The organism is Pseudomonas sp. MT3 (assembly GCF_054720805.1).
In genome coordinates, this window is record NZ_JBTVPY010000024.1 from 57,528 (window position 1) to 101,667 (window position 44,140).

Genomic DNA, 44,140 nt, shown 5'->3' on the forward strand with positions numbered 1-44,140 from the left:
TCCATCAAGGACGTAGCCGCTGCTGAAGCCTCCGGCGTGTAAGCGAACGGCAAAATGAAAGAGGGCCCCTTGCGGGCCCTCTTTTTTTGCCTGGAGAATGCGCCATTCGCCGATCTCGCTCCAAGGATGCCCCGAGATGGACAAGCGTTACTGTCACTACCACAGCGCCCAGCCCGCGACCTGGCACTGCCAGCCGTGCGAGCGTCATTACGGGGACTGCTGCGTGCCGCTGAACGCCGATGCGCCGGAGTATGCGCCGGTCTGTCCGCTCTGCCGGGGGGGCCTGCGGTTCCTTGGCGCCGCCAATACCGCCCAGCCATTCTGGGAGCGTCTGCCCCGCTTCTTCGCCTATGGCCTGCAGAGTGGTCCTCTGGCGTTTTCCGCGTTGCTGGCGTTGGCGTGCGTCTTCATGCCCAGCGTTCTGCTGCTCTGGCTGTTGCTGTTCGCCGTGGCGACCAAGTACCTGCACAGCGTGATCGAGGCCGCCAGTTTCGGCAGCCAGGACGCGCCGAGCCTGGCCGAGGCGTTCCGCCTGGACAGCCTGCGAGCGTTCTTCCAGCAACTGGCGGTGTTCGTCATCGTGCTGCTATTGCTCTGGCTGGCGGCGGACTTCCACAGCGAGGCGATCTACTGGGGCGTGAATGTCGCGCTCATGCTGGCCTTGCCGGCGAGCATCATTCGCCTGTCCCTGGACAAGAGCCTGGGCTCCGCGCTGAGCCCGGCGGAGATCGGCCAGGTCATCAGTGCTATGGGCTGGCGCTACCTGATCCTGTGCGTGTTCCTGTTCATTCTCTGGCAGTCGCCCAGCTATGTCGGCTGGTTCCTGTCGCAGGGTTTGCCACGGGTGGTGATGGTGCCGGTGGTGGCCTTGCTCAGCGGTTATTTCGGCGTGGTGATGTGCGCCATGATGGGGTATGCGGTGTTCCAGTATCAGGGCGAGCTGGGCTACGTGATGGCCGGTGACGAAACCCCGGCAGGTTTTGCCGCGCCGGAGTGGCGTCGGCGCAAGGCGCTGGCCGAGGCGGAGGTTCGGGTCAAGGAAGGGCAGAGCGGCGCCGCGCTGGAGATACTGCTGGAGGCGCTGCGCGAAGGCGCCCAGGACCTCAAGCTCAATGAGCGTTATCACCAGTTGTTGTTTTCGGTGAATGCTCGCAGCGAATGCCTCAAGCACCTGCCCCATTACCTGCCGTTGGCGGTTCGTCTCAACACGCCCCTGGCGGCGACAGCGTTCCTCAATGCTCGCCAGTTGCAGGCGGACTACCTGCCGGACGATCCGCTGGTCTGCGAGCGCGTCGCCGAGGTGCTGCTGGAGCGGCACAAGGCGCGGGAAGCGCTGAGCCTGCTGCGCAATCTGCACAAGCGCTTCCCGGATTATCCGGGAGTGCCCCGCGCCTATTTGCTGGCGGCCCGGGGCTTTTCCGAGGAACTTGGACAGGTCGAACCGGCCAGGCAGTTGCTGGCGTTCATTCGCCAGCGCTACCCGGCATTCGAGCAGATGAATGAGGTCGTGCAACTGGAGGCGGTGTTGGCGAACCTCGGCAAAAGCGTCTGACGACGGCCATGCAAGTTGCATGGCAACCCGGGAACGACTGTGCAATCTGCACAGCGCTTGTTTTTGTAACTGGCTGATTTTTATGCTATTTCCATGCGGTCTTGGGCTGGCACAGGGCTTGCGAGACTCCTGATGCAACTGCCGCCAGGAGGAGGCAGCAGTCTTCACTCATCAGGAGAGACCGCCATGAAACAACGCTTCAGCAAACTGACCCTTGCCGCCGCCATCGCAACCGCCTTGAGCTTCTCGTTCGCCCACTCGGTGTTCGCCCAGCCGACGACGCTGGCCGCGAACGATACGGTCCAGAAGACCGAAGAGGCGGTTTCCGACACCTGGATCACCAGCAAAGTGAAATCCATGCTGATCGCCAGCAAGGACATCAGCGGCACCAACATCAAGGTCGAAACCAACCAGGGCGTGGTTTCCCTTTCCGGTAACGTCAAGACCGATGCCGAGCGAGAGCTGGCCATCAAGACCGCCCAGGACATCAAGGGCGTCAAGGCTGTTTCCGCCGATGGACTGAAGTCGGGCGAATAGGGGCTCGCCAGAGCGGGATACTGGCCAAACCCCTGATCGAGGCCCCGCCGGGTTCGCCCTGGCGGGGCTTTTTCGTTCAGGGTGTGCGGGGACTCAGGTGTTGCTGGTAGAGGACGATCTGCCGGGTCGGATCGACGTCCGGGAAATGCTGGCGCAGGAAGCGTGTCATCTCGGCGATGGTGCGGGCGTCCTGCCGCGGGTTCAGGCGCTTGGCCAACTGCAGGGTCAGTGACGGCAGCGGTTCGGGGCGCTGTCCGGACGCAGCCAGCCTGCGCCAGCAGGCGAGTGCGCGTACCGGTTCGTCGAGCAGCAGTAGTCTGCGCAGCAGGTGCAACTGGATGGCTGGATGGCTGAGCAGGTGCTGGTCGGCCGCGCCACTCTCGTCGGCCAATCGGCGAACCAGCCTGTCGGCTTCCGGGCCGCAGGGCAGGGCGAAGAGCTGCTTGAGCACTGTGCCCATCAGCACGCGATCCTGGCGCGCCTTGGCGACCCCGTAAAGGCGCTCGATCAGCAATATCCGGCCGGGGTAGAGCACGAGCAGTTCGGCTCCGCGCGCGGCTGCCTGATCGAGCGCGAAACGACCGATCTGCTGGTCCAGGCTGTTCAGGGCACGCTTGAACGGGGCGTCGGGATCTTCCTTGTCGAGGTAGGCGTGATCAACCTTCAGGCCGCCCAGTTGACGGGGCAGCCAGACGGCGATGAATCCCGACGCCAGGCCGCCGATGTGCGCGTAGTAGTTGACGTGATCCGCCGCGCGCAGCAGGCCGAAGAGCTCCTTGCCCAGCCACAGCGGCAGTATCCACAGCGCAGGGGCAGTGAAATAGCCGAGCAAGGGGCCCAGCCAGTAGAAGAAACGGATACGCCGCAGGCCGTAGACGCCGATGTACATGCCCATCAGCCCGGAGATCGCGCCGGAGGCGCCGACACCGGGTATCCAGGCCGGGTCCAACGCCCACCAGAGCAGGCCCGAACACAGCCCGGAGAACAGGTACAGGCCCAGGTACATCCAGCGGCCCAGGGCGATTTCCAGGGCGAAACCGAAGATGAACAGGAACACCATGTTGCCGGCCAGGTGCCAGAAGTCGCCGTGGAGGAACATTGAACCGAACAGGCCTTCGACGGTGAAGCGCGCCGGCACGAAGCCGAAGCGCAGACTGCTCAGGTGGTCCCGTGCGCCTTCCGCCTGGGCGCGTGAGGCTTGCCAGGCCGCGTCCTGGCGATAGGCCGGCAGGCTGCGCAGTTCGTGGCCAAATTCCAGGTCGCTGAGGATGAGCCAGGCCAGTTGTTGGCGGGGCAGGGCCTCCACCGCCTGGCGTTGGTCCGCCGCGATACGCTCGCGGCGTTCCAGGGTGGCGCTGAACAGTGGCCGCTCGCGGCTCAGCAGGTCTTGTTCGAGGTAGACCCGGATGGCCTGCTCGCGCCGGGTGCTGTCGCCACCCTGGTAGCCGAAGAAGATGAGGACGTTGAGCAGGATCAGCAGCAGCGTGATGACCGGAGGCTTCTTCCAGTCCAGCGGGTGTTCGGCGGGTACGATGACCATGAGCGACCGGTCCTTGGCGCGGGGATGGCGCAGGCTAGCACTGCTGGGGCCTGGGTGTCAGTTGCCGCGCTTGCTCTGGATGGTGGTCAGGCGGTTGCCTTCGAAACGCACGAAATACAGCATGCCGTTCCAGGGACCGTAGATCCATTCTTCCACCGCAACTTCGTTGCGCTGCCCCCAGTCGCCGACGACTTCCTTGTAACCGAGGAACGAGCGGTCGGCGGGCTCGCCGCAGCGGTCGAGCACTTCGCTGGTGAGGTCGCCGGTGCTGATCAGCTTGCTGTTGCAGCGCAGGCTGGCGGCTTCGGACTGCCCGGTGAGCAGCAGAAGTGCCAGCAGCGCCGGGCGTAGGCTATGGCGTAGGATCAATTGCGCTTGAACTCGATGCTCTTGAGCCGGTTGGCTTCGAAGGTGAGGATGTAGCTCGTGCCGTTGCGCGGGCCATAGACCCATTCTTCCACACGGTACTCGCGGTGATCGTAACCGGTCAGGGTATAGCCGACCTCATCGCGGTGATCGGGCGTGCCGCACTTCTGTTCGACTTCCCAGGCACGGTCGCCCACGTTGATCAGCGCGCTGCCGCAACGCATGCTCTCGGCCTGCGCGGTGACCGCGCAGAGCAGCAGCGTACAGGCGACGAGGGCTTTCATGGTGCAACTTCTCATTCACTGTCCAGGTGGAGCTGGGTGGCCACGTTGCCACCATTCTCCGCCTCGCCGAGGCTGACGTCGATCAGATAGACGCGGTCGTCGCTGAGGCCGCCCTTGGACACCAGATAATCCTTGATCTGCGTGGCGCGCTCCTGGCCGAGCTTGCGCAGCAGCAGTTGGCTGTCGCTCCAGGAGGCCAGTACCGCCTGTTCCAGTTTTGCGGTGCGTTCGTCCTTGCCCAGCTCTTTCCACTCGTCCGGCGGCTGCTTCTTCAGGCGGGTGCGGTAGATCCCTTCCAGCAAGGCCGGCTGCAGGTCTTCAGGTACTTCCAGCTTGCTGGCGTCGCTGGGGACCTTGTCGCCCCGGCGTTGCAGCATGCTGTAGTAGTTCTTGCGGAACTCCTCCTGCAGACGCTTCTTGGCCAGCAGCGGACCGTCGCTGCTGGCCGCGCTGACGCCTTCGACCTCCAGCTTCAACGCCGGGCGCTGCTTGAGCGCGTCGGCCAGCTTGTCCAGATTGGCCTGTGCGGTGGAGTTCAGCTCGCTCGAGCCGGGGGGGAATACCACGTTGCTCAGGTCGGGGCCTTCGCCGCCAGCCAGGCCGGCGATGAACTTGAAGGGTGCCTGGACCGCGCGTACCACCAGGTTGCGCAGGGTCTGCCAGACGATGGGCATGACGCTGAACTGCGGATTGTTCAGGTCGCCTTCCACCGGTAGCTGGATATCGATGTTGCCGTTGGCGTCCTTGAGCAGGGCCACCGCCAGCTTCACCGGCAGGTCCACGGCGTCGGGGCTGTCGACTTTCTCGCCCAGTTGCAGGTGCTCCACCAGCACCTTGTTCTCGGCTTTGAGTTTGCCCTGGGTGATCTGGTAGTGCAGGTCCAGGTTCAGCCGGCCCTTGCGGATCCGGTAGCCGGCGAACTTGCCCGAGTAGGGTGTCAGGGTCGTCAGCTCGACGCGCTTGAAGCTGGTGGCGATGTCCAGTTTTTCCAGCGGCGAGAAGGGATTCAGGCTGCCCTTGATGGTGACCGGCGCGTACTTGTCGACCTTGCCCTTGATGTCCACCGTGGCCGGCTGCGGCTTGCGGTTGTCGAGGGTGCCGATTTCCCCGCTCAACTGCTGGATGGCGGTGGCGAAGTCCGGACGCAGCGTCAGGTCGGCGAAATTGGCCGAGCCGTTGTTCACTTTCACGCCGCCGATGCGAATGCCCATCGGTTTTCCGCCTCCCGCGCTTTCGCCGCTGGATTTGCCGGCCGAGGGCGAGGCGGGCTGCGGGATGATCAGCTCGCTGACGTTGGTGGTGCGGTCTTCGTTGATGATGAAGCGGGCGTAGGGCTCTTCGAGCGAAACACTCTGGATTGCCAGGCTGTCACCGTGGCGGTAGGCCAGGCCGTTCAGCGTGAGCTTGGTCCATTTGACGAAGTCGCGGTCCTTGAGGGTGTCCAGGGTGTGCAACTGGGTGACCTGGGCGCTGCCGTCGATGCCGAAGGCCAGCGGTTCGGTACTCTTCAGGTCGACGTTCAGGTCGCTGGCGAGGAAGCCGCTGCGCAGTTCCAGGCGAATGAACGGATCGATGTAGGACTGGGCGACGCGCAGGTCGATGTCGCGGGTGACGACTTTCAGCTTGGCATTGACCGGGCTGAGGTTGACCTGGCCGCTGGCCTCTATCTGCCCGCGTTGGCCGAGGCCGGTCTTGAGCTTGAGCTGCAGGGGCGAGGTGAGCTGGCTGTCGAGGTTCTGCAGGTCCAGGTCCAGCGGGCCGATTTCCAGCGCGACCGGTTTGGCCGGGGCGCGATCGGCCAGGTGGGCCTTGTAGCCGCGCAATTGGGTATCGCGCAGGACCACGTGCCAGGCTTTTTCCGGTTCGCCGGCAGGAGCCGGCTCGGTGGGCGTGGCGGGGGTAGCCGTCGGAACCGGGGTGTTTGGCGTGGCCGCCGGGGAGGCCTGTCCGGGCGCCTGGGCGGTGTTTTCTTGCGGTTTCTCCGGGGTGGCGGTAACCGCCGGTTCGCTTGCGGACGATCCGGTGCTCCTGGCCGGCGGCGTTTCGGCCTGGGGCGCAGGCTCCTGCGGGCGCTTGTAGGGGCGGAAGTTGGCGAACAGTTTCTGCCAGTCCAGTTGCCCGTCCTTTTCCCGCGCCGCCCAGGCTTCCAGGCCCTGGCTGCGAATCTGGCCGACCATGACTTCGCGCTTGGCCAGGTCCAGCTGGGTATCGGTGACGTCCAGGCTGGCCAGGTTGGCCAGCGGCTTGCCGTCTGGCGACTTCAGGCTGAGTTCGCGCAGGTTCACGGCAGCCTTGTCGAGCAGCAGTTGAGTACCCTGGGAGAGGTCCAGGTGGTAGTCGGAGGACACACCGAGGGTACCGCTTTCCAGGTTCAGCGGTGCGTTGTCCCGCACGTAGGGCCACCACGCCTTGAGGGGGACGCCCTGGAGCGAGAGGCTACCCTTGGAGGTCAGCGGCACCAGGCTCAGGTCGCCTTGCCAGTCGAGCTTGCCACCGTTCGGGCCAGTGGCGACGAGCGTCATCCTGGCGCCGTCTTCAGGCAGCGTACTGAGGTTGTTCAGCTCGAAGCCCATCGGGTCGAACAGAAATTCCACCGGTTCGCTCGGCCGGCGGTCCAGGAAGTGCAGGCTGCCGTCGGCCAGGCGGATGTTGTCGATCCGCAGCGGGAAGGGCTGGCTGGGCTCTTCCTGCGGCGGCGCAGGCTGGCTCGGCGGCAGTTTGAACAGCTGGGTCAGGTTCAAGGTGCCGTTCTCGGCGAACAGCAACTCGGTGTGCGGCGCATCCAGCTCGACGTTGGCGAGATGCAGATGACGCTTCCACAGGCTGTCGATCTCGAGGTTGGCGTACAGGCGCTGGAAGCGAACCTGTTCTTCGCCGTCCTGGCCCAGGTGCAGTCCCCACAGGGTCAACTCGAGGCTGAACGGGTTGAGCTCGATGCGCTCCAGGCGAGCCGGAACGTTCGCGTAGAGGGCCAACTGCTGGTTGACCACGCGCAGGGCGACCCCGGGAAGGATCAGGAAGCCCAGCAGGCAGTAGAAGAGGAACAGCAGCAACAGCGCGCCGATTGCGCGTTTCAGTCCTTTGGGCATGGCGAGTGTCGTTTTCCGTCGTGACGTGCCGTTGGAGTATGGCACGGCTGAGCGTTTGCGATCACACGAATGCCCTGTCGGGCGTTGTTCTCGCGTGAATCAGTCATTGAGTCGATGGGTGCGGGAGAACTCGACCAGGTCCACGACGCTTTCCAGGTTGAGCTTTTCCAGGATGCGAGCCTTGTAGGTGCTGACGGTCTTCTGGCTGAGGAACAGCTCCTCGGCGATCTCCTTGTTGCTCATGCCGCGCACCAGGCTGCGCAACACGACCAGCTCACGCGGCGTGAGGCTGGCGACAGGGTCGGTATGGCTGGAGATGTTGAGCGATTTCTCCGGGAAGCAGCGGTACCCGGACACCAGCATGCGTGCCGCGTTGAGGATGGCGCTGGTGTCGTTGTTCTTGCTGACGAAGCCGTGTGCCCCGGCGGCTTCCACCTTGCTCGAATACAGCCGCTCATCCTGGGAACTGAGCACCAGAAGACGGATCTTCTCATCGAAGATATGGATACGAGCCAGCAGGTCCAGGCCGTCCATGCCTGGCAGGTTGAGGTCCAGGATCACCAGGTCCGGGTGTTCCTTGCGTACTGCATCGAGGCCGCCATGACCGTCGGCGGCCTCACGAACGACTTCGAACTGCGAGTCCTGCCCCAGCAGTGAGCGGATCGCCAAACGCATCGCTGGGTGATCTTCGATCAGCACGACACGCTTCTTCATAGGTCACTCCCTGAGTGTGGTCATTTCAGCGAATTGAGCTTGAAAATAGCCTAGATGTTCAGGGGCATACGGAAAAATCCTAGAACCGCTACGAGAATCTTGCTCGGATTCAACTATCGATTTCTTGACGTGGGGCGCGGGAGCAGAGACTTGCCGCACCGGGGGAACTCTGCCTTGAGTAGGCGGACTTCAGCGTAGCGGAGGCAGTCCCATGCGCCGGCGGGCCCGGTGCAGCGAGCCGTTGCGCACGGCCCAGCGCAGCAGCGGCACACTGCGTTTCACACTGGAGCGGATCAGTTGGCGCTGCAGGCTGCCCAGGCCCAAACCTAGCTGGTCGGCAGCCCATTCCGGCAACAGGTCGATGCCCGCGCGCATCATCAGGGCGCCGAAAGGTTTGGCCAGGAAACTGGGGGCGGGAGCGCTGAACAGGACCCGCACGACTTCCCGGGTACGTTCATCGTAGCGCAGCTGTGGACGGACACTCTGCAGATAGTCGGCCACCTGCTGGCGCGAGCGGGGGACGTTGCGTGCACCCAGGCGCTCGGCCACCAGCGCGATTTCGTCGTAGTAGCGGTCCTGCTCCGCTGCGGACAGATCTGGATTCAGGTAGCGCAGGTGGGAGGCGAGGAAGCTGCTGACCTCCGCGACATGGACCCAGGTGAGCAGGTCCGGGTCGTTGGCCGAATAACGGGTGCCGTCGGGCAGGATGCCGTGGACGTTGGCGTGGATACGCCGCACGCGCTCGATGAGCTTGTCTGCATCCACCCGTGAGCCATAGGTGGTGGCGGAGATGAACTGTCCGGTGCGGCGCAGGCGGCCGAGCATGTCGGCACGGAAGTTGGAGTGGTCCCAGACGCCACCGAGCGCTGCCGGGTGGAGCATCTGCAGGAGCAGGGCGGTGATGCCGCCGATCAGCATCGAACTGAAGTCGCCGTGGACTTTCCAGCAGGTCGAGTCCGGGCCGAACAGGCCCGGATCACCCTTGGGCGACTCGAAGTCGACCCCGCCCAGGGCGAGGCCGGTCAGGCTGAGCACCTGGCTTTCGATATGACGGCGAACGGTTTCCATTGCGGCGAACAGGCCTCGGGGCAAGGACGGCAGGTCTGTGGGGTAAACCTAGCATCTTTGCGCCCGTGGCCTGAAGCGCGATCAACGGTTCAGGCGATTGTCGATGAGCCCTTGCACCACACTGGGGTCGGCCAGCGTGGAGGTGTCGCCGAGGTTCTCCAGCTCGTTGCAGGCGATCTTGCGCAGGATGCGCCGCATGATCTTGCCCGAGCGGGTCTTCGGTAGGCCCGGCGCCCATTGCAGCATTTCCGGTTTGGCGAAACTGCCGATCTCCTTGCTCACCAGTGCCAGCAGGTCCTGCTTGAGCGCGTCGCCGGGCTGGACGCCATTCATCAATGTGACGAAGGCGTAGATGCCCTGGCCCTTGAGGTCATGCGGATAGCCGACTACCGCGGCCTCCGCCACCGAATCGTGCAGCACCAGTGCGCTTTCCACTTCGGCGGTGCCGATACGGTGGCCGGAGACGTTGATCACGTCGTCCACGCGGCCGGTGATCCAGTAGTAGCCGTCCTCGTCGCGGCGCGCGCCGTCGCCGGTGAAATAGTAGCCGGGGTAGGGCTTGAAGTAGGTGTCGATCATCCGCTGGTGGTCGCCATAGACGCTGCGGATCTGGCTCGGCCAACTGGCCTTGATGGCAAGCACGCCGGAGCCGGGGCCGTCGATTTGCTTGCCCTGCTCATCGAGCAGCACCGGCTGCACGCCGAAGAACGGGCGGGTCGCCGAGCCGGGCTTGAGGGCGGTGGCGCCGGGCAGCGGGGTGATTAGGATGCAGCCGGTCTCGGTCTGCCACCAGGTGTCGACGATGGGGCAGCGCGTTTCGCCGACCACGTGGTAGTACCACTCCCAGGCTTCCGGGTTGATCGGCTCGCCGACCGAACCGAGCAGGCGCAGGCTGCTGCGCGAGGTCTTGCTGACCGGATCCTCGCCTTCGCGCATCAGGGCGCGGATGGCGGTGGGGGCGGTGTAGAAGATGTTCACCTGGTGCTTGTCGATCACCTGCCAGAAGCGCGAGGCGTCCGGGTAGTTCGGCACGCCCTCGAACATCAGGGTGGTGGCGCCGTTGGCCAGCGGGCCATAGACGATGTAGCTGTGGCCGGTGACCCAGCCGACGTCCGCGGTGCACCAGTAGATGTCGCCGTCGTGGTAGTCGAACACGTACTTGTGGGTCATCGCCGCGCCCAGCAGGTAGCCGCCGGTGGTGTGCAGCACGCCCTTGGGTTTGCCAGTGGAGCCGGAGGTGTAGAGGATGAACAGCGGATCCTCCGCATCCATCGGTTCCGGCGCGCAGTCCTCGCTGGCATCGCGCAGGGCCTCGTGGTACCAGATGTCGCGGCCCTCGACCCAGGGAATCTCGCCCTGGGTGCGCTCGACCACCACCACGCTGGAGACGTTCGGGCAGTCCTTCAGGGCCTTTTCCACGTTCTGCTTGAGCGGGATGTACTTGCCGCCACGCACGCCTTCGTCGGCGGTGATCACGACGCGGCAGTCGGCGTCGAGGATGCGGTCGCGCAGGGCATCGGGGGAGAAGCCGCCGAACACCACCGAATGAATCGCGCCGATCCGCGCGCAGGCCAGCATCGCGTAGGCGGCCTCGGGGATCATCGGCATGTAGATGCACACCCGGTCGCCTTTCCCCACGCCACGGCTCTTGAGCACGTTGGCGAGGCGGCAGACATGGCTGTGCAGCTTGCGGTAGGTGATCTGCGCGGATTCGGCCGGGTTGTCACCTTCCCAGATGATCGCTACCTGTTCGCCACGGGTTTCCAGATGGCGGTCGATGCAGTTGTAGGTGACGTTGAGCTGGCCACCCTTGAACCAGCTGGCCTGGCCGTGGGCCAGGTCGCCGTGGTGGACCGAGGTCCAGGGCTTGAACCAGTCGAGGAAGGCCTTGGCCTGTTCGCCCCAGAAGGCGTCCGGGTGGTCCACCGATTGCCGGTACAGGCGCTGGTAGGCGTCGTTGTCGAGGTAGGCACGCTGGCGTACGGCCTCCGGGACGGGATGAAGGCTGATCTCGTACATGTCGAATCCTTGTTGTTGTGAGCCGAGATGCCCACAAGGGTGCATCCAAGCCCAGGCGGGTTCAAGGGTTGGCCATGTGGATTTGACGCTGCGCCAGCGTGGTTCGTTCAGCCGGACGCTACTTCGACAGGCCAGCGAGAGGCGCGTGCGGAGAGCGTTTCAGGTACCGGTCGTTTGCGGTGTGGGCGGGCTCGGGGGGATCAGAGGGTTCGACAGGGCTGGCGCGCGTGCGAGAGAACCCGGAGGGAGAGGGGCACCGGCGCAGCTTTGCGCCGCTACCGACGAACGGTCGCGCTCAATGCGCGGCCGTTCGTACGGGGAATCAACCGCGGTGACGGCCGCGGAAGAAGTCGATCAGGCCCTGGGTGGAGGCATCTTCTGCGCAGCTTTCCTCGCTGCCCACCAGGCGGCCATACACCGCCTTGCCCAGGTCCTTGCCAAGCTCCACACCCCACTGGTCGAAGGCGTTGATGCCCCAGAGGATGCTCTGCACGTAGACCTTGTGCTCGTACATGGCGATCAGCGCGCCCAGGCGACGGGCGCTGATGCGTTCCATGACCAGGGTGTTGCTCGGGCGGTTGCCCGGAATCACCTTGTGCGGCGCCAGGCGCTGCACTTCGACCTCATCGACGCCCTTGGCGCGCAGCTCGGCCTCGGCCTCGGCGCGGCTCTTGCCGACCATCAGCGCCTGGCTCTGCGACAGGCAGTTGGCGTACAGCCACTGATGGTGGTCGGCCACCGGGTTGTAGCTGGATACCGGAACGATGAAATCGGCCGGGATCAGGTGGGTGCCCTGGTGCAGCAACTGGTGGTACGCATGCTGGCCGTTGCAGCCCACGCCGCCCCAGATCACCGGACCGGTGCCGGCGGAAACCGAGGTACCGTCCTGGCGCACGCTCTTGCCGTTGGACTCCATGTCCAGCTGCTGCAGGTGGTCGGTGATGTTCCGCAGGTAGTAGTCGTACGGCAGGATCGCGTGGCTGCGCGCGCCCCAGAAGTCGCCGTACCAGACGCCGAGCAGGCCCAGCAGCACCGGGATGTTCTTCTCGAACGGCGAGGTCAGGAAGTGCTGGTCCATGCTGTAGGCGCCGGACAGCAGTTCCTTGAAGTTGTTGATGCCCACCGACATGGCGATCGGCAGGCCGATGGCCGACCACAGCGAGTAGCGGCCGCCGACCCAGTCCCACATGGGGAAGACGTTTTCCGGACGGATGCCGAAGGCCGATGCCGCTTCCTTGTTGCTGGAAACGGCGATGAAGTGGCGGTACAGCTCCGCCTCGCTGCCGCCCTGGGCCAGGTACCAGGCGCGGGCGGCCTGGGCGTTCTTCAGGGTTTCCAGGGTGCCGAAGGACTTCGAGGAGACGATGAACAGCGTGGTCTCGGCGTTGAGCTTTGCGGTCAGCTCACGGAACTCGCTGCCGTCGATGTTCGCCAGGTAGTGGCAACGCACGCCTTTCTGGGCGAAGGGCAGCAGGGCCTCGGAGACCAGTTGCGGGCCGAGGAAAGAGCCACCGATGCCGATGTTCACCACGTCGGTGATCGGTTTCTCGGTGTAACCGCGCCACAGGCCGTTGTGCACGGCGGCGACCAGCTCGGTCATCTGGTGCAGCACGCGGTGCACTTCCGGCATCACGTCCTTGCCGTCCACCAGCACCTTGTCGCCGATGGGGCGGCGCAGTGCGGTGTGCAGCACCGGTCGGCGCTCGGAGGCATTGATCACGTCGCCACGGAACATCGACTGGATGGCTTCGCCCAGCTTGGCCTCTTCCGCGAGCTTCACCAGCAGGTCAAGGGTGTCCTGGCGGATCAGGTTCTTCGAGAAGTCCAGGAACAGGCCACAGGCGCTGAGGGAGAAACGCTTGAAGCGCTCCGGATCCTGGGCGAACGCCTCGCGCATCGAGAAGCTCTGCAACTCCTGGCGGTGGGCGGCCAGAGCCTGCCAGCTCTTCAGTTGCGTGGCATCCAGCGGGGTGAGGTGGTGTTCCATGACGTACCTTCGGGTGTGGCGTGCATTTTTTGAACAACGGAAAGCCCGGTGGTTCCGGGCTTTCTCGTGGGCTCAGGCGAGCTGAACCGGAATGGCGTTGCTGGTGTGGCTGAGCTGATTGCCGGGCGCCATGTACAGCATGCGCGGCTTGAATCCTTCCAGCTCGGCATCGCTGAACTGAGCGTACGCGCAGATGATGACCCGGTCACCCACCTTGGCCTTGTGGGCAGCGGCGCCGTTGACGGAAATCATCCGCGAGCCTTCCTCGCCACGGATGGCGTAGGTGGTGAAGCGCTCGCCGTTATCGACGTTGTAGATCTGGATCTGTTCGTACTCGCGGATGCCAGCGAGATCGAGCCATTCGCCATCGATGGCGCAGGAGCCTTCATAGTCGAGCACGGCGTGGGTGACTTCGGCGCGGTGCAGTTTGGCTTTGAGCATGATGCTCTGCATGGGCGTGGCTCCTCTTTTTCTGGTCTGGGGAGGGAGTGCGGTGCGAGTATGCCCGAGCACCGAAAACCGCTCAAGGTCGCGGCTGGCGCGGCCTTGAGGTGGATATCGGCAGTCGTGCGGGGGTTAGTCGATCTGGAAGGCGAGGTTGTCGATCAGGCGGGTGCTGCCCAGGAATGCCGCCACCAGGATCACCAACTGGTTGTCCTCCGCCGCGGCGGGACGCAGCCCGGCGGATTCGCGGATTTCCAGGTAATCGATGCGCAGGCCGGCCTGCTCGATCTGCTGGCGCCCATCGGCGAGCAGCGCCGCATAATCACGCGCACCGCCGCGAACCTGTTCGGCAAGCTGCTTCAGGGTGCGGTAGAGCACCGGCGCGCTGGCGCGCTGCTCGTCGTTCAGGTAGCCGTTGCGCGAGGACAGCGCCAGACCGTCGTCGGCGCGCACGGTGGGCTCGCCAAAGACCTGGATCGGCAGGTTCAGGTCGCGCACCAGCTTGCGGATCACCGCCAGTTGCTGGAAGTCCTTCTCGCCGAACAGGGCCATGTCCGGCTGGACCATGTTGAACAGCTTGCACACCACCGTGGCGACGCCATCGAAGTGCCCGGGACGGCTGCCGCCACACAGGCCTTCCGAAACGCCGCTGACGTTCAGGCGGGTCTGGCCTTCCATGCCGTCGGGGTACATCTCCTCGACGGTCGGTGCGAACAGCAGGTGGCAGCCGGCCTCCAGCAGCTTGCCCTGGTCCGCGGCGAGGGTGCGCGGGTATTTGTCCAGGTCCTCGGTAGGGCCGAACTGCAGCGGATTGACGAAGATGCTGGCAACCACGAAGTCGGCGCGCTGGCCGGCCTTGGTCACCAGGGCTGCGTGGCCGGAGTGCAGGTTGCCCATCGTCGGGACCAGTGCGATGCGTTTGCCCTCAGCGCGCGCGCGGGCCACCGCGGCGCGCAGCTCGCGGACTGTTTTTACCGTGTTCATGAAGAGAATCCGTGTTCCGGGCCGGGGAAGGAGCCATCTTTCACGGCCTTGACGAAAGCGGTCATGGCCGAGGCGATATCCGGCTGGCCTTCCATGAAGTTCTTCACGAACTTCGGCGAACGACCGGTCAGCGACAGCCCGAGCATGTCGTGCATCACCAGAACCTGGCCATCGGTGCCGGCACCGGCGCCAATGCCGATTACCGGGATCTTCACCGCTTCGCTGATCTCCTGGGCCAGGGCCGAGGGGACGCATTCCAGCAGCAGCATGGCGGCACCGGCCTGCTCCAGGGCGATGGCGTCGGCGCGCAGCTGGCGGGCCTGGCTTTCCTGGCGACCCTGCACCTTGAAGCCGCCGAACAGGTTGACCGACTGCGGGGTCAGACCGAGGTGGGCGCACACCGGAATGCCGAGCTGAGCCAGGCGCACGATCGGCTCGGCGAGCCAGGCGCCACCTTCCAGCTTGACCATTTGGGCGCCGGCCTGCATGACTGTTACCGAGTCGCGCAGCAGGCGGTCCAGGGACGTACCCGATTCGAACGGCAGGTCGGTGAGGATCAGCGCACCCTTGTTGCCGCGCTTCACGGCGGCGGTGTGGTAGGCCATGTCCTGGATGGTGACCGGGAGCGTGCTGTCGTGTCCTTGCAGCACCATGCCCAGGGAGTCACCGATCAGCAGCACTTCGGCGCCGGCCTGGCTGGCAACGTGCGCGAACATGGCATCGTAGGCGGTCAGCATCGCGATCTTTTCGCCGCTTTGCTTGAGACCTTGCAGGGTGGTCAGGGTGACATCAGGCATGAAAGTGTCCTCAGTTCTGCGCCGGGCAGGGGCAAACGGGCACCTATAGTCCAGATGGGGCGGACCGAAGTCAATTGCAGGTGTTACCGGACTGTTACGGCGTTACTGCCAGCGCGCCCCACACGCCTGGGGCGCGGGATGTTTCAGGGCAGTCGCTCGAGGCCGGAGAACGGACAGGCGGCCAACAGATCCGCCAGCATCTGGCCGTTGGGCAGTTGCAGTTGCGGGGCGAGATCGGCCAGCGGATAGAGCACGAAGGCGCGGGCGTGCATGTGGTAGTGCGGCACGCGCAGGCGCGGTTCGTCGATCAGGCGCTCGCCGAACAGCAGGATGTCGAGGTCCAGTGTGCGCGGTCCCCAGCGTTCGTCCTTGCGTACGCGGCCTTGTTCCAGCTCGATGGTCTGCAGGGCGTCCAGCAGGGCGAGCGGTTCCAGGTCGGTATCCAGTGCAGCCACGGCGTTGACGTAGCGCGGCTGGTCCGGCGGGCCCAGCGGGTCGCTGACGTAGAGCGGGGAGACCACCGCCACCTTGGTGGCGGGAATCTGCGACAGTGCCTTCAGTGCGGCTTCCAGTTGCTGGCGCGGCTCGGCGAGGTTGCTGCCGAGCCCGATGTAGACGCGTTCGCTCATTCGTTACCGGTGCCTTCGCCACTGTTACGCGGACCGCGCCGGCGACGGTTGGCACCGCCACGACGGCGTTTGCGCGGTACGCCACCGCTGCTTTCTTCCTGGCTGGAGAGGTTGCGGATCATGCCGCGGCGTTCGCCATCGCTGGCTTCCTGGTAGTCGGTCCACCAATCGCCCAGGCCACCGGTTTCCTCGCCGGCGCTTTCGCGCAGCAGGAGGAAGTCGTAGCCGGCACGGAAGCGCGGGTTTTCCAGCAGCAGGTCGGCCTTCTTGCCCTGGCGGCGCGGCAGGCGTTCCTGCATGTCCCAGATCTCGCGGATCGGGATGGTGAAGCGCTTGGGCACCGCGGTGCGCTTGCACTGTTCGATGATCAGTTCGTGGGCGGCGTCCTGCATTGCCGGGATCGGCGGCACGCCGCGCTCCTGCAGTTTCAGTACGCGCGCGGGCAGGGCGGGCCAGAGCAGCGCGGCGAACAGGAAGGCCGGAGTGACCGGCTTGCCCTGGCGAATGCGCTCGTCGGTGTTGGCCAGTGCCTGGCGCATCAGCTTGCCGGCGTATTCGGGATTCTCTTTCAGCGCCTTGGCGCTGGCCGGGAACAACGGCGCGAACAGGTCGTATTCGTTGAGCAGCTCGAAGGTGCGCTCGGCCTTGCCGCTCAGTAGCAGCTTGAGCACTTCGTCGAACAGGCGCGCCGAGGGGATTTCGTTGAGCAGGTGCGCCAGGCGGCGGATCGGCGCGGCGCTGTGTTTCTCGATCTCGAAGCCCAGCTTGGCGGCGAAGCGTACGGCGCGCAGCATGCGCACCGGGTCTTCGAGGTAGCGCTGCTCAGGGTCGCCGATCAGGCGCACCAGGCGGTTGCGGATGTCATGCACGCCGTGGGCGTAGTCGAGGATGCGCTCGCCGGTGACATCGAAATACAGGGCGTTGATGGTGAAGTCGCGGCGCTGCGCGTCGTCTTCCAGCGTGCCATAGACGTTGTCGCGCAGGATGCGGCCGGCCTCGTTGCGAGAGGCATGGGCGCTGTCGGTGTCGTCGTCGGTCTGCGGATGGTTGGCGCGGAAGGTGGCGACTTCGATGATCTCGCGGCCGAAGTGGACATGGACCAGCTTGAAGCGACGGCCGATCACCCGCGCGTTGCGGAACTCGGCGCGAACCTGCTCGGGGGTGGCGCTGGTGGCCACGTCGAAGTCCTTGGGGGTAATACCCAGCAGCGGATCACGTACGCCGCCACCGACGATGTACGCCTGGTAGCCGGCCTTGGTCAGGCGCTCCACGACGTTCACCGCGTTCCTGCTGAACTGTTCCCGCCGCAGCGAGTGCTGATGATTGCCAACGACTTCCGGAGTAGTGCGGACAGCGCGCGGACGGCGCAGTGGGGATCGGATGGACTGGATCAGCTTTTTCAGCATGTGTGCACTATCGGGAATGGGTGTATGGATGGCATACGCAGGTCTCGGCAAGCCGCTTGATTTCGGCGTTTCCTGGAGGATAGCGGGTGTCTGCCGCTGCCTTGAAACAAATGGCAGCAAATCGAATGCCGTCTGCGCCGCGGCGATTCTAGCATCGTGGGGTGGGATGATGAAGGAAAGTAGGAAAAAGGACTTGCGGGGAGAAGGGGAGAGGGTGTAGCGAAAGCTACTGGGGGAGCCGAGGCTCCCCCCCAAATAGGTGCGTGCTTTGTTTTTATTATGATTACCGGGCTTGTTGTTTTTGTTTGTAGACCCGACCCTCGAAGCTACCTGCTTCGGGGAACCTTCCACACTTGGAAGGTGTTCAATAGCAAACGGATTGCTTTGGTCGCTGAGTAAGCGATGATCTTGCGATCCAACCAGTCCTCGTGCTGCCTTCAAGCAGTTTTATTCTTCTCTGACTGGTTGCGGGACTGCTCCCGACGGCTACTCTTCTCCAAAAGAATCAGTTAGCTGCGCCTCCGCGATTTTGTTTTTGTTGTGCTGGAGTCGTTTCGTCTTGTTCTTATTTTGAGTTGTCGTGCTTGTTATTGTTGTTGTGCCAATAACAAAGCAGATGCCGTGCCAACTTTTGCAAATCCTTATTTTTCAATGGCTTGCGTAGATTCGCCTTTGGGTGACAGGCATAAAAAAGCCGGGTTCCCGTTACCGATGAACCCGGCTTTTGTTACGGAGCATGTCTCCGGTAACAGTGTGGGGCGTCCTACGAGTCAGCCGAAGCACCGGATTTGCGGCGCGGGATGCCCAGGCGCTGACGGCGCTCCCACAGACATTTACGGCTGATGCCCAGCTTGCGGGCCAGTTCGGTTTCGGTCATGTGGTCCTGGTGTTCGAGGACGAAGTGCTGGAAGTAGTCCTCCAGCGACAGATCCTCGGTAGGCTCGTGATTGCTGGTGTTGCCGTTGCTCGGACGAGGTTCGGCCTCGTCCATGAAGTCGTCTTCCAGATCATCCAGCTCGATGTCGATGCCCAGCAGGTCGGCGGGAATCTCCAGCCCTTCGCTGAGGATCACCGCGCGCTCGATGGCGTTCTCCAGTTCGCGCACGTTACCCGGCCACGGATAGTGACGGATGGCCTGTTCGGCCTCGTGGGAGAAGCTCAGCGCCGGGCGCCCCATCTGCGAGCACTGCCGCGTCAGGAAGGCGCGCGCGATCTCCATCACGTCGGGGCCGCGCTCGCGCAGGGGCGGCAGTTTCAGCGAGATGACGTGCAGGCGGTAGTAGAGGTCTTCGCGGAACTGGCCGGTCTTGGCCAGCATCTTCAGGTCGCGGTGGGTCGCCGCGATCAGGCGTACGTCCACTTTCTGCGACTGTACCGAGCCGACCCGGCGGATCTCGCCTTCCTGCAGTACGCGCAGCAGGCGCGCCTGGGCTTCGAGCGGCAGTTCGCCGATCTCGTCGAGGAACAGGGTGCCGCCGTCGGCGGCTTCCACCAGGCCCGCGCGGCCCGCGCTGGCGCCGGTGAACGCGCCTTTCTCGTGGCCGAACAGTTCGGATTCGATCAGGGTTTCCGGGATCGCCGCGCAGTTCACCGAGATCAGCGGCGCCTTGGTGCGCTTGGACAGGTTGTGCAGCGCGCGGGCCACCAGTTCCTTGCCGGTACCGGACTCGCCCTGGATCAGTACATTGGAGTCGGTCGGCGCAACCTTGCGGATCTTGGTGTACAGCTCCTGCATGGGGGGGCAGGAGCCGATGATGCCGATCTCGCCGTCCGCCGGAGCGGTGTTACCCACGCTGCTACGTTCCGCCGCCTTGGCGTTACCACGGGCTTCGGTCGGGGCGTTCCGGGCTTCCTGGCGATCCTTGAGGATGCGCGCCACGGCCTGGAGCATCTCGTCGTGGTCGAACGGCTTGGCGATGTAGTCCACCGCGCCCATCTTCATCGAGTCCACCGCCGAGCGCAGGCTGGCGTAGCTGGTCATGATCAGCACCGGGGTGCCCTGGGCCAGCTTGATCAGTTCGGTACCCGGTGCGCCCGGCAGGCGCAGGTCGCTGACGATCATGTCGAACGACGGGATGCTGTAGCGCTCCTGGGCCTCCTGCACCGAGCCAGCCTCGCTGACCTGGTATTGGTTCCGCTCGAGCAACCGTCGCAGGGCGGAGCGGATGATGGTTTCGTCTTCGACGATGAGGATATGTGCCATGTATTCAGCTCTCTCGACGTGCTCGTTTACTGCTCGGCCGTCGGGCCAGGATGCCGCGGCAAAGTGACGCTGATGCGGGTGCCGCATTCGCGTTCGGGGTCAGCCGGGCTGTCTATGGTGATTTGCCCATAATGCTCTTCCACGATCGAATAGACCAGTGCGAGGCCTAGACCGGTCCCCTTGCCGGGGTCCTTGGTCGTGAAGAAGGGTTCGAACAGGCGGTCGATGATCGACTTGGGTATTCCGCTGCCTTCGTCTTCGACGATCAGGTCGACGGTCTGCTCCGAGGCCTCGGTCCGCACGCGGATCGCGCCATTGGCTGGCGAGGCGTCGCGGGCGTTGGAGAGCAGGTTGATCAGTACCTGGGCCAGGCGCTGCGAGTCGCCCTCGACCCAATGCGCCGGGTCGCACAGGTTGAAGAACTGCACGTCGACGCTGCGTCTGTTCAGCGACAGCAGGCCGATGGCTTCCTGGGCGGCGTCGGCCAGGCACACCGGCTCGGCGGCCACCTGCTTGCCGCCGGCATGGGCGAAGCTCATCAGCGACTGCACGATGCGCGAGACGCGCTTGGTCTGTTCGAGGATCTGCCCGCTGATCTCGGTCAGCTCGCCATCGCCCTCGCGCTCTTCGCGCAGGTTCTGCGCAAGGCAGGCGATGCCGGTGATAGGGTTGCCGATCTCGTGGGCCACGCCGGCGGCGAGGCGGCCGATCGAGGCCAGGCGCTCGGAGTGGATCAGCTTGTCTTCCAGGGACTGGGTTTCGGTGAGGTCTTCGACCAGCAGCACCAGGCCGCTGTTACCGGGCGCGAGGGGTTCCTCGATCGCCGCCTTGTGCAGGTTCAGCCAGCGGGTCTGGCCGTCGATGGACAGGCGCTGCTTGTGCAGGTGCTCGTCCGGCGCGTCGATGAAGCCTTCCAGCAGGCCGCGCCACGGCTCGGGCAGGGCGGCCAGGCGCGAGCCGACCACGCGTTGCGCGCTGACCCCGGTGAGTTCCTCGATGGCACGGTTCCACATGAGGATTTCCTGGTCCTTGGCCAGCGAGCACACGCCCATCGGCAGATCCTGCAGGGTCTGGCGGTGGTAGCGGCGCAGGGTATCGAGTTCGGCGGCCAGGCCGGTGAGCCGGGAGTGGTAGTCCTCCAGGCGGCTCTCGATGAAGTGGATGTCCTCGGTGACGTAGCTTTCACTGCTGGCCTTGTAGGGCAGGAAGGTTTCCACCATGTCCTGCGCCACGCTGGGGCCCATCAGGCCGGAGAGGTTCGCCTCGATGCGGTCGCGCAGGCGGCGCAGGGCGTAGGGGCGGCGTTCGTCGAAGGGCAGGTGCAGGTCGCGCAGAGCCTGCTCCACCTCGCGCTGCGCGGTCTTCGCGCCCAGCGGCTTGGACAGCTGGCTGGCGAACTCCTGCGGGGAAACGGCGATCAGCTCGCGGCGCTGCGGGCGGCGCACGTTGTCCACGGCGCAGGCTTCGGCGGCACCTTTTTCTTCGTCGCTGGCTTCGGTGAACAGCGAGACCAGGGTGAACACCAGCACGTTGGCCGCCAGCGAAGCGAGCGCGGCGAGGTGCCAGGTGGTGTCGTCGAGCACATAGAGCGAGTTGAACAGCGGCAGGTAGACGCTCTGCATGTTCGCCACCAGCGGGGTGAGCATGGTCGCGCCCCAGACCAGCATGCCCGCCACGAGACCTGCGATGAAGCCGCGGCGGTTGGCGGTCGGCCAGTAGAGCACGGCCAGCGCGCCGGGGAGGAACTGCAGGGTGGCGACGAAGGAGACTATCCCCAGGTTGGACAGGTCCTGCTCGGCGCCCAGCACCAGGTAGAAGGCATAGCCGGCCATGATGATCGCGGCGATCAGTGCGCGGCGGGTCCACTTCAGCCAGCGGTAGATGTTGCCTTCGGCCGGCGGCTGGTAGAGCGGCAGCACCAGGTGGTTGAGCACCATGCCCGAGAGCGCCAGGGTCATCACGATGATCAGGCCGCTGGCGGCGGAGATGCCGCCGACGAAGGCGGTCAGCGCCAGGGCCGGGCTGTCCACCGAGATGCCCAGGCCGAGGGTGAAGTACTCCGGGTTGGTCGAGGCGCCCAGGTGCAGGCCGGCCCAGAGGATCGGCGGCACCGCCAGGCTCATCGGCAGCAGGAACAGCGGCAGACCCCAGCTGGCGCTGAGCAGCGAGCGCGGGTTGAGGTTCTCGGTGAAGGTCATGTGGAACATGTGTGGCATCACGATGGCCGCGGCGAAGAACACCAGCAGCAGCGTGCGCCACGGCCCTTCGGCCAGCGGCGTGTGCAGCGTGCTCAGGGCTTCCTGGTTCTGCAGCAGCCAGACTTCCAGACCGTCCGGCCCGCCGAACACGCCGTAGAGGGCGAACAGGCCGATGGAACAGAGCGCCACCAGCTTCACCAGCGACTCGAAGGCGATCGCCATCACCAGCCCCTCGTGACGCTCGCGGGTGGCGATGTGGCGCGCGCCGAAGAGAATGGCGAACAGCGTGATCAGCGCGCAGAACGCCAGCGCCGCGCGGTTGGGCTCCGATTCGCGGGTGAGGATGCTGATCGAGTCGGTCACCGCCTGGATCTGCAGCGCCAGCATCGGTAGTACGCCGATCAGCATGAACAGCGTGGTCAGCGCGCCGGCCCAGGTGCTGCGGAAGCGGAAGGCAAACAGGTCGGCCAGCGATGACAACTGGTAGGCCCGCGTGATGCGCAGGATCGGGTAGAGCAGCACCGGCGCCAGCAGGAAGGCGCCGGAGACGCCCAGGTAGATCGCCAGGAAGCCGTAGCCGTACTGGTAGGCCAGCCCGACCGTGCCATAGAAGGCCCAGGCGCTGGCGTACACGCCCAGCGACAGGGTATAGATCAGCGGATGGCGCACCAGCCGGCGCGGAACGAAGCCGCGCTCGGTGATCCAGGCGACACCGAAGAGGACCATCAGGTAGGAGGCGCTGATCAGGATCAGCTGGGTGAGGCTAAAGCTCGTCAGCATCGCGCTGGCTCTGCAGGATGAAGGTGACGACGATCAGGATCAGCCACAGCAGATACGGGCGGTACCAGGCGCCGTGGGGATCGATCCACCAGTCCATGATGGCCGGTGAGAACAGGTAGATGCCCACGACCAGGAGCAACACCAGTCGGTAGATGTACATGTCGTCTCTCTCTTGGTTCGGCGGGCAGGCTACCTGTGCGCACAGTCGCCGGCAAGCTGGCTGCCGAATGCTTGGCGGGTCTGTAGGAGCGAGCTTGCTCGCGAACCTGAATCCCGCTGCGGAGTTTGTTCGCGAGCAAGGGCTAGGCGCCCCCCTCGCTCCTACGAAAAACAGGTTGCGCAGGTACCTTGTACTGCCAGTCTAGAGCCGTGCGTCTTCCAGCGTCAGGCGATGGGGGAGGGCGTTGGCCTCCCAGTGCGCGATGCCCCAGGCGAGCACCTCGCACGGTGCGGCCTGCAGCAGCTCGGTGGGCGGATTCTGGCCCAGTGCCTTGAGTGCGCGTACCAGCAGTGGGGCGGCCTGGTCGGCTTCCAGCGGCGGCGAGCGATAGGCCTTGCCGAGCTTGTGGCCGTCGGGCTGGATGATCAGCGGCACGTGCAGGTAACGCGGTGCGGCGATGCCCAGCAGTTCCTGCAGGTAGAGCTGGCGTGGGGTGTTGTCGAGCAGGTCGGCGCCGCGAACGATGTCGGTAACACCCTGCCAGGCGTCGTCCAGCACCACTGCCAACTGATAGGCGAACAGCCCGTCGCGACGGCGAATGATGAAGTCGCCCACTTCGCGCCCCAGGTGCTGGTGGAATGCACCCTGCAGGCGATCGACGAAGCGATAGTCCAGCTCCGGCACGCGGATGCGGATGGCGACGTCACCGTGCCAGTCATGCTGGGCGTCGCGGCAGGTGCCGGGATAGATGCCGTGGCTGCCTTCGAGCTGCTTGCGCGAGCAGGTGCAGGCGTAGGCCAGGCCGCTGCGCAGCCATTGTTCGACCTGGGCCGCGTAGGCGTCGCCGCGCTCGCTCTGGCGCTCCACCGGGCCGTCCCATTCGAAGCCGTAACGCTCCAGGGTCTCCAGGATCGCCGCCTGGGCGCCGGGCATCTCGCGCGGCGGGTCGAGGTCTTCCATGCGCACCAGCCACTTTCCACCCACGGCGCGTGCATCCAGATAGGAAGCAACGGCCGCCACCAGCGAACCGAAATGCAGGTAGCCGCTGGGCGTGGGGGCGAAGCGTCCGACGTAGCGGGAAGCGGGCATGGCGTCTCTTTGACTTTTTATTAAGGGCGGGGCGCAGAAACGAAACGGGGCGCCGCAGCGCCCCGTTCGGGTTCAACCAGGCTCAGGAGCCCAGCTGCTTTTCCTTGATTTCCGCCAGGGTCTTGCAGTCGATGCACAGGGTGGCGGTGGGGCGGGCTTCCAAACGGCGGATGCCGATCTCGACGCCACAGGAATCGCACCAGCCGTAATCGTTGTCTTCGATCAGTTGCAGGGTCTCGTCGATCTTCTTGATCAGCTTGCGCTCGCGGTCGCGGGCGCGCAGCTCGAGGCTGAACTCTTCTTCCTGGCTGGCACGGTCGGCCGGGTCCGGGAAGTTCGCCGCTTCGTCCTGCATGTGGTGCACGGTGCGGTCCACTTCTTCCATCAGCTCAACTTTCCACTTGTTGAGGATGGAGGTGAAGTGCGCGCGCATGCGATCGCTCATGTACTCCTCGCCCTTGGTTTCCTGGTAGGGCTCGAAGCCACGAATCAGTTGGCTGCTCTGTTGTTTTGCTTTGGTGGGCATGGATGACCGCCTCTCACTCTCGCTAATCCTCTCGCGGATGGTCCCTCTCCGGCACTGCCGGCCCCGCGCTCGCAAGCGGGCGAACTTACCAGAACGATAACCGTGATGCTACTCCCGGTTGTCGAGCCTGTTGTCGCACGCACATGACCCGGCGACCCGGTCGCCGACCCGATAGAGGCCGCTATCGAGTTTCTTGCAAACCACTGCACGATCATCGGCTTTTCGCGAACGAAACGTACATTTTCGAGGTAGAACCACCGGTCTTCGGTGGTCCTCCTGTGTCGCTCGGTGGCCTGTTAGAATCGCCACCTTGTCGTAAAGTTCGGAAAAACTCATGGCTACTTCCTTCAGCGCACGCAGTCGCGCCATCGAACCTTTCCACGTCATGGCGCTGCTGGCGCGCGCCAATGAATTGCAGGCCGCGGGCCACGACGTCATTCACCTGGAAATCGGCGAGCCGGACTTCACCACCGCCGCGCCGATCATCGCCGCCGGCCAGGCTGCACTGGCCAACGGACATACCCGCTACACCGCCGCCCGTGGCGTGCCGGCGCTGCGCGAGGCCATCGCCGGCTTCTACGCCGAGCGCTACGGCCTGTCGATCGACCCGCAGCGCATCCTCATCACGCCCGGCGGCTCCGGTGCGTTGCTGCTGGCCAGCAGCCTGCTGGTGGACCCGGGCAAGCACTGGCTGCTGGCCGACCCGGGCTACCCGTGCAATCGCCACTTCCTGCGCCTGGTCGAAGGCGCCGCGCAGTTGGTGCCGGTGGGGCCGGAGAGCCGCTACCAGCTCACTCCCGACCTCATCGAGCGGCACTGGGATCATGACAGTGTAGGCGCTCTGGTCGCATCGCCGGCGAATCCTACGGGTACCTTGTTGCACCGGGATGAACTGGCCGCCCTGTCCGCCGCGCTGAAAGCACGCGGAGGCCACCTGGTGGTCGACGAGATCTACCACGGCCTGACCTATGGTACCGACGCCACCAGCGTGCTGGAGGTGGATGACGACGCCTTCGTCCTCAACAGTTTCTCCAAATATTTCGGCATGACCGGCTGGCGCCTGGGCTGGCTGGTGGCGCCGCTCGATGCGGTCGGTGAACTGGAGAAGCTGGCGCAGAACCTCTACATCAGTGCGCCGAGCATGGCCCAGCATGCCGCGTTGGCCTGCTTCGAGCCGGAAACCCTGGCGATCTTCGAAGAGCGGCGCGCCGAGTTCGCCCGGCGTCGCGATTACCTGTTGCCGGCACTGCGGGAGCTGGGCTTCGGCATCGCGGTGGAGCCGGAGGGCGCCTTCTATCTGTATGCGGACATCAGCGCTTTTGGCGGCGATGCCTACGCGTTCTGCCAGCACTTCATCGAAACCGAACACGTCGCCTTCACCCCCGGCGTGGACTTCGGCCGTTACCAGGCCTCGCACCATGTGCGCTTTGCCTATACCCAGAGTGTCGAGCGCCTGCAGCAGGCGGTGGAGCGCATCGCTCGCGGCCTGAAGAGCTGGCGTCCCTGATGCGCTTCGAGCCGGCGCTGGAAGAAGCGCGCCTGGTCAAGCGTTACAAGCGCTTCCTGGCGGACATCGAGACCGCCAGTGGCGAACGGCTGACCATCCACTGTCCGAATACCGGCTCGATGCTCAACTGCATGAGCGAGGGTTGCAGGCTGTGGTTCAGCCGCTCCAGCGACCCCAGGCGCAAGCTGCCGGGCACCTGGGAACTGGTGGAAACGCCCCAGGGGCGCCTGGCCTGCGTGAACACCGGGCGCGCCAACCGGCTGGTGGAGGAGGCGTTGCTGGCCGGCGCCGTGACTGAACTTGCGGACTTCGATGAGCTGCGCCGCGAAGTGGTCTATGGGCAGGAAAACAGCCGTGCCGATTTCCGCCTGATGGTTGCCGGCAAGCCGGTGTACGTCGAGGTGAAAAGCGTGACCCTGGGCTTCGACGAGACCCCGGTCGCCGCCTTCCCGGACGCCGTTACCCAGCGTGGCGCCAAGCATCTGCGCGAGCTGGCGGCGCTGGCTCGGGAGGGCGTGCGCGCGGTGCTGCTGTATGCGGTGAACCTGTCGGCGATCGACGCGGTGCGTCCGGCGGAAGAAATCGACCCGGCCTATGCCGCGGCTCTAGTCGAAGCGCATCGCGCCGGCGTGGAAGTACTGGCCTATGGGGCGCGGATCGATACGCAGGAGATTTGCCTGGACCGGCCGTTGAAGGTGCTGCTGTAACGACTGCCAGCCTAGGCGTGGTCCATCGTATCCAGCCAGATCCCTTGCTCATCCTCCCTGCACGGCAGCGATTCCAGCACATCCCCCAGGCATGGCCCCTGGATGCATTCGCCGGTCTCGATCAGGAACAGCGCGCCGTGGTGTCCGCATTGCAGCAGCCGGCCGCTGGCGTCGAGATACTGTTCCGCGTCGTAACCCAGCGGAATTTCCCGGTGCGGACAGCGGTTGCGGTAGGCATAGAGACGGCCCTGGCGGCGCACCACGAAAAGATTCAGGCCGGCGGCCTTGAAGCCCCGGCTCTGGCCTTCAGCCAGTTCATGCGGGGAGCAGAGCAGGATCATCCGGGTTCTCCATTCAGGGCGGGCATTATCCGCGCCCACAGGACGGGACCGGAAGAGGGTGCACATCCGTGTGCTGAAGAAAGGCGGACATCGGCTTGGCCGCGGCAGACGTGCGATCCTGGCGGAGGACTGTTCTCGGTGATGAAGGTCGTCGCTGATCTTCGCCCAGTCGCTCGGCACCAGCGGGTCTTGGCGACCGGGCGTGTACGGGATGGGCGTCTCGGTTTCGTCGATGTCGTGCGGGCGCCAGGGTGGGGCATCATACCGCAGCCGAACACACTCCTGAGGTGGATTGAGGTCCCCGGGTGCGTTTTTCAGGCGTTGGCAGGGAAATGGCCGCGTGATGCCCGTCGGATGGATATTCGGCGCAGACCATAGCGCCAGGTAAATCTAAATGCAAATTATTATCATGATTCGGGTTCGTTACGGCACGCTGCGTCCTCGTCGCGCGATGCAGCGGCTCTCCGACGAATGAGGATTTCCGCGATGACGATCCCGAGCCCGATGCCCCGGTCGTCCCCTGAACTGTACCGCGCCTGGCGGCGACTCGCGCGGTACGCGGCGGCCGCGTGGCGAGCCTCGATGCGACGCTTCTGGTCGATGCTCCGGGGCCGCGTATTCCAGAGGGGTTGGCCAGTCTTTCCCGCGCCTCTTATCCTTCCGCCCAGGCCCTGAACTCGGAAAGTCGTCCTTGACTCGGATCGTTGCTGCTCGACCGCTGTTCCCGCTCCTTGGTTTTCTTCTGCTGCTGGTTGTCTGGCTATCACTGGCCCTCGGGCCGGTGAGCCTGCCCCTGGGCGACACGCTGCGGGCGCTGGCGCGCCTGTTCGGCCTGCCGGTGTCCGCCGATGGACTGGGACAGGCAGAGTTGATCGTTGGCCAGATCCGCCTGCCGCGCACCCTGCTGGGCGTCGCCACCGGCGGGGTGCTGGCGCTGGCCGGCGTGGCCATGCAGGGGCTGTTCCGCAACCCGCTGGCCGATCCCGGCCTGATCGGCGTTTCCAGTGGCGCGGCCCTGGGGGCGGCGGTGGCCATCGTCTTCGGCGCGTCCATCGGCGGGCTGCCGGAAGCCTTCGCGCCCTACCTGCTCTCCGCCTGTGCATTCGCCGGCGGCCTGCTGGTCACGGCGCTGGTCTATCGCCTGGGGCGGCACAACGGGCAGACCAGCGTGGCCACCATGCTGCTGGCGGGTATCGCGCTCACCGCGCTGGCGGGGGCGCTGATCGGCCTGTTCACTTACCTGGCCGACGACGCCACGCTGCGCACCCTGACCTTCTGGAACCTCGGCAGCCTGAACGGCGCCAGTTATCCCCGGTTGTGGCCCTTGCTGCTGGTCACCCTGCTGGTGGCCTGCTGGCTGCCGCGCCGGGTGGATGCGCTGAATGCGCTGCTGCTGGGCGAGTCGGAGGCGCGCCATCTGGGTTTCGATGTCGAACGCCTCAAGGTCGAACTGATTCTCTGCACGGCGCTGGGCGTCGGGGCGGCGGTGGCGGCGGCCGGCATGATCGGCTTCATCGGCCTGGTGGTGCCGCACCTGTTGCGCCTGATCGTCGGCCCGGATCACCGGGTGCTGCTGCCGGCGTCCATGTTCGGTGGCGCCATTCTGCTGTTGCTTGCCGATCTCGTGGCGCGGCTGGCGCTGGCGCCTGCGGAGTTGCCGATCGGCATCGTCACGGCGCTGATCGGCGCGCCATTCTTCCTTTACCTGCTGCTGCGGGGGCGCTCCTGATGCTGACGGCGGAAAACCTGCGGGTGAAGCGCGGCGCGCAGACGGTCTTGCAGGATGTCACGCTGGCCCTGCAGCCGGGCCAGGTGCTCGGTGTACTGGGACCGAACGGAGCGGGCAAGAGCACCCTGCTGGGGGCGCTCAATGGCGAGCTGCCGCTGTCCGGTGGCGCCGTGAGGCTGGATGATCGGCCGCTGTCGGACTGGCAGGGCGCCGACCGGGCGCGCCGCCTGGCGGTACTGCCGCAGTCATCGACGTTGAACTTCGCGTTCACCGTCGAGGCGGTGGTGGGGTTCGGACGCCTGCCGCACGACAGCGGTCGTCAGCGTGACGGCGAGATCATCGCGGCGGCGCTGGAGGCGGCGGATGCGCTGCACCTGATGGGGCGCAGCTACCTGGCGCTCTCCGGTGGCGAGCGCCAGCGTGTGCACCTGGCGCGGGTGCTGGCGCAGCTCTGGCCGGGCGGCGCGGAGCAGGTGCTGCTGCTGGACGAGCCAACCTCGGCGCTCGATCCGTTGCACCAGCACACCACGCTGCAGGCTGTGCGCGAATTTGCCAATCGCGGCGCAGCGGTACTGGTGATCCTGCATGACCTGAACCTGGCGGCGCGCTACTGTGATCGCCTGTTGTTACTGCACCAGGGGCGGCCGCATCTGTTGGGCACGCCGGCAGACGTACTGCGTGCCGAGCCGCTGCGTACGGTGTTCGGACTGGAGGTGTTGGTCCAGCAGCACCCCGAGCGCGGCCACCCGCTGATCATCGCCCGCTGAAAGGAGTTCACGTGAGGTATCTTCTGCTTCCCCTGCTGGCGCTGTTGGCCGCCTGCCAGAGCCAGACCTCTGCGCCGCCGCTGCCGGCCTGGCAGAGTCCCGAGGGGCGTGACAGTGCCAACCTGGGTGTCATCCGCGACCTGCACAGCGGCGAGCGGCTGACGCCGCAGCAACTGCTCGACCGGCTGGCCAAGGCGCCGCGGGTGCTGGTGGGTGAGCAGCATGACAACCCGGACCATCACGCCCTGGAACTCTGGCTGGCGCGCGCGCTGGCGGAGCGCCGCCCGAGCGGCAGCGTGTCGATGGAGATGATCAACCCGAACCAGCAGGCGCGTGTTGCCGCCACGCAGGCCGCGGCGGACAAGGGTGAGCTTCCACGGGATCTGATCGGCGCCCTGGCCTGGCAGCCGGGTTGGGACTGGTCGCTCTACGGTCCGCTGGTGACCTGGCTGGTGAAGCAGCCCACGCCGCTGCTGTCGGCGAACCTGGATCGCAGCGAGATCATGCGCATCTATGCCGAGCCGCCAGTTCTGGAGGGCGCCCACTCCACGGCGAGCGGCGTGCGTGAGCGTCTGCTCGACGATATCCGCGAATCCCACTGCGGTCTGCTGCCGGAAAGTCAGTTGCCGGCGATGCTGGCGGTGCAGCAGCAACGCGACCGGCGCATCGCGGAGCGCCTGAAGGACGCGCCCGAGCCGGCGCTGCTGATTGCCGGCGGCTTCCATGCGCGGCGTGATCTGGGGGTGCCCCTGCATCTGGAGGATCTGGGGGCGGGGCAGGGCATGCGGGTGCTGATGCTGGCCGAAGTGGGCAGGGCCGTCGCGCCGGAGCAGGCGGACTACGTCTGGTACACACCGGCGCTGCCGCCGACGGATCATTGCGCGGCACTGCGGCAGTAGGATGGCGACCGGTGACGAACGGAGCCTGCGGGCCCGTTTTCATTGGTACTGCTTTTTCGCGGACAAAAAAAGACCCGGCAAAGTGCCGGGTCGAAACCGTGATTAGCCTGATGAGGAGATAATCTGAAGAGTCCGACTGCGTGGTCTCTTGAGCTTATCGTCTGGCCTCGCGACCAGATGAATCAATAATAATCATTATCATTTGAGAGTCAACCTCCTTTCGAAAAGTTTTTCGCGCCCGCGAAAAATCTTCCTCGTGGAAAACGAAAAGCCCGGCGCTGGGCCGGGCTTCTGGCGGAGGCTGGGCCTCAGCTCGCCTGGCGCTGCACGCGCAGTTGGGTGACTTCCTTGTTCAGCAAGTCGATGCGCCGGGCCATGCCCTCGATCAGGCTGTGGGCGATGCGCGGGTTGCTTTGCATCAGGCCGAGGAACTGGTCCTTGGGGATGACCATCACCGTGCAGGGTTCGCTGGCGATCACCGAGGCGCTGCGCTTCTCGCGGGTGAACACGGCCATCGCGCCGAAAATCTCGTCCTTCTGTACATCGCCGACCTTCTGCCCGTCGACGAAAGCCTCGGCGTGCCCCTCGATGATGATGAACACATGCTCGGCGTCGTCCCCCTGCTGGATCAGCTGGGCGCCGGCGGCGAAATGCTGGAAGCCGGTGGCCGGCCGGATCTCCGGCTGCTTCAGGTGCGCCAGGGCGTCGGAGAGCAGGGCGGTGTGGCCGATCAGGTAGTGCAGGAACTGCTCCTGGCGGTGCTCGTCGTCATGGATATGGCGGAGCACGTCGCTGCGCGAAAAAGGGATCAGGCACAACGGCTCTTCGCTGACGTAACGGCAGGGTGGCAGGTCGATGCCCTGCCGCAGGCCGATCAGGTCGCCTTCCTGCTGGTAGAACAGCGGGCGTTCATCCACCAGGGCGTGGATCAGGCCATTCTCGACAAGGAACAGATGCTTGCCGGGCAGCTCGGCCTCGAGGTCGTCGGAGCGCTCGAGACGGATCGGTTCGCCGCAGGGCGCCAGGCCGTCGAGCAGTTGCGCCGGAATCCCCTGCAGGCGGTTGATCAGTTGATCGGCATAGGCAGGTTGTTCACCGAGTAAGTACATGGCCGTAATTCCTTGAATGGCGGCAGTCGAGGGCGCACGAAGGGCCCTGAAACCATAAGTGGACAGGTACTTTAGCGTAAAGATTTTCCCACAGAGCTTGTGAGCTAGCTCTTGTTCCTCATGGGGAATGTCTCAAGTTCGCCTAGGAGGGCGGCTTTGTGTGCCGGTGGGAGGTCGTTCCAGTGCACGTCGAGCAAGGCGCCCTCGATGGCGTACAGGAGCACCTTCGAGGCTCGGAAACCACGGGCCCGGACCGCCCGGTAAGCGCCTACGGCACCCAGGCGGCGGAGGTCGGACGCACTGTGGATGCCGACGGCGTGCAGCCACTGGGCGGAGGTCTTGCCAAGGTTCTTCAGGTGCAGCAGTTCGTCGTTCATCGTCGGTCCTTGCGATGCGGCACGATGGCATGGGTCTAAAGGGCCGTGAACTGCTTATGACGGCCGGGTATGCCAGGGGAAGTGTAGCGTGGCTTTCTGATATCGCCCTGCGCGAACGGCAGGGCGACGGGCGCGAGGGCCTGCGCCGCCTTCCTGGCAGCGCAGGCGGGGGAGGGGATCAGAGACCCGGCAGGCGCTGGCGGATGCTGGCGACCAGGGCGTCCAGGCTGGCGGCGTCCGGGGTATCGACGCGCTTGCTGTGCTGTTGTTCTTCGTTGCTGAGCGACTCGCGTCCGGCCTGCTGGGCCTGGATGGTCTGCAGGGTGGCGTCCGATGGGTCGTTGCCTTCGCTCTGGCGCTGGGTGAGCCAGCCGGCGATGACGCTTTCCGGCGCGTGACAGTCGAGGATGAGGAAGGGCACGCCGGTTTCCTCGGCCATCTTCCAGGCGGCCGCGCGCTGTTCGCGCTTGAGGAACGTGGCGTCGAGCACCACCGGATAGCCGGCGCGCAGGATGTCCGCCGCCAGGGCGTTGAGGCGCTGGTAGGTGCCCATCGTGGCGTCGGCATTGTAGATGCCGGCCTGGTGTTGGCCGCGCTGTTCGGCGCTCTGCTCGCCGAACAGGCGCTTGCGCTCGACGTCGGAGCGCAGGCGGATGGCGCCCAGGGCTTCCACCAGGCGCAGCGCCACCTGGCTCTTGCCGACGGCGGATACGCCGACCGTCACGGCGAGGAAGCGCGAGGGAATGGCGCTGTAGCTTTCCGCCAGGTTGGCGTAGTTGCGGTACTGGCGCAGGGTCGCGGCTTTCTGCACGGCGTCGGTCTGGTGCGCCAGGCTGAACAGGGCGATCTTGGCGCGCACCAGGGCGCGGTAGGCCTTGTAGAAGTTCAGCAGTTCCAGCGACTGGTAGTCGCCGGTGTATTCCAGGTACTGGCTGACGAAGCGCCGCGACAGGCATTTCAGGCCGCGGTCTTCCAGATCCATCGCGAGGAAGGCGTAGTCGGCGGTGACGTCGGTGAAGCGGAACGGTTCGTTGAACTCGATGCAGTCGAACAGCACCACCTTGCCGTCGATGATGGCGGCGTTGCCCAGGTGGATGTCGCCGTGGCACTCACGGATGAAGCCGTTGGCCTTGCGCGACTCGAACACACTGTGCAGGCGATCGAAGCTGGATTCGGCCCAGGCTTCCAGGGCGTCGAGCTGCAGCAGGTCGGCCTTGTCGGAGAGCATCGGACGGATCTGTTCGAAGTTCTGTCGCACCGGCGCCATGCAGGCGTCCGGGGTGCCCAGCGGGTGTTCGGCCGGAACCTGCGGGGTGCGCTGGTGGAACTCGGCGATCTGCCGCGCCAGGCCATCGATGTGCGGGGCACCGAGTTCGCCACGGGCCTGCACTTCGCTGAGCAGTTGGGTCTGCGGGAACTCGCGGCACTGGATCATGTATTCGATGGCCGGACCTTCGCCGCCCAGGCGCGGAGCGCTCTCGCTGCCGGTGATCGGCAGGACGTCGAGGTACAGGCCTTCGGTGAGGCGCTGGTTGAGGCGCAGTTCCTCCTCGCAGAAGTGCTTGCGCGCGGCGAGGTCGGTGAAGTCGAGGAAGCCGAAGTTGACGGGCTTCTTGATCTTGTAGACGTAGGAGCCGGTGAGCAGGACCCAGGAAATATGGGTTTCGATGACCCGGACGCTTTCGACCGGATGAGGGTAGAGCGCCGGGTTCTGCAGCGCTGCGATCAGAGTCTGGCTCACGTTATGTCCTTGTCTGTCTATTTTCGAGAGGCAGGCATTATGGCCGCTGGGTCCGATGGTGCAAACACCGCCCGGCAACCAATCCGTCGCGCCGAGGTCGAAGCACGGCAGTCGCCGCGCTACCCAGCCTCGGCGCCTGACAAGAACCCGGATACCGTCTGGAACGGTGTCTGTCCCCTGTGGATAAAGTACGTATAATGCGCCGCCATGACGCGTCCCCGATCTTCCAAATCCCGTAAAAAAAGCGGCAAATCGTCGCCCGCCATGCGCAAGTGGCTGGGCTGGGCTCTCAAGCTCGGCCTGGTTGGGCTGGTGGTGCTGGCCGGTTTTGCCGTGTACCTCGATGCGGTTGTCCAGGAGAAATTCTCCGGCAAGCGCTGGACCATTCCCGCCAAGGTGTATGCGCGCCCGCTGGAGCTGTTCGTCGGCCTGAAACTGGGCAAGGACGACTTCCTGCGCGAGCTGGACGCCCTGGGTTATCGTCGCGAGAGCGCGGTGAACGGGCCCGGCGCCGCCTCGGTGTCCGGTAATTCGGTCGAGCTCAACACCCGCGGCTTCCAGTTCTATGAAGGTGCCGAGCCCGCCCAACGGATTCGCGTGCGCTTCTCCGGCAACTCGGTCACCGGACTGACCCGTGCCAATGGCTCCGAGCTCGCGGTGGCGCGCATGGAGCCGTTGCTGATCGGCGGCCTGTACCCTGCGCACAACGAAGACCGCATCCTGATCAAGCTGGACCAGGTGCCGCCGTACCTGATCGATACCCTGGTGGCAGTGGAAGACCGCGATTTCTGGAGCCACCACGGCGTCTCGATCAAGTCCATCGCCCGTGCCGTCTGGGTCAATGCCAGCGCCGGGCAACTGCGCCAGGGCGGCAGTACCCTGACCCAGCAGTTGGTGAAGAACTTCTTCCTGACCAACGAACGCAGCCTGTCGCGCAAGCTCACCGAAGCCATGATGGCGGTGCTGCTGGAGCTGCATTACGACAAGCGCGAAATCCTCGAGAGCTACCTGAACGAGGTGTTCCTCGGCCAGGACGGCCAGCGTTCGGTGAATGGCTTCGGCCTCGCCAGCCAGTACTTCTTCAGCCAGCCGCTGGCGGAGTTGAAGCTGCCGCAGGTCGCGCTGCTGGTCGGCATGGTGAAAGGGCCGTCCTATTACAACCCGCGCCGCAATCCGGAGCGTGCGATGGAGCGTCGCAACGTGGTGCTCGACGTGCTCGCCGAACAGGGCGTGATTACCCCCGAGGAGGCCGCCGTCGCCAAGAAGGCGCCGCTGGGCGTGACCCGTCAGGGCAGCATGGCCAACAGTTCCTACCCGGCCTTCCTCGATCTGGTGAAGCGCCAGTTGCGCGAAGACTATCGGGATGAAGACCTGACCGAGGAAGGCCTGCGCATCTTCACCAGCTTCGATCCGATCCTGCAGATGAAGGCCGAGTCCGCCGTCAGCGAGACCTTCAAGCGCCTCGAGGGCCGCAAGGGTGTGGCCGAAACCGAGACGGCAATGGTGGTGACCAACCCGGAAACCGGCGAGGTCCAGGCGCTGATCGGCAGCCGCGACCCGCGCTTCGCCGGTTTCAACCGTGCCATCGACGCCGTGCGCCCGATCGGTTCGCTGGTCAAGCCGGCGGTCTACCTGACTGCGCTGGAGCGGCCGAGCCAGTACACCCTGACCAGCTACATCCAGGACGAGCCGTTCCAGGTGAAGGGCAGGGACGGACAAGTGTGGAAGCCGCAGAACTACGATCACCAGTCGCGCGGCACCATCTTCCTCTACCAGGGGCTGGCCAATTCGCTGAACCTCTCCACGGCCAAGCTCGGCCTGGACCTGGGCGTGCCGAATGTGCTGAAAACCCTGGAGCGCCTGGGCGTTTCGCCGAACTGGCCGGCCTATCCGTCGATGCTACTGGGCGCCGGCGCGCTGAGCCCGATGCAGGTGGCGACCATGTACCAGACCATCGCCAGCGGCGGCTTCAACACACCGTTGCGCAGCATTCGCAGCGTACTGGCGTCCGATGGGCAGCCGCTCAAGCGTTATCCGTTCCAGGTCCAGCAGCGCTTCGATCCGGGTGCTATCTACCTGGTACAGAACGCCATGCAGCGTGTGATGCGCGAAGGCACGGCGCGCTCGGTCTACAACCGCTTGCCGTCGTCGCTGACCCTGGCCGGCAAGACCGGTACCACCAACGATTCCCGCGACAGCTGGTTCTCCGGTTTCGGCCAGGACCTGTTGGCGGTGGTCTGGATCGGCCGTGACGACAACGGCAAGACACCGCTCACCGGCGCCACTGGCGCCCTGCAGATCTGGACCAGCTTCATGCGCAAGGCCGATCCGCTGCCGCTGGACATGCCGATGCCGGATAATGTGGTGCAGGCCTGGGTTGATCCGCACACCGGGCAGGGCACCGATGCCAACTGCCCCGGTGCGGTGCAGATGCCTTATATTCGAGGAAGCGAACCGGCCGCTGGCGCCGGTTGCGGAAACCAGACGCCGGCCAATGAGGTCATGGACTGGGTGCGTGGCTGGTTGAACTGATGCGAGAGGATTGGAAGTGAGAAAAGCATGCTTTGCGGCGTCGGCGACTCTGGCGCTTCTGTCCGGTTGTGCATCCCCGCAGCACGGTGCGATCCCGGTGCAGGATTCCGGCACCGCCGTTTCCAACTCGGAACGCGTGGGCCGCAGCGGCGGCAACTATCAGGCGCCGGCTTCCGCCAATGCCGGGCAGAGTATTCCCCAGGGCGATTCCGGCGTCACCGTGATGGTGCCGAAGGATGCCGGTGCCGCACCGATCCAGACCTTCCCGGCGCAGACCGGTGCGGCGCCGATCAGCACCTCGCCGATGACGACCGCGCCGGGCGGTGCCGGCTCGACCTATTCGCAACAGCCGATTTCCACCAGCGGTGGCATTACCTCGAGCGGTGGTTTCCAGTCGCAGACCTACCAGCAGCCGGTGTACCAGACCCAGCCTTCGGCGCCGTCCACCCAGGGCAGCACCTACAACCAGGGTGGCTACAAGGCGCCGTCGGGCATTCCGTCGAGCAACACCGGCCTGGCCGCTGACGAGCAGCTCGATGGTCCGGTGCTGGCTCTGCTGACCACCGCCTCGCAACAGCAGGGCGGCGGCGATCTCAACGGTGCCGCGGCCAGCCTGGAGCGCGCCCAGCGCATCGCTCCACGCGAGCCGCAGGTGCTCTACAAACTGGCCCAGGTGCGTCTGGCTCAGGGCGATGCCGCTCAGGCCGAGCAGGTGGCGCGCCGCGGGCTGTCGTTGGCCGGTGGTCGCCCGACCCTGCAGGCCAGTCTGTGGGATCTGATCGCCAAGTGCCGTGAGCAGCAAGGCGATGCCGCCGGCGCTGCCGAGGCCCGGCAGAAAGCCAAGGTGACCCTGTGATGGACGATCGACTGCCGGCGATTGCGGATCAGTTGCTGCTGATCGAGCGTGAGATGCGTGCCATCGGGCTGTGGGGGGAGGAACGTCCGTCGCAGGAGGCGCTTTCCAGCCAGGAGCCGTTCTGTGTGGATACGCTGGCGCTGGAGGAGTGGCTTCAGTGGATATTCCTGCCGCGCATGAAGCTGATCATCGAAACGGGCGCCGACCTGCCTTCCGCGTCAGGCATCCGCGAGATCGCCGACGAAGCCTATGCCAATGAAGGCGCGCGCGCACAGGCGCTACTGGAGGCGCTCAGCGCATTCGACCGGTTGATCACCGGGAAGCACTGAGCGCGTTTGCTGCGTCAGTTGCAGCTTTCCCGGATGGCTTTTTCGCTGTCGCTGATGCGTTGCTGCCGCTCTTCCTCGGTGATGCGGCGGTACTCACCGTTTTCCTGCACGCGAACACGCGGATTGTTCTTGAGCTGAGCCAGGTTTTCCCGCGCCTGCGAGCAACGCTGCGCCTGTGCGGCGTCCTGGTTGGCAACTTCCTGGCGTACCTTGTCATCCAGCGCCTTCTGCTTGTCGTCCGTGCCGGATGCCGGCGGGGCCGGCTTGGGCGGGGGAGGCGGCGGGAAGTTCGATTTGGGCTGGGTGGTGTTGGTGTTGACGGTGGCGGCGCTGGTGCCTTCCGGCGGCTGCGCGCCGAAGTGTGTGACACCCTGAGCGTCCACCCACTTGTAGACCTGCGCGGCCATCACGGTCGGGGCCAGTGCGAGCAGCAGGCTGCCCATGAAAATCGTCCGTCGCATGCGTTGTCGATCCTTGGGGTGCGGAGTCTGTCGATAACTATAACCAAATCGCCAGCTTATTCACTCGGAGAAAGTTCACATCCCCGCTTCATCCAAAAGCTATATATGGCTTGACTTGCTCCTCCTGAATCAGAAGAATCCAAGATTCGCTGCAGTGGGCCGGCCGCAAGCTGGTTTTACTCGGCAGACAAGAGGTGCTACCCGCGCCGCAAAGTTTCACCCTGTTTCGCGTTACCTCGCGCTGGGTGGAGGCTCTCCGTAACACACACAGGATTGTCTCCAGGTTCTGCTCAATCGGCAGTCGACGTAGCCGGCGATCACATTCGCCCATGTCTGCCGGGCAGCCATCCAAGTCGGTCCCCCACGTCGGGGGTTTCCGTATATAGCGTTCTAGAGGTGACAACGTGGAGCTTTTATCCGGCGCTGAAATGGTCGTCCGCTCGTTGCGTGACGAAGGCGTTAAGTACATCTACGGGTACCCGGGCGGTGCCCTCCTGCATATCTACGACGCTCTCTTCAAAGAGAACGAAGTAACCCATATCCTGGTTCGCCACGAGCAGGCCGCCACCCATATGGCGGACGGTTACGCGCGCGCCACCGGCAAGCCCGGCGTGGTGCTGGTGACCTCCGGCCCAGGTGCGACCAATGCCGTGACCGGCATCGCCACCGCCTACATGGACTCCATCCCGATGGTGGTGATCTCCGGCCAGGTGGCGAGCAACATGGTCGGTACCGACGCGTTCCAGGAAACCGACATGGTCGGTATCTCCCGCCCGATCGTGAAGCACAGCTTCATCATCAAGCATCCGTCGGAAATCCCCGAGGTCATCAAGAAGGCCTTCTATATCGCCCAGTCCGGCCGTCCCGGCCCGGTGGTGATCGATATTCCGAAGGATATGGGCGATCCGACCCAGAAGTTCGAATACAGCTACCCGAAGAAGGTCAAGCTGCGCTCCTACAGCCCGGCGGTCCGTGGCCATTCTGGTCAGATCCGCAAGGCCGCCGAGATGCTGCTGTCCGCCAAGCGCCCGATCATCTATGCCGGTGGCGGCGTGATCATGGGCAATGCCGCCGAGCCGTTGACCGAAGTGGCGCGCATGCTCAACGTGCCGGTCACCAACACCCTGATGGGGCTGGGTGGCTATCCGGGCACCGATCGCCAGTTCGTCGGCATGCTCGGCATGCACGGCAGCTACACCGCGAACCTCGCGATGCACCACGCTGACGTGATCTTCGCTGTCGGCGCGCGTTTCGACGATCGCGTGATCAACGGCGAGACCGCGGCCAAGTTCTGTCCGAACGCCAAGATCATCCATGTCGACATCGACCCGGCCTCGATCTCCAAGACCGTCAAGGCCGACATCCCGATCGTCGGTCCGGTGGACAGCGTCCTGACCGAAATGGTCGCGATCCTCAAGGAAATCGGCGAGACCCCGAACAAGGAAGCCCAGGCTGCCTGGTGGAAGCAGATCGAGGAATGGCGCGGCAACCGCGGCCTGTTCCCGTACAGCATGGGTGACGGCAGCATCATCAAGCCGCAGACCGTGATCGAGACCCTCTGCGAAGTCACCCACGGCGATGCCTACGTGGCCTCCGACGTGGGCCAGCACCAGATGTTCGCGGCCCAGTACTACCGCTTCAACAAGCCCAATCGCTGGATCAACTCCGGCGGCCTGGGCACTATGGGCTTCGGCTTCCCGGCAGCGATGGGCGTGAAGCTGAACTTCCCCGACGCCGACGTCGCCTGCGTGACCGGTGAAGGCAGCATCCAGATGAACATTCAGGAGCTGTCCACCTGCCTGCAGTACGACCTGCCGGTGAAGATCATCAACCTGAACAACGGTGCGCTGGGCATGGTCCGCCAGTGGCAGGACATGCAGTACAACAGCCGCTACTCGCACTCCTACATGGAATCGCTGCCGGACTTCGTCAAGCTGGCTGAAGCCTATGGCCACGTTGGCATGCGCATCACCGACCTGAAAGACCTGAAGCCGAAGATGGAAGAAGCCTTCGCGATGAAGAATCGCCTGGTCTTCCTCGACATCCAGGTCGATACCAGCGAGCACGTCTACCCGATGCAGATCCGCGGCGGTGCGATGCGCGACATGTGGCTGAGCAAGACGGAGCGTACCTGATCATGCGACACATCATTTCCCTGCTGCTGGAAAACGAACCCGGTGCGCTCTCCCGCATTGTTGGCCTGTTCTCTCAGCGCAACTACAACATCGAAAGCCTGACGGTCGCCCCGACCGAGGATCCGACGCTGTCGCGCCTGACCCTGACCACCGCTGGTCAGGATGAGGTCATCGAGCAGATCACCAAGAACCTCAACAAGCTCATCGAGGTGGTAAAACTGGTGAATCTCTCGGAAAGCGCACACATCGAGCGCGAGCTGATGCTGGTGAAAGTGAAGGCCACTGGCGCCCAGCGCGCCGAGGTCAAGCGCACCACCGACATCTTCCGCGGGCAGATCGTCGACGTCACCAGCAGCGTCTATACCGTGCAGCTGGCCGGTACCAGCGACAAGCTGGACAGCTTCATCCAGGCCATCGGCACCGCGTCGATCCTCGAGGTTGTCCGCAGTGGCGTCACCGGCATCGCCCGTGGCGACAAGACTCTCAGCATCTGATTTGAAATACGGCCCACGAGGCCAACTGACAGGGGATTACCCAAATGCGCGTTTTCTACGATAAAGACTGTGACCTCTCCATCGTTCAGGGCAAGAAAGTTGCCATCATCGGTTACGGTTCCCAGGGCCACGCCCACGCCTGCAACCTGAAAGACTCCGGCGTCGACGTCACCGTCGGCCTGCGTGCGGGTTCTTCCTCCGTTGCCAAGGCCCAGAACCACGGCCTGAAAGTGGCCGAAGTAGCCGAAGCCGTTGCTTCCGCCGACCTGGTGATGATCCTGACCCCGGACGAGTTCCAGGGCCGCCTGTACAAGGACGAGGTCGAGCCGAACCTGAAGAAGGGCGCTACCCTGGCCTTCGCTCACGGCTTCTCCATCCACTACAACCAGGTCGTTCCGCGTGCCGACCTCGACGTGATCATGATCGCGCCGAAGGCCCCGGGCCACACCGTACGCTCCGAGTTCGTCAAGGGCGGCGGCATCCCTGACCTGATCGCCATCTACCAGGACGCTTCGGGCAATGCCAAGAACGTCGCCCTGTCCTACGCCTGTGGCGTTGGCGGCGGCCGTACCGGCATCATCGAAACCACCTTCAAGGACGAGACCGAAACCGACCTGTTCGGCGAGCAGGCCGTCCTCTGTGGCGGTTGCGTCGAGCTGGTGAAAGCCGGTTTCGAGACCCTGGTCGAAGCCGGTTACGCGCCGGAAATGGCCTACTTCGAGTGCCTGCACGAACTGAAGCTGATCGTTGACCTCATGTTCGAGGGCGGCATCGCCAACATGAACTACTCGATCTCCAACAACGCCGAATACGGCGAGTACGTGACCGGTCCGGAAGTGATCAACGCCGAATCCCGTGCTGCCATGCGCAACGCTCTGAAGCGCATCCAGAACGGCGAATACGCCAAGATGTTCATCTCCGAAGGCGCCACCAACTACCCGTCGATGACCGCCTACCGCCGCAACAACGCTGCCCATGGCATCGAAGTGGTTGGTGAGAAGCTGCGCGCGATGATGCCGTGGATCGCTGCCAACAAGATCGTCGACAAGTCCAAGAACTAAGGTCTTTTCGACAAACGAAGAAACGCGGCGCTGGCCGCGTTTTTTCGTTCTAGGGCGGTGATCTGGTATAAAGCGGGGGCGCCAGGGCCGTCAGCGCAGTAGCGTGCCCCGGCGAATCTCAGCCTCAACGAGTTCTCAAGGAATCGTCCATGAGTGAAGGTCACGAGGAGCCGAACAAGGCTTCCGACACCGAAGAAAGTCTGCTGCCCATCGATGAGCACATCGAAGAGGGCCACGACGCCGAAGGCCGCAAGGTCCGCCATCGCGGCATCTACCTGCTGCCCAACCTGTTTACCACGGCGGCGCTGTTCACCGGCTTGTACGCCATCATCAATGCCATGAGCGGCGACTTCTCCAATGCCGCCATTGCCATCTTCGTCGCGATGGTGCTCGATGGCCTCGACGGCCGCGTCGCTCGCCTGACCAACACCCAGAGTGCATTCGGCGCCGAGTACGACTCGTTGTCCGACATGGTCGCCTTCGGTGTTGCGCCGGCGCTGGTTGCCTTCGAGTGGGCGCTGAGCAGCCTGGGCAAGGTCGGCTGGATGGTTGCCTTCATCTATGTCGCCGGCGCCGCGCTGCGTCTGGCGCGCTTCAACACCCAGGTGGGCAAGGCCGACAAGCGCTACTTCATCGGCCTGGCCAGTCCGGCCGCCGCAGCGCTGGTAGCCGGTACCGTATGGGCGTTCGCCGACTTCGACGTCCAGGGCGCCAAGGTGTCCCTGCTGGTCGCGCTGATGGTCGCCGCCGCCGGCATGCTGATGGTCAGCAACATCAAGTACTACAGCTTCAAGGACCTGGACCTGCGCGGCCGCGTGCCGTTCGTGGCGATCCTGGTGGTAGTGCTGGCGTTCGCCGTGGTCTTCACCGACCCGCCGCGCATCCTGCTGCTGCTGTTCCTTGCATACGCCGCCTCCGGCCCGGTGCAATACTTGCTGCAGTTGCGCCGTCGCAAGCAGCCGCCTGCCGTGTAATTTCCAGCGGGCTCCGCAGTCTACTGGCGCATACAGCCAGTCGTTGCGGAGTCCGTCATGCTGATCAAGTCGTCCCGCCTTTCCGATTGCCACGAATCGGAAGTCACACCCGAATCCCTCTATTTCTCCCGTCGCCAGTTCATGTCTGGTGCGATAGCGGCTGCCGCGCTGTCCGGACTGCCTCGCTTGAGCTTTGCCGAGGGTGGACGCTACGCCGATGTCGAGGCGGCGCAGCCTCCTGCCTGGTTGGGCGAGAAGCTTGCGGCTACCCGCTGGGATGCCGTCACAGTGAAGGATGAGGCGATTACGCCTTTCAAGGATGCGACGAACTACAACAACTTCTATGAATTCGGCCCGGATAAAGGTGATCCCGCCGCCAATGCCGGAGCGCTGAAAACCGAACCCTGGTCGGTGGTGGTCGATGGCGAGGTGAACAAGCCCGGCAAATACGCGCTGGAAGATTTCATCAAGCCGTATCAGTTGGAGGAGCGCATCTATAGGCTGCGCTGTGTCGAGGCCTGGTCGATGGTCATTCCCTGGATCGGTTTTCCGCTCTCGGAACTGATCAAGCGGGCCGAGCCGACCAGCAACGCCAGGTTCGTGCGCTTCGAGACTCTGGTGGATCGTCAGGACATGCCGGGTGTGCAGTCCAACTTCGCCCTGATCGACTGGCCCTATGTCGAGGGGCTGCGCATGGATGAGGCCATGCACCCTCTGGCCATTCTCGCGGTCGGTATGTACGGCCGGGTACTGGCCAACCAGAACGGTGCGCCACTGCGGTTGATCGTGCCGTGGAAATACGGTTTCAAGGGCGCCAAGTCCATCGTACGCATCAGCTTCGTCGCGGCGCAGCCGAAGACCACCTGGCAAAGCCTGGCCCCGGACGAGTACGGCTTCTATGCCAACGTGAATCCGACGGTCGATCACCCGCGCTGGACTCAGGCGCGGGAGCGCCGTCTGCCCAGTGGACTATTCAGCCCCAATGTTCGTCCCACCCTCATGTTCAACGGCTATGCCGATGAGGTGGCTTCGCTCTATGCGGGCATGGACTTGAGGAAGGATTACTGATGCGCAATCCATTGTGGCGCGGCGCTGTGTTCGTTTCCGCCTTGTTGCCGCCACTCTATTGGTTGTACCAGGCGTGGATCTTCGCCCTCGGGCCTGACCCGGGGAAGGCGCTGGTCGACCGATTGGGGCAGGGTGGGTTGATCCTGCTGCTGATTACTTTGTCGATGACGCCGCTGCAGAAGCTTACCCGCTGGAATGGCTGGATACAGGTGCGCCGGCAACTGGGCCTGTGGTGCTTCACCTATATCGCGCTGCACCTGAGTGCCTATGCCATCTTCATTCTAGGGCTGGACTGGGCGCAACTGGGTGTCGAACTGCGCAAGCGTCCTTATATCTTCGTGGGTGTCACCGCGTTCCTCGGGCTACTGGCGATGGCAGTCACCTCCAACCGCTACAGCATGCGCAAGCTGGGTAGCGGATGGAAGAAACTGCATCGCCTGATATATGTCATCCTCGCCCTGGGCCTATTGCATATGCTGTGGGTGGTCCGTTCCGATCTGGAGCGCTGGGCCATCTATGCGGCAATCGGGTGCTTCCTGATGCTCTTGCGGCTACCGCCAGTGGCGCGCCAACTGCCCTTGCTCCGTAGCCGATTCATAACCAACTGAAATTTCTTGCAGAAATGTGTTGACGGGACGTTTCAAGTCCCTATAATGCGCACCACTCCCAGCGACGAAGCGC

The 44,140-nt window shown here is 64.6% G+C and carries 40 protein-coding genes (1 of these 40 running past the window's edge); 17 read left to right on the plus strand and 23 right to left on the minus strand.

The features are described 5' to 3' along the window. The 3 genes from pnp to ACYCAX_RS21635 form a co-directional block, all read left to right on the plus strand. Window positions 1-42, plus strand: the end of a protein-coding gene (gene pnp / locus ACYCAX_RS21625) for a polyribonucleotide nucleotidyltransferase (protein WP_015478925.1). The gene continues 2,064 nt to the left of window position 1, outside the view; the window shows 42 of its 2,106 coding nt (coding positions 2,065-2,106); its start codon lies beyond the left edge, outside the window; the stop codon is at window positions 40-42. 94 nt (window positions 43-136) lie between these two features. Next, a complete protein-coding gene (locus ACYCAX_RS21630; protein WP_294980363.1) occupies window positions 137-1,552 on the plus strand; it encodes a hypothetical protein in 1,416 nt (471 codons plus the stop codon). A 186-nt stretch (window positions 1,553-1,738) separates the two neighbouring features. Continuing rightward, a complete protein-coding gene (locus ACYCAX_RS21635; protein WP_015478923.1) occupies window positions 1,739-2,089 on the plus strand; it encodes a BON domain-containing protein in 351 nt (116 codons plus the stop codon). 76 nt (window positions 2,090-2,165) lie between these two features. Here ACYCAX_RS21635 and ACYCAX_RS21640 read toward each other — a convergent pair whose 3' ends face one another. The 18 genes from ACYCAX_RS21640 to dksA all read right to left on the minus strand — a co-directional run bounded on the left by ACYCAX_RS21640 (window position 2,166) and on the right by dksA (window position 24,372). Next, entirely contained in the window at window positions 2,166-3,629 is a 1,464-nt protein-coding gene (locus ACYCAX_RS21640) for a rhomboid family intramembrane serine protease (RefSeq protein WP_460248792.1), read from the minus strand. Between the two features lie 57 nt (window positions 3,630-3,686). Then, entirely contained in the window at window positions 3,687-3,998 is a 312-nt protein-coding gene (locus ACYCAX_RS21645) for a DUF2845 domain-containing protein (RefSeq protein ID WP_460248793.1), read from the minus strand. After that, on the minus strand, window positions 3,995-4,279 hold the full coding sequence (locus ACYCAX_RS21650; protein ID WP_460248794.1) for a DUF2845 domain-containing protein: 285 nt from the start codon (window positions 4,277-4,279) through the stop codon (window positions 3,995-3,997). Before ACYCAX_RS21650 ends, ACYCAX_RS21645 begins: the two co-directional genes overlap by 4 nt. A gap of 11 nt (window positions 4,280-4,290) precedes the next feature. Then, window positions 4,291-7,368 carry a DUF748 domain-containing protein gene (locus ACYCAX_RS21655; RefSeq protein ID WP_460248795.1) on the minus strand — a complete coding sequence of 1,026 codons (3,078 nt, stop codon included), beginning with the start codon at window positions 7,366-7,368 and terminating at the stop codon, window positions 4,291-4,293. 99 nt (window positions 7,369-7,467) lie between these two features. Beyond that, window positions 7,468-8,082, minus strand: coding sequence for a response regulator transcription factor (locus ACYCAX_RS21660; protein WP_294980375.1), 615 nt, complete (start codon window positions 8,080-8,082; stop codon window positions 7,468-7,470). Window positions 8,083-8,271: 189 nt separating this feature from the next. Beyond that, window positions 8,272-9,150 carry an oxygenase MpaB family protein gene (locus ACYCAX_RS21665; protein WP_460248796.1) on the minus strand — a complete coding sequence of 293 codons (879 nt, stop codon included), beginning with the start codon at window positions 9,148-9,150 and terminating at the stop codon, window positions 8,272-8,274. A gap of 81 nt (window positions 9,151-9,231) precedes the next feature. Beyond that, complete coding sequence (gene acs / locus ACYCAX_RS21670) at window positions 9,232-11,169, minus strand: acetate--CoA ligase (protein ID WP_460248797.1); 1,938 nt, start codon at window positions 11,167-11,169, stop codon at window positions 9,232-9,234. 322 nt (window positions 11,170-11,491) lie between these two features. Further along, the gene (gene pgi, locus ACYCAX_RS21675; protein WP_460248798.1) at window positions 11,492-13,156 is read right to left on the minus strand and encodes a glucose-6-phosphate isomerase; all 1,665 of its coding nucleotides are present in this window, start codon (window positions 13,154-13,156) and stop codon (window positions 11,492-11,494) included. Window positions 13,157-13,228: 72 nt separating this feature from the next. Next, complete coding sequence (gene panD / locus ACYCAX_RS21680; RefSeq protein WP_294980522.1) at window positions 13,229-13,609, minus strand: aspartate 1-decarboxylase; 381 nt, start codon at window positions 13,607-13,609, stop codon at window positions 13,229-13,231. A gap of 123 nt (window positions 13,610-13,732) precedes the next feature. Further along, a complete protein-coding gene (gene panC, locus ACYCAX_RS21685) occupies window positions 13,733-14,584 on the minus strand; it encodes a pantoate--beta-alanine ligase (protein WP_460248799.1) in 852 nt (283 codons plus the stop codon). Next, window positions 14,581-15,381: a 3-methyl-2-oxobutanoate hydroxymethyltransferase gene (gene panB, locus ACYCAX_RS21690; protein ID WP_015478912.1), complete on the minus strand. Its 801-nt coding sequence runs from the start codon at window positions 15,379-15,381 to the stop codon at window positions 14,581-14,583. Before panB ends, panC begins: the two co-directional genes overlap by 4 nt. A gap of 143 nt (window positions 15,382-15,524) precedes the next feature. Then, complete coding sequence (gene folK, locus ACYCAX_RS21695) at window positions 15,525-16,010, minus strand: 2-amino-4-hydroxy-6-hydroxymethyldihydropteridine diphosphokinase (protein WP_015478911.1); 486 nt, start codon at window positions 16,008-16,010, stop codon at window positions 15,525-15,527. Further along, window positions 16,007-17,416, minus strand: coding sequence for a polynucleotide adenylyltransferase PcnB (locus tag ACYCAX_RS21700; RefSeq protein WP_015478910.1), 1,410 nt, complete (start codon window positions 17,414-17,416; stop codon window positions 16,007-16,009). Before ACYCAX_RS21700 ends, folK begins: the two co-directional genes overlap by 4 nt. Window positions 17,417-18,179: 763 nt before the next feature. After that, the gene (locus tag ACYCAX_RS21705; RefSeq protein ID WP_015478909.1) at window positions 18,180-19,619 is read right to left on the minus strand and encodes a sigma-54-dependent transcriptional regulator; all 1,440 of its coding nucleotides are present in this window, start codon (window positions 19,617-19,619) and stop codon (window positions 18,180-18,182) included. Window positions 19,620-19,645: 26 nt separating this feature from the next. Next, a complete protein-coding gene (locus ACYCAX_RS21710; RefSeq protein ID WP_041712190.1) occupies window positions 19,646-22,597 on the minus strand; it encodes a sensor histidine kinase in 2,952 nt (983 codons plus the stop codon). Continuing rightward, entirely contained in the window at window positions 22,581-22,757 is a 177-nt protein-coding gene (locus ACYCAX_RS21715; RefSeq protein ID WP_015478907.1) for a hypothetical protein, read from the minus strand. Before ACYCAX_RS21715 ends, ACYCAX_RS21710 begins: the two co-directional genes overlap by 17 nt. A 201-nt stretch (window positions 22,758-22,958) precedes the next feature. Further along, a complete protein-coding gene (gene gluQRS / locus ACYCAX_RS21720) occupies window positions 22,959-23,846 on the minus strand; it encodes a tRNA glutamyl-Q(34) synthetase GluQRS (protein WP_460248800.1) in 888 nt (295 codons plus the stop codon). Window positions 23,847-23,928: 82 nt separating this feature from the next. Continuing rightward, window positions 23,929-24,372 (minus strand): RNA polymerase-binding protein DksA, encoded by a 444-nt coding sequence (gene dksA, locus ACYCAX_RS21725; protein WP_015478905.1) that lies wholly within the window; start codon window positions 24,370-24,372, stop codon window positions 23,929-23,931. A gap of 334 nt (window positions 24,373-24,706) precedes the next feature. On the opposite strand from dksA, the gene ACYCAX_RS21730 reads away from it, so the two are divergent. Together ACYCAX_RS21730 and sfsA are read left to right on the plus strand one after the other, a co-directional pair. After that, window positions 24,707-25,879 carry a pyridoxal phosphate-dependent aminotransferase gene (locus tag ACYCAX_RS21730; RefSeq protein ID WP_294977403.1) on the plus strand — a complete coding sequence of 391 codons (1,173 nt, stop codon included), beginning with the start codon at window positions 24,707-24,709 and terminating at the stop codon, window positions 25,877-25,879. Beyond that, complete coding sequence (sfsA, locus tag ACYCAX_RS21735; protein WP_015478903.1) at window positions 25,879-26,586, plus strand: DNA/RNA nuclease SfsA; 708 nt, start codon at window positions 25,879-25,881, stop codon at window positions 26,584-26,586. Before ACYCAX_RS21730 ends, sfsA begins: the two co-directional genes overlap by 1 nt. Window positions 26,587-26,597: 11 nt before the next feature. Here sfsA and ACYCAX_RS21740 read toward each other — a convergent pair whose 3' ends face one another. After that, window positions 26,598-26,927 (minus strand): Rieske (2Fe-2S) protein, encoded by a 330-nt coding sequence (locus tag ACYCAX_RS21740; RefSeq protein ID WP_294977402.1) that lies wholly within the window; start codon window positions 26,925-26,927, stop codon window positions 26,598-26,600. Between the two features lie 745 nt (window positions 26,928-27,672). Between ACYCAX_RS21740 and ACYCAX_RS21745 the strand changes: the two genes are divergently transcribed. From ACYCAX_RS21745 to ACYCAX_RS21755, 3 genes are read left to right on the plus strand one after another with little or no spacing between them, the layout of a single operon-like run. Beyond that, window positions 27,673-28,656, plus strand: a complete 984-nt coding sequence (locus ACYCAX_RS21745; RefSeq protein ID WP_294977406.1) for a FecCD family ABC transporter permease — start codon at window positions 27,673-27,675, stop codon at window positions 28,654-28,656. Then, window positions 28,656-29,423, plus strand: a complete 768-nt coding sequence (locus ACYCAX_RS21750) for a heme ABC transporter ATP-binding protein (protein ID WP_294977401.1) — start codon at window positions 28,656-28,658, stop codon at window positions 29,421-29,423. Before ACYCAX_RS21745 ends, ACYCAX_RS21750 begins: the two co-directional genes overlap by 1 nt. Window positions 29,424-29,434: 11 nt before the next feature. Beyond that, window positions 29,435-30,322, plus strand: a complete 888-nt coding sequence (locus ACYCAX_RS21755) for a ChaN family lipoprotein (RefSeq protein WP_294977400.1) — start codon at window positions 29,435-29,437, stop codon at window positions 30,320-30,322. Window positions 30,323-30,630: 308 nt separating this feature from the next. On the opposite strand, the gene ACYCAX_RS21760 is transcribed toward ACYCAX_RS21755, so the two are convergent. The 3 genes from ACYCAX_RS21760 to ACYCAX_RS21770 form a co-directional block, all read right to left on the minus strand. After that, window positions 30,631-31,431, minus strand: coding sequence for a Crp/Fnr family transcriptional regulator (locus ACYCAX_RS21760; protein ID WP_294977399.1), 801 nt, complete (start codon window positions 31,429-31,431; stop codon window positions 30,631-30,633). A gap of 104 nt (window positions 31,432-31,535) precedes the next feature. Continuing rightward, window positions 31,536-31,808, minus strand: coding sequence for a TfoX/Sxy family protein (locus ACYCAX_RS21765; RefSeq protein WP_207882802.1), 273 nt, complete (start codon window positions 31,806-31,808; stop codon window positions 31,536-31,538). Between the two features lie 178 nt (window positions 31,809-31,986). Further along, window positions 31,987-33,549, minus strand: coding sequence for a bifunctional aminoglycoside phosphotransferase/ATP-binding protein (locus ACYCAX_RS21770; RefSeq protein WP_460248801.1), 1,563 nt, complete (start codon window positions 33,547-33,549; stop codon window positions 31,987-31,989). A 207-nt stretch (window positions 33,550-33,756) separates the two neighbouring features. On the opposite strand from ACYCAX_RS21770, the gene mrcB reads away from it, so the two are divergent. From mrcB to ACYCAX_RS21785, 3 genes are read left to right on the plus strand one after another with little or no spacing between them, the layout of a single operon-like run. Beyond that, on the plus strand, window positions 33,757-36,081 hold the full coding sequence (gene mrcB / locus ACYCAX_RS21775; protein ID WP_460248802.1) for a penicillin-binding protein 1B: 2,325 nt from the start codon (window positions 33,757-33,759) through the stop codon (window positions 36,079-36,081). A 16-nt stretch (window positions 36,082-36,097) separates the two neighbouring features. Beyond that, window positions 36,098-36,937: a tetratricopeptide repeat protein gene (locus ACYCAX_RS21780; RefSeq protein WP_041712188.1), complete on the plus strand. Its 840-nt coding sequence runs from the start codon at window positions 36,098-36,100 to the stop codon at window positions 36,935-36,937. After that, window positions 36,937-37,266, plus strand: a complete 330-nt coding sequence (locus ACYCAX_RS21785) for a YqcC family protein (protein ID WP_294977396.1) — start codon at window positions 36,937-36,939, stop codon at window positions 37,264-37,266. The genes ACYCAX_RS21780 and ACYCAX_RS21785 overlap by 1 nt, the downstream gene beginning before the upstream one ends. A 14-nt stretch (window positions 37,267-37,280) precedes the next feature. Here the strand turns inward: ACYCAX_RS21785 and ACYCAX_RS21790 are convergent, their stop codons facing one another. Then, on the minus strand, window positions 37,281-37,727 hold the full coding sequence (locus tag ACYCAX_RS21790; protein WP_041712186.1) for a DUF4124 domain-containing protein: 447 nt from the start codon (window positions 37,725-37,727) through the stop codon (window positions 37,281-37,283). Window positions 37,728-38,131: 404 nt separating this feature from the next. Between ACYCAX_RS21790 and ACYCAX_RS21795 the strand changes: the two genes are divergently transcribed. The 6 genes from ACYCAX_RS21795 to msrQ all read left to right on the plus strand — a co-directional run bounded on the left by ACYCAX_RS21795 (window position 38,132) and on the right by msrQ (window position 44,067). Beyond that, the gene (locus ACYCAX_RS21795) at window positions 38,132-39,862 is read left to right on the plus strand and encodes an acetolactate synthase 3 large subunit (protein ID WP_015478891.1); all 1,731 of its coding nucleotides are present in this window, start codon (window positions 38,132-38,134) and stop codon (window positions 39,860-39,862) included. A 2-nt stretch (window positions 39,863-39,864) separates the two neighbouring features. Next, complete coding sequence (gene ilvN / locus ACYCAX_RS21800) at window positions 39,865-40,356, plus strand: acetolactate synthase small subunit (protein ID WP_015478890.1); 492 nt, start codon at window positions 39,865-39,867, stop codon at window positions 40,354-40,356. 44 nt (window positions 40,357-40,400) lie between these two features. Beyond that, complete coding sequence (gene ilvC / locus ACYCAX_RS21805; RefSeq protein WP_015478889.1) at window positions 40,401-41,417, plus strand: ketol-acid reductoisomerase; 1,017 nt, start codon at window positions 40,401-40,403, stop codon at window positions 41,415-41,417. Between the two features lie 149 nt (window positions 41,418-41,566). Further along, the gene (gene pssA / locus ACYCAX_RS21810; protein ID WP_015478888.1) at window positions 41,567-42,391 is read left to right on the plus strand and encodes a CDP-diacylglycerol--serine O-phosphatidyltransferase; all 825 of its coding nucleotides are present in this window, start codon (window positions 41,567-41,569) and stop codon (window positions 42,389-42,391) included. A 57-nt stretch (window positions 42,392-42,448) separates the two neighbouring features. Further along, window positions 42,449-43,459 carry a protein-methionine-sulfoxide reductase catalytic subunit MsrP gene (gene msrP, locus ACYCAX_RS21815; RefSeq protein WP_015478887.1) on the plus strand — a complete coding sequence of 337 codons (1,011 nt, stop codon included), beginning with the start codon at window positions 42,449-42,451 and terminating at the stop codon, window positions 43,457-43,459. Next, complete coding sequence (gene msrQ / locus ACYCAX_RS21820) at window positions 43,459-44,067, plus strand: protein-methionine-sulfoxide reductase heme-binding subunit MsrQ (RefSeq protein ID WP_294977394.1); 609 nt, start codon at window positions 43,459-43,461, stop codon at window positions 44,065-44,067. The genes msrP and msrQ overlap by 1 nt, the downstream gene beginning before the upstream one ends. Window positions 44,068-44,140 lie beyond the last annotated feature (73 nt).

Coding starts and splice junctions, on each gene's coding strand:
- ACYCAX_RS21630 (WP_294980363.1), top strand. CDS start 137: ATGGACAAGCGTTACTGTCACTACCACAGCGCCCAGCCCGCGACCTGG.
- ACYCAX_RS21635 (WP_015478923.1), top strand. CDS start 1,739: ATGAAACAACGCTTCAGCAAACTGACCCTTGCCGCCGCCATCGCAACC.
- ACYCAX_RS21640 (WP_460248792.1), bottom strand. CDS start 3,629: ATGGTCATCGTACCCGCCGAACACCCGCTGGACTGGAAGAAGCCTCCG.
- ACYCAX_RS21650 (WP_460248794.1), bottom strand. CDS start 4,279: ATGAAAGCCCTCGTCGCCTGTACGCTGCTGCTCTGCGCGGTCACCGCG.
- ACYCAX_RS21655 (WP_460248795.1), bottom strand. CDS start 7,368: ATGCCCAAAGGACTGAAACGCGCAATCGGCGCGCTGTTGCTGCTGTTC.
- ACYCAX_RS21660 (WP_294980375.1), bottom strand. CDS start 8,082: ATGAAGAAGCGTGTCGTGCTGATCGAAGATCACCCAGCGATGCGTTTG.
- ACYCAX_RS21665 (WP_460248796.1), bottom strand. CDS start 9,150: ATGGAAACCGTTCGCCGTCATATCGAAAGCCAGGTGCTCAGCCTGACC.
- acs (WP_460248797.1), bottom strand. CDS start 11,169: ATGTACGAGATCAGCCTTCATCCCGTCCCGGAGGCCGTACGCCAGCGT.
- pgi (WP_460248798.1), bottom strand. CDS start 13,156: ATGGAACACCACCTCACCCCGCTGGATGCCACGCAACTGAAGAGCTGG.
- panD (WP_294980522.1), bottom strand. CDS start 13,609: ATGCAGAGCATCATGCTCAAAGCCAAACTGCACCGCGCCGAAGTCACC.
- panC (WP_460248799.1), bottom strand. CDS start 14,584: ATGAACACGGTAAAAACAGTCCGCGAGCTGCGCGCCGCGGTGGCCCGC.
- panB (WP_015478912.1), bottom strand. CDS start 15,381: ATGCCTGATGTCACCCTGACCACCCTGCAAGGTCTCAAGCAAAGCGGC.
- folK (WP_015478911.1), bottom strand. CDS start 16,010: ATGAGCGAACGCGTCTACATCGGGCTCGGCAGCAACCTCGCCGAGCCG.
- ACYCAX_RS21700 (WP_015478910.1), bottom strand. CDS start 17,416: ATGCTGAAAAAGCTGATCCAGTCCATCCGATCCCCACTGCGCCGTCCG.
- ACYCAX_RS21705 (WP_015478909.1), bottom strand. CDS start 19,619: ATGGCACATATCCTCATCGTCGAAGACGAAACCATCATCCGCTCCGCC.
- ACYCAX_RS21710 (WP_041712190.1), bottom strand. CDS start 22,597: ATGCTGACGAGCTTTAGCCTCACCCAGCTGATCCTGATCAGCGCCTCC.
- ACYCAX_RS21715 (WP_015478907.1), bottom strand. CDS start 22,757: ATGTACATCTACCGACTGGTGTTGCTCCTGGTCGTGGGCATCTACCTG.
- gluQRS (WP_460248800.1), bottom strand. CDS start 23,846: ATGCCCGCTTCCCGCTACGTCGGACGCTTCGCCCCCACGCCCAGCGGC.
- dksA (WP_015478905.1), bottom strand. CDS start 24,372: ATGCCCACCAAAGCAAAACAACAGAGCAGCCAACTGATTCGTGGCTTC.
- ACYCAX_RS21730 (WP_294977403.1), top strand. CDS start 24,707: ATGGCTACTTCCTTCAGCGCACGCAGTCGCGCCATCGAACCTTTCCAC.
- sfsA (WP_015478903.1), top strand. CDS start 25,879: ATGCGCTTCGAGCCGGCGCTGGAAGAAGCGCGCCTGGTCAAGCGTTAC.
- ACYCAX_RS21740 (WP_294977402.1), bottom strand. CDS start 26,927: ATGATCCTGCTCTGCTCCCCGCATGAACTGGCTGAAGGCCAGAGCCGG.
- ACYCAX_RS21750 (WP_294977401.1), top strand. CDS start 28,656: ATGCTGACGGCGGAAAACCTGCGGGTGAAGCGCGGCGCGCAGACGGTC.
- ACYCAX_RS21760 (WP_294977399.1), bottom strand. CDS start 31,431: ATGTACTTACTCGGTGAACAACCTGCCTATGCCGATCAACTGATCAAC.
- ACYCAX_RS21765 (WP_207882802.1), bottom strand. CDS start 31,808: ATGAACGACGAACTGCTGCACCTGAAGAACCTTGGCAAGACCTCCGCC.
- mrcB (WP_460248802.1), top strand. CDS start 33,757: ATGACGCGTCCCCGATCTTCCAAATCCCGTAAAAAAAGCGGCAAATCG.
- ACYCAX_RS21785 (WP_294977396.1), top strand. CDS start 36,937: ATGGACGATCGACTGCCGGCGATTGCGGATCAGTTGCTGCTGATCGAG.
- ACYCAX_RS21790 (WP_041712186.1), bottom strand. CDS start 37,727: ATGCGACGGACGATTTTCATGGGCAGCCTGCTGCTCGCACTGGCCCCG.
- ilvN (WP_015478890.1), top strand. CDS start 39,865: ATGCGACACATCATTTCCCTGCTGCTGGAAAACGAACCCGGTGCGCTC.
- ilvC (WP_015478889.1), top strand. CDS start 40,401: ATGCGCGTTTTCTACGATAAAGACTGTGACCTCTCCATCGTTCAGGGC.
- pssA (WP_015478888.1), top strand. CDS start 41,567: ATGAGTGAAGGTCACGAGGAGCCGAACAAGGCTTCCGACACCGAAGAA.
- msrP (WP_015478887.1), top strand. CDS start 42,449: ATGCTGATCAAGTCGTCCCGCCTTTCCGATTGCCACGAATCGGAAGTC.
- msrQ (WP_294977394.1), top strand. CDS start 43,459: ATGCGCAATCCATTGTGGCGCGGCGCTGTGTTCGTTTCCGCCTTGTTG.